This window comes from Dendronalium phyllosphericum CENA369, from assembly GCF_016056275.1.
Lineage (GTDB): Bacteria > Cyanobacteriota > Cyanobacteriia > Cyanobacteriales > Nostocaceae > Dendronalium > Dendronalium phyllosphericum.
This window is the reverse complement of the sequence record NZ_JAECZA010000023.1, coordinates 1-57,671: the sequence shown is the minus strand read 5'-3', so window position 1 is coordinate 57,671 and position 57,671 is coordinate 1. Positions and strand designations below refer to the sequence as shown.

The 57,671-nt window shown below is 40.6% G+C and carries 40 protein-coding genes and 2 pseudogenes (1 of these 42 running past the window's edge); 14 read left to right on the top strand and 28 right to left on the bottom strand.

Annotated features, from left to right (window positions below):
* From I8752_RS08460 to I8752_RS08440, 5 genes are all read left to right on the top strand, one after another.
* On the top strand, window positions 1-222 hold the 3' portion of the coding sequence (locus I8752_RS08460) for a hypothetical protein (RefSeq protein ID WP_214431860.1). Its footprint begins 63 nt before the window's first position; the window shows 222 of its 285 coding nt (coding positions 64-285); the start codon falls outside the window, past its left edge; its stop codon occupies window positions 220-222.
* A 276-nt stretch (window positions 223-498) separates the two neighbouring features.
* Window positions 499-2,064, top strand: a complete 1,566-nt coding sequence (locus tag I8752_RS08455; protein ID WP_214431859.1) for a hypothetical protein — start codon at window positions 499-501, stop codon at window positions 2,062-2,064.
* Between the two features lie 93 nt (window positions 2,065-2,157).
* Window positions 2,158-2,970: a BRO family protein gene (locus I8752_RS08450; protein WP_214431858.1), complete on the top strand. Its 813-nt coding sequence runs from the start codon at window positions 2,158-2,160 to the stop codon at window positions 2,968-2,970.
* Between the two features lie 73 nt (window positions 2,971-3,043).
* The gene (locus tag I8752_RS37230) at window positions 3,044-4,063 is read left to right on the top strand and encodes a hypothetical protein (RefSeq protein ID WP_318780824.1); all 1,020 of its coding nucleotides are present in this window, start codon (window positions 3,044-3,046) and stop codon (window positions 4,061-4,063) included.
* A gap of 347 nt (window positions 4,064-4,410) precedes the next feature.
* Window positions 4,411-7,140, top strand: coding sequence for a CHASE2 domain-containing protein (locus tag I8752_RS08440; RefSeq protein WP_214431857.1), 2,730 nt, complete (start codon window positions 4,411-4,413; stop codon window positions 7,138-7,140).
* A 170-nt stretch (window positions 7,141-7,310) separates the two neighbouring features.
* On the opposite strand, the gene I8752_RS08435 is transcribed toward I8752_RS08440, so the two are convergent.
* Complete coding sequence (locus I8752_RS08435) at window positions 7,311-9,065, bottom strand: GTPase (RefSeq protein ID WP_214431856.1); 1,755 nt, start codon at window positions 9,063-9,065, stop codon at window positions 7,311-7,313.
* A gap of 83 nt (window positions 9,066-9,148) precedes the next feature.
* Window positions 9,149-11,659 carry a GTPase gene (locus tag I8752_RS08430; RefSeq protein WP_214431855.1) on the bottom strand — a complete coding sequence of 837 codons (2,511 nt, stop codon included), beginning with the start codon at window positions 11,657-11,659 and terminating at the stop codon, window positions 9,149-9,151.
* 349 nt (window positions 11,660-12,008) lie between these two features.
* On the opposite strand from I8752_RS08430, the gene I8752_RS08425 reads away from it, so the two are divergent.
* On the top strand, window positions 12,009-12,443 hold the full coding sequence (locus I8752_RS08425) for a hypothetical protein (protein ID WP_214431892.1): 435 nt from the start codon (window positions 12,009-12,011) through the stop codon (window positions 12,441-12,443).
* 185 nt (window positions 12,444-12,628) lie between these two features.
* Here the strand turns inward: I8752_RS08425 and I8752_RS08420 are convergent, their stop codons facing one another.
* From I8752_RS08420 to I8752_RS08390, 8 genes and pseudogenes are all read right to left on the bottom strand, one after another.
* Window positions 12,629-16,177: a TIR domain-containing protein gene (locus I8752_RS08420; RefSeq protein ID WP_214431854.1), complete on the bottom strand. Its 3,549-nt coding sequence runs from the start codon at window positions 16,175-16,177 to the stop codon at window positions 12,629-12,631.
* Window positions 16,178-16,259: 82 nt separating this feature from the next.
* A complete protein-coding gene (locus tag I8752_RS08415; protein ID WP_214431853.1) occupies window positions 16,260-18,308 on the bottom strand; it encodes an NACHT domain-containing protein in 2,049 nt (682 codons plus the stop codon).
* Between the two features lie 3 nt (window positions 18,309-18,311).
* Window positions 18,312-19,571 carry a pentapeptide repeat-containing protein gene (locus I8752_RS08410; RefSeq protein ID WP_214431852.1) on the bottom strand — a complete coding sequence of 420 codons (1,260 nt, stop codon included), beginning with the start codon at window positions 19,569-19,571 and terminating at the stop codon, window positions 18,312-18,314.
* Window positions 19,572-19,607: 36 nt separating this feature from the next.
* Window positions 19,608-21,008 carry a formylglycine-generating enzyme family protein gene (locus I8752_RS37225; protein WP_225895523.1) on the bottom strand — a complete coding sequence of 467 codons (1,401 nt, stop codon included), beginning with the start codon at window positions 21,006-21,008 and terminating at the stop codon, window positions 19,608-19,610.
* A 13-nt stretch (window positions 21,009-21,021) separates the two neighbouring features.
* Window positions 21,022-22,335, bottom strand: a complete 1,314-nt coding sequence (locus I8752_RS08400; protein ID WP_214431887.1) for a glycosyltransferase — start codon at window positions 22,333-22,335, stop codon at window positions 21,022-21,024.
* A 237-nt stretch (window positions 22,336-22,572) separates the two neighbouring features.
* Window positions 22,573-24,102, bottom strand: a pseudogene (locus tag I8752_RS37975) (SAV_2336 N-terminal domain-related protein); the annotation flags it as partial.
* Window positions 24,045-25,184 (bottom strand): AAA family ATPase, encoded by a 1,140-nt coding sequence (locus I8752_RS08395; protein ID WP_214431851.1) that lies wholly within the window; start codon window positions 25,182-25,184, stop codon window positions 24,045-24,047. The pseudogene I8752_RS37975 and the gene I8752_RS08395, both read right to left, overlap by 58 nt.
* A gap of 4 nt (window positions 25,185-25,188) precedes the next feature.
* Window positions 25,189-27,483: a VMAP-C domain-containing protein gene (locus I8752_RS08390; protein WP_225895522.1), complete on the bottom strand. Its 2,295-nt coding sequence runs from the start codon at window positions 27,481-27,483 to the stop codon at window positions 25,189-25,191.
* A 212-nt stretch (window positions 27,484-27,695) separates the two neighbouring features.
* Between I8752_RS08390 and I8752_RS08380 the strand changes: the two genes are divergently transcribed.
* Window positions 27,696-27,881 carry a hypothetical protein gene (locus tag I8752_RS08380; protein WP_214431891.1) on the top strand — a complete coding sequence of 62 codons (186 nt, stop codon included), beginning with the start codon at window positions 27,696-27,698 and terminating at the stop codon, window positions 27,879-27,881.
* 298 nt (window positions 27,882-28,179) lie between these two features.
* On the opposite strand, the gene I8752_RS08375 is transcribed toward I8752_RS08380, so the two are convergent.
* The 6 genes from I8752_RS08375 to I8752_RS08355 all read right to left on the bottom strand — a co-directional run bounded on the left by I8752_RS08375 (window position 28,180) and on the right by I8752_RS08355 (window position 37,730).
* Window positions 28,180-30,813: an AAA-like domain-containing protein gene (locus I8752_RS08375; protein WP_214431850.1), complete on the bottom strand. Its 2,634-nt coding sequence runs from the start codon at window positions 30,811-30,813 to the stop codon at window positions 28,180-28,182.
* A 7-nt stretch (window positions 30,814-30,820) separates the two neighbouring features.
* Complete coding sequence (locus I8752_RS08370) at window positions 30,821-32,242, bottom strand: AAA-like domain-containing protein (protein ID WP_225895521.1); 1,422 nt, start codon at window positions 32,240-32,242, stop codon at window positions 30,821-30,823.
* Window positions 32,243-32,325: 83 nt separating this feature from the next.
* Window positions 32,326-34,239 (bottom strand): NACHT domain-containing protein, encoded by a 1,914-nt coding sequence (locus I8752_RS08365; protein WP_214431849.1) that lies wholly within the window; start codon window positions 34,237-34,239, stop codon window positions 32,326-32,328.
* Window positions 34,240-34,242: 3 nt separating this feature from the next.
* Entirely contained in the window at window positions 34,243-35,598 is a 1,356-nt protein-coding gene (locus tag I8752_RS08360) for a pentapeptide repeat-containing protein (protein WP_214431848.1), read from the bottom strand.
* Between the two features lie 101 nt (window positions 35,599-35,699).
* Window positions 35,700-35,870: a hypothetical protein gene (locus I8752_RS37220; RefSeq protein WP_225895520.1), complete on the bottom strand. Its 171-nt coding sequence runs from the start codon at window positions 35,868-35,870 to the stop codon at window positions 35,700-35,702.
* A gap of 24 nt (window positions 35,871-35,894) precedes the next feature.
* Window positions 35,895-37,730: a pentapeptide repeat-containing protein gene (locus tag I8752_RS08355; RefSeq protein ID WP_225895519.1), complete on the bottom strand. Its 1,836-nt coding sequence runs from the start codon at window positions 37,728-37,730 to the stop codon at window positions 35,895-35,897.
* A gap of 268 nt (window positions 37,731-37,998) precedes the next feature.
* On the opposite strand from I8752_RS08355, the gene I8752_RS08350 reads away from it, so the two are divergent.
* Complete coding sequence (locus I8752_RS08350) at window positions 37,999-38,682, top strand: DUF6748 domain-containing protein (protein WP_225895518.1); 684 nt, start codon at window positions 37,999-38,001, stop codon at window positions 38,680-38,682.
* Between the two features lie 211 nt (window positions 38,683-38,893).
* On the opposite strand, the gene I8752_RS08345 is transcribed toward I8752_RS08350, so the two are convergent.
* Window positions 38,894-39,469, bottom strand: coding sequence for a GNAT family N-acetyltransferase (locus tag I8752_RS08345; RefSeq protein ID WP_214431847.1), 576 nt, complete (start codon window positions 39,467-39,469; stop codon window positions 38,894-38,896).
* Between the two features lie 28 nt (window positions 39,470-39,497).
* Window positions 39,498-40,088, bottom strand: coding sequence for a TetR/AcrR family transcriptional regulator (locus I8752_RS08340; RefSeq protein WP_214431846.1), 591 nt, complete (start codon window positions 40,086-40,088; stop codon window positions 39,498-39,500).
* A gap of 112 nt (window positions 40,089-40,200) precedes the next feature.
* Between I8752_RS08340 and I8752_RS08335 the strand changes: the two genes are divergently transcribed.
* Both I8752_RS08335 and I8752_RS08330 read left to right on the top strand, forming a co-directional pair.
* Complete coding sequence (locus I8752_RS08335; RefSeq protein WP_214431845.1) at window positions 40,201-40,704, top strand: hypothetical protein; 504 nt, start codon at window positions 40,201-40,203, stop codon at window positions 40,702-40,704.
* Between the two features lie 344 nt (window positions 40,705-41,048).
* Entirely contained in the window at window positions 41,049-41,627 is a 579-nt protein-coding gene (locus I8752_RS08330) for a Uma2 family endonuclease (protein WP_214431844.1), read from the top strand.
* Between the two features lie 55 nt (window positions 41,628-41,682).
* Here I8752_RS08330 and I8752_RS08325 read toward each other — a convergent pair whose 3' ends face one another.
* Window positions 41,683-41,973, bottom strand: coding sequence for a hypothetical protein (locus tag I8752_RS08325; protein ID WP_214431843.1), 291 nt, complete (start codon window positions 41,971-41,973; stop codon window positions 41,683-41,685).
* Between the two features lie 102 nt (window positions 41,974-42,075).
* Here I8752_RS08325 and I8752_RS08320 point away from each other — a divergent pair, with 102 nt between their 5' ends.
* Both I8752_RS08320 and I8752_RS08315 read left to right on the top strand, forming a co-directional pair.
* Window positions 42,076-42,471, top strand: coding sequence for a hypothetical protein (locus I8752_RS08320; protein ID WP_214431842.1), 396 nt, complete (start codon window positions 42,076-42,078; stop codon window positions 42,469-42,471).
* Between the two features lie 322 nt (window positions 42,472-42,793).
* Window positions 42,794-43,117: a hypothetical protein gene (locus I8752_RS08315; RefSeq protein ID WP_214431841.1), complete on the top strand. Its 324-nt coding sequence runs from the start codon at window positions 42,794-42,796 to the stop codon at window positions 43,115-43,117.
* A gap of 219 nt (window positions 43,118-43,336) precedes the next feature.
* Here the strand turns inward: I8752_RS08315 and I8752_RS08310 are convergent, their stop codons facing one another.
* The gene (locus I8752_RS08310; protein WP_214431840.1) at window positions 43,337-45,349 is read right to left on the bottom strand and encodes an NACHT domain-containing protein; all 2,013 of its coding nucleotides are present in this window, start codon (window positions 45,347-45,349) and stop codon (window positions 43,337-43,339) included.
* Between the two features lie 82 nt (window positions 45,350-45,431).
* Window positions 45,432-46,394: a CHAT domain-containing protein gene (locus tag I8752_RS08305; protein WP_225895517.1), complete on the bottom strand. Its 963-nt coding sequence runs from the start codon at window positions 46,392-46,394 to the stop codon at window positions 45,432-45,434.
* 433 nt (window positions 46,395-46,827) lie between these two features.
* On the opposite strand from I8752_RS08305, the gene I8752_RS08295 reads away from it, so the two are divergent.
* On the top strand, window positions 46,828-48,318 hold the full coding sequence (locus tag I8752_RS08295; RefSeq protein ID WP_214431839.1) for a glutamine synthetase family protein: 1,491 nt from the start codon (window positions 46,828-46,830) through the stop codon (window positions 48,316-48,318).
* Between the two features lie 227 nt (window positions 48,319-48,545).
* Here the strand turns inward: I8752_RS08295 and I8752_RS08290 are convergent, their stop codons facing one another.
* Window positions 48,546-49,748 (bottom strand): AIPR family protein, encoded by a 1,203-nt coding sequence (locus I8752_RS08290; protein WP_214431838.1) that lies wholly within the window; start codon window positions 49,746-49,748, stop codon window positions 48,546-48,548.
* 178 nt (window positions 49,749-49,926) lie between these two features.
* Window positions 49,927-50,106, bottom strand: a complete 180-nt coding sequence (locus I8752_RS37215; protein ID WP_318780823.1) for a dihydrofolate reductase family protein — start codon at window positions 50,104-50,106, stop codon at window positions 49,927-49,929.
* Between the two features lie 316 nt (window positions 50,107-50,422).
* Here I8752_RS37215 and I8752_RS08280 point away from each other — a divergent pair, with 316 nt between their 5' ends.
* A complete protein-coding gene (locus tag I8752_RS08280; protein ID WP_214431837.1) occupies window positions 50,423-51,676 on the top strand; it encodes a flavin-containing monooxygenase in 1,254 nt (417 codons plus the stop codon).
* Between the two features lie 163 nt (window positions 51,677-51,839).
* On the opposite strand, the gene I8752_RS08275 is transcribed toward I8752_RS08280, so the two are convergent.
* The 5 genes and pseudogenes from I8752_RS08275 to I8752_RS08255 form a co-directional block, all read right to left on the bottom strand.
* Entirely contained in the window at window positions 51,840-52,055 is a 216-nt protein-coding gene (locus tag I8752_RS08275; RefSeq protein ID WP_214431836.1) for a hypothetical protein, read from the bottom strand.
* Window positions 52,056-52,315: 260 nt separating this feature from the next.
* Complete coding sequence (locus I8752_RS08270) at window positions 52,316-52,816, bottom strand: hypothetical protein (protein WP_214431835.1); 501 nt, start codon at window positions 52,814-52,816, stop codon at window positions 52,316-52,318.
* 169 nt (window positions 52,817-52,985) lie between these two features.
* Window positions 52,986-53,183 (bottom strand): annotated as a pseudogene (locus tag I8752_RS08265) (DUF2811 domain-containing protein).
* 447 nt (window positions 53,184-53,630) lie between these two features.
* Window positions 53,631-54,251, bottom strand: a complete 621-nt coding sequence (locus I8752_RS08260; protein ID WP_214431834.1) for a class I SAM-dependent methyltransferase — start codon at window positions 54,249-54,251, stop codon at window positions 53,631-53,633.
* Between the two features lie 213 nt (window positions 54,252-54,464).
* Window positions 54,465-57,671 (bottom strand): strawberry notch family protein (locus I8752_RS08255; RefSeq protein ID WP_214431833.1); only part of this gene is annotated, 3,207 nt, incomplete at its 5' end.

Here is a 57,671-nt window from a genome sequence, read left to right as displayed (position 1 = left end):
GCCGAGTTATACGAGAAGTACAAAACAAAATTGAAGGAAGATGGTGTATCGATTACAGAAGACATCGAAAACCACATGAGAAATTATATTGGCGAGATGATCGTCCAAAGCAATGTAGTGGATATAGTCAAGCTAGTTGAGGATGTAGAAGCTTTGAAGAAAGTCGTGGGGGAGTTACAGCCGGGCTGGCAAGAGAGAATGAGCAACTTAAAAGCCAGTTAAAAGCCATGTCATCTCAAATCGAAAACTTGGTTCAAATAATGAAAACTTCACCCCCTCTTGACAGGGGGTGAAGCGTTTTTAAGGTCTGCTAATATTCTAGATAAATTTCTTGATTTTAGTCTAGCTCGGTGTTAGATTTTAAGTAGCCAGCAAATCTGCGGCTACTTAATTTTTTAGGCAATCGCCCGAATGCGAATAACATTTGCTATCCGCACTTGAAGTGCAAGGTAAACAAGACAAAGACAAGTATTTGCTTGTCTTCATCCCTAAAATGCCATGCTGACACTAGACCGCGAAACAACATCAGCTTCCCGTTATGATGTCGTCAATAGCAGCATCAAAGAAACCTTTACAGCCATTGACCGCTTTGAATGGCAGGCTGTCGATGAGATTTTGCAGATGAGGGAAAAACAGCTTTACCGTGAAGCTGGTTACAAAAAGTTTGAAGACTACTGCCAAGCTGAGTTATCCACCTGGGGTGGCTACCGCAGAATCAATCAACTGTTGGGAGCCAAGAAAGTTATTGATGCAGCTGATGAATTGGGCGAACACATCAAAAACGAGCGTCAAGCCCGTTCACTACTGCGATTAGTCAAGGAACCAGAAAGACTCAAACAAGCTGTAGCGTTCGCACTCTCTGAAAACCCCTGTCCAAGCGAATCAGACTTTGCAGCTGCCGCTAACAAGGTGGTTCCTCGTCTACCACGCAAGAAAGTTCAGGAACCATTGGTTCCCCCTTCCCCCAAAGTCACAGTCACCTCACCAACTCATCACAGGCATGGAGAATCAGGAACCATAGAAGCAGACCCCCCGAACTACTGGCAGCAGATTGTAACTTTCGATGATGGTAGTAAGGAACTTGTCAATAATGCTGATTTAGATGCCCTAAGCGTTCCATTCTCCACCGAGCGAACTTACCCCAAAGAATACACCGAAGCGATCGCACAACTCAAACAACAGCACCAGCAGGAATTAGAACGGCTGGAGCAAGAATTGAGGGTTGGTTTACAGGCGGAGGCATCTGCCAAAGCCGAACAACAGGTACAAGAGCAATTGGAATCCTTACAAAAACTATTTCAACAGCAGAAGGAGCAAAATATTCAGTTGCAGCAACAATTGGACGAGTTGGAAGGGCTAAAGCAGTTGGAGCTTGAAAACCGACGACTCAAACAACGCATTGAGGAGTTAGAAAACGCTGTACAAGAACGTTCTGCCCAACGGTGGGAGAAAACTTTTACCAAGCAAGCAACCAAGGCATTAAACAAAGAGGTTAAGCGATCGCTAGAAAAAACTATTGATCTGCGAGCGCTTGCCCTTGAATCGCCAAAAGAAAATGCTCAGGAGTGCCTACGACTGATGGGCATAGCTTTAAGTAATCTGGCTTCTGCTATGAACAACACTCAAGCACTCCAAGCTGCGGCTCTGATTCTGGGCAGTGAGCCAAACCAAAGCGCGATCGCAAAAAGAGCCGAACAATTGCAACTGCTACCCCAAGCAGTGAGTGATATTCGGGCTGTGTTATCCAAACCTGGGTGTAATTGGCAAGATTACTTGACGGTTGCCCAACAGTACGAGGTAATCAAACAAGACTACTGGGCAGAATTGACCACACAAGAGACAGAATTAATCAAATCTCTAGAAATTGCATCCACTCAGCCTCCCACCATTGGTATTGGGAGCATCGTTGCCCATGCCGATCCTTACCGCACTTTGTATATCGAAAGAGGAGAAGTTGTAGAGGATTTGGGGGATGAGGTGATAGTGGCTTGGGATTGCTGGAAAGAACGCTCAAAAAAGACTGACAGGTACTCAAGAGATGAATTGCGATTTTGGCAAGGTTAACAGCTAAAAGCCTGCCAAGACATTCACAAAGAACTAAATGTGGCATGAGTGCAATGTCGCTCACGTTTTCATGCGTCAAAAATTGGAGCAATTATGAAATTAACCACATCAACCCAAGCTAATACTGATAGTCCGTTTGACCAAATCAAAAAAATTGATGAACAGGGGAACGAGTATTGGTTAGCAACCGAATTGTTAACATTACTGGGCTATCAAACTTGGAAACGAATTAAGGACACCGTTGAAAGAGCGAAAATCAGTGCTAAAAATTCTGGCATAGATCCATTCCACCATCTAGTCGATGTCGTCCAAATGGCGCAAATTGGGAACTCCCAGGCATTTCGAGAAGTGCTGAAAGATTATAAACTATCACGACACGCCTGTTATTTGGTGGCGATGAACGGCGATCCCCGCAAGCCCGAAATAGCCGCTGCACAAAATTACTTCGCACTAAAGACTCGTGAGGCAGAGTTAGCTTCGCAATCTCAAGAGTTATTGTCACAACTGCTGGAGAAGATTGAACAGCACAACAAGGTCATTGAAGAACAAGGTCGAGCGATCGCAGTCCTCCAATCCCAAATTCAAAACCTGTTGCCTCCATCGGCTGATTTTATCCCTCCAGGCTGGGATGCCGAAGTATGGCGAAGTTTACCACCACAAGATAAACGCCACTTCCGGTTTTTGTTCCGTCGCCGCAACTTCAGACCATCTACAAAAAATGAATCACTGGCCTTACCTGCTGTCACCACCGGGCAGATGAAGCAGAAGCAACGCGATGAAGTAGCGCAATTGATAGGTGAAGTGTCGCCCGAAGATAAACAGCAATTTCAGGCAGCAAAACGCCAAAAGCTCAAGGAATTTTGGTCACAAGCCCCAGAAGAAGACCAAGAAAATATGCCGTTTTAGCCAGTCAGTTTTTACAAATTATAGAAGGTGGAATATGAGCAGCATTGCCTCGACTGACAAATTCTCTGTCCTGGTGATATTGCGCCGGGAGTATCTTGATATCACTGGAAACTTCTGTGCAGCCAAGCTGATTGAATACTTCAGGCATTGGACAAAGTGGAAGCTGAAAAATCACCGTACACCTTGGATTTACCAACCCCTTAAAAACATCTACGCTGACTTAATGGGTGAGCATAGTCTTCATGTGATCCGAAGTGCGATCGCACTGCTTGACGAGTTGGGTATTCTCTCAAAGCAGAAGAATCCAGGCAACGGACAAGATAGAACATGGCAGTATAAATTGAACTTCGATGTACTGAATAAGCTGCTTGAACTTGGCAGAGGCAAAACTGAACATCCCAAACTCAGTGCAGAACAATACCACAGATCCCATCCAGAAGCTTCAAAGCCACAACAACACTCTGCTGTTGAGCTTGAAAAAAGTGAGGAAGTAAAAACCGAGATTTTGGAATGCCACCAGGAAGGAGTTTGTCAAACCCTAGAACCAGAGTTACCCGAAATTACTCGCTTCGTTGAAGAGATAGAGCAAGATAACTCGACTAACGAGGCAGATACTCATGAGGATCGTTCTTCCGCCGCCCCTGCCGTGTCAAATTTTTATGATGAAGACTTTGCTGATGATGATTGCGCTTTGGAGCGACAAGAAAAATCAGTGGAACCCAGTAATCAGGAGGTTCAGGAAGTATTGCAACAGTTGAGAGAGATTCCTTGCACTCCGCAGTTTCGGCTCAATGCAGAGATTCAGCGTACAGTTCAGCGGTGTTGGGATAATGTGCCGGGGGCGATTGCTTATTTGAAAGAAGCGATACGGACATGGAAGGGTATCAAGTCGCCGGAAGCTGTGTTTGTCGCGGCTTGTAAGCAAGGGAGAAAACCGGAATCCGCACAGGCTAAGTCGGAGGTGGTTGCTTGGTTCGAGTGGGCGAGGAAAAACAGGATTGTGATTGCGATGTCGGGGGAGGTCGTGTATACGCCGGATGGTGTGGCTGTGCCGTTGGCGGAAATGATGCAGAGGTTTCCGGTAGGCGAGTAAGGGTTCTGCTTCTGCTCAAAATTTTGAAATGGTTGAGTGGTACGATCGCCTTCTTGAAAAAAACGAATTAAAAGATTAGTGTATATAGGACTTATATTTGATTTCTGAAATATACTTAGGGTCGTTATGCCTCTGGCTAACGCACCGTCCGAGACTTAGATTTTTTCATAAATCAAATCGGATTTCTATATCTGCTATAAGTGTTCACTGATAGCGGTTTCAATACTTCTTGGTTAAATATTAAGCAGTATTAAGAATAAAAAAGTCCGTAGTTAAAATGGCAATGATACTATCTGTTAATGTAACTTGTTTTACTAATATCATTGCGACAGCCAAAAAATTCTTCCATGAACGCAGCACCAAGTCCAGCTTACGCATACCAAGTGGGAGGCAGTTTACCTCCTGATTCTCCTACTTATGTGACGCGGCAGGCAGACCAAGACTTGTACGCAGGGTTAAAGGCGGGAGATTTCTGTTATGTGCTGAACTCGCGGCAGATGGGCAAGTCAAGCTTGCGGGTGAGGACTATGCAACGCTTGCAACAAGAGAAAATTGCTTGTGCGTCAATTGATATTACAGCAATAGGAACGTGGGATATTACTCCAGAGCAATGGTATGCCGGAGTAATAGATAATATTGCTAACAGTCTAGATTTGTATGAAAATTTTGATTTAGAGAACTGGTGGCAGTGTCACAATTTACTATCTCCAGTGCAGCGATTGAGCAAGTTTATTGAAAAAGTACTACTAGTTCAAGTTGCTCAACAAATTGTGATTTTTGTCGATGAAATTGATAGCGTTCTCAGCCTGAATTTTGCCATTGATGATTTTTTTGCCCTGATCCGCAACTGCTATAACCAACGTGCTGATAAATCAGAATACAAACGGCTGACTTTTGCACTAATTGGTGTAGCGACACCTTCAGATTTGATTGTCGATAAAAAGCGTACACCTTTTAATATTGGTCAGGCGATTGAATTGGCTGGTTTTCAAATAGATGAAGCCGAACCATTAGCTCAAGGATTAGTTGGAAAAGTTAGCAATCCTCAAGCGGTGTTGCACGAGGTATTAGCTTGGACAAGTGGGCAACCTTTTTTGACACAGAAGCTTTGTAAGCTAATTCCACAGGGTATTGAGGTAGCAGGAGTTGCAGAGTTAGTGCGATCGCACCTCATTGAGAATTGGGAATTTCATGACCAACCCGAACACTTAAAAACAATACGCGATCGCTTGCTAGTTAATCAAAAACGTGCTGGTCGGTTACTGGGTCTGTATCAGCAAATTTTGCAACAGGGAGAAGTAGCAAGCAATGATAGTTCTGAGCAAATGGAACTGCGGTTGTCGGGTTTAGCAGTCAAGCAGCAGGGAAAGCTAAGAGTTTATAACCAAATTTACAAATCTGTATTCGACTATAACTGGGTAGTCAAGGCATTAGTAGATTTACGCCCTTATGGAGAAGTCTTAGAAGCATGGGTTGGCAATAAAGACAAATCTTGGCTGTTGCGCGGACAAGCCTTGCATGATGCCCAAGCATGGGCAATGGATAAAAGCTTAAGCGATCTAGATTATCAGTTTTTAGCTGCTAGCCAGGATTTAGATAAGCGGGAAGTACAAATTGCTTTGGAATCAGAAAGAAAGGCTAGAGAAGTACAAGACCAAGTAGCTCTAATTTTGACTGAAACTAAACAAAAAGCTAAAGAAAACCTATTTAAAAAAAAGATTTGGCAGAGATGGGAGATATTTACTGGTTCCAGTATTGGAATGAGTATATTGCTTATACGCTCTATCGGATTACTCCAACCTTTAGAGTTGACAGTACTAGATCAATTTTTTCGATTACGCCCAACTGAACAGCCAGATAATCGCATTACAATTGTTGCGATTGATGAAGCTTCTTTGCGCCAAATAGGCTCCTGGCCAATTCCAGATAGCCAAATAGCGAAATTATTACGAAAAATAAACGTTCACAAACCTCAAGCTATTGGCTTAGATATCTACCGAGATTTGCTAGTACCCAGTAATGATTTGACAGGATTTAGTCATAAAGAACTGCTTGATACCTATAAATCAACACCGAATTTGATTGGTATTCAATTGTTAGCAAGTCAAAATCAGAAACAGAAAAATTTTGGTGTTTCACCTCCACTAGGGCTAAATCTAGAGCAAGTGGGTTTCAATAATGTGTTATACGATCCTGATGGCAAAGTACGCCGTAGCTTATTGTATTGGCATGCTGGTAAACAGGTACACGAAAGTTTTGCCTTAAAACTGGCTTTATTGTATTTAAAGTCAAAGGGAATTATTCTCCAAAAAGCATCTGACAATCCGGAATATTTGCAGTTGGGTAAAGCAGTATTTACTCGCTTTCAAGCAAATGATGGTGGTTATGTGGGTGCTGATGATAAAGGCTACCAAATTCTCTCCAACTTTCCCAAACTAGGCTGCGAGGGCAGTGGTTCTCAAAAACGCTGTGGTTATCGGCAGGTAACTATGAGCGATGTACTAAATAATAAAGTACCAACAAGCTGGATACGCGATCGCATTGTACTCATTGGTTCCACAGCTCCCAGCCTCCAAGACTTTGTATTTATTCCTCAATCTAGTAGGATTATGGGCACGGCAAAGCCGATTGCTGGTATTGAACTGCAAGCCTATTTTATCAGTGAGTTAATCTCAGCCGTCTTAGAAGAGCGACCTTTATTAAAAGCATGGTCTGAGCAAGTAGAAAGTTTGTGGATTTTAGCCTTTTCTTGGATAGGTATCAGTGTAGTTTTGCTATTGCACTCTCCACTAAAATTTGTTGTGTGTGTTCTATGTCTAGGGGCTAGTTTGATAAGTGTCTCTTACATAGCCTTCTTATATGGTTGGTGGTTACCCATAATTCCATCTCTACTGTCTTTAGTAGGCGCTGCGATTGCTACTCCAATACAAACCAGCTATCAATTAGAAAAACTAGAGAAACGTCAACTTCGCGAAAGTTTGAAATCAATTATTGAGCTTTACCACGACAACCCAGATGCTTGTAATATAGCTATTGAGTATCTTAAACGTTCAGATAGCGATCAAAACAAGCCTTAAGTCTAAATAGATTTTCAAAGCAATATTATCTAAAACTTGCTGAAATTCTCTATCAGTAATTGCGATCGCATCTGATTCGGACTGCTTAAATAGCTTGTATTTAACTGAATTTTATTCCCTAAAAGGGATTATAACTTTCATCTATGCAACTGAAGGGATGTTTTACTGCTTTAAATTTCTGTATTATCTCTCACCTTGCTAATGTAACGAAGAATAGACTCGAAATTGTGACGAATATCAGCAAGTTGTTTTACCCAAGTGTTAGAAGCAGCGATCGCGCTTTCTTCCTGTTGACGTGCCTCTACAATTTGTCTATCAAGTTCACCATACACTTGTAGTTCGACTTCAGCGAGAAATTTTTCTATTTGATTTTCAAGATTTTTTGCAATGACAACAAATTGACTTCTAATATCTTGGCGGGCTTCAGCCATCTTGTCTTGTCTTTCTGTTTCTTGTTGCATGGAATGAGCATCCAAGCCAGCGCCAACTACTGAAAGTACAGGGCCAAGGAACATAGTAAAATTAGCAAGGTCTTTAGCAATACCAACGGCTTGCCAAGGCTTAAAATCTACTCCAACAAATTTTCCTACACCGTAAACTACATGATGGAGGTTACTACCTGCTACATTCGTGGCATTTAAAAAGCCTTGGCTACCGGAAGCTACTCTACCAGCAGTAAATTTATCCCAATGAACCCCTAATATATCACCAATTTTTTGTAAAGCTTCAACTTGACCTTGTAGACGCTCAAAATTTATATTATTATCAATATTTCTTGTAGATACTCTATGAGTATTTTTTAAACAATTAATGAATGTTTGAGTCAGATCGCTTTGCAATACTTTTTTCACTTCTTGACTAATATCTTCAACAGCTTCTTCTACGATTTTCTTTAGCTTTTCTGTAGCGGTATCATAGTATTTTTGCACATTAAATTCTGCCGTTATAATTAGTTGTTCAAACTCCTCTTGAGTCACTGTTCCTACAGAATAAGCTAACTTAATTCCTTCTTTAACAACTCTAGAAGACACTTCTAAAGCTAAAGTATTAAATTTTGTTCGCAAGCGTTCTCTTTCTTTACGTACTATTCGAGATAAACGTGTCAGAAGTTCTAAAAAAGTAGCATCTTGATTGGAATTACGTGTAAAGTTTAATTGGGCCTCATCTACAGATGCTAAAACTATTCGTACTGGTGTATCAAAACGAGCAAGTGCAGCACGGCGTTCGACAAAATTGTTAAGTGAATCAATAAAACTTTGGAAACGACTAATTTCGAGAAGAAAATCGTCGCCTTCATCTACGCCGTCACAATAATCCTTCGCATCGATAAAACAGACTGGAAATTCATCAGTACTATAAGGGTGAAGTGCCTCTGCCAAACTCTTACGATAATTAGTAATTTTTTGTGCTTCCTCTCCTGCTTCATCAGACATTTTGTTAATAAGTAGCATCATTTTCCAGCGATAACCTTTTTCATAAGCTAGCTTTTTGAAGTTTTCTACTGTAATTGAATCAAAAAGCATATAGGTAAGACTAAAAATTAATAAATCAGCTTTATTAATTGCCTCATACGTAATTGCATCATGATCTTTACGATCTGTAAATAGTCCTGGTGTATCTATTAATTTGATACCGTTCCAGTCATATATAGTAGTTAAATCAGTTGCAATATCAGAATCTATTTTAATATCACGTCTTCCTGTTAATGCAGAAATTGTAGTAGATTTACCTGCATTATATTGACCGACAAAAGCAACTGTAATAATTCCACTTTCTCGATATTTTTTTACTTCATTGCGTAATTTACTACGAATAATTGAAAATTCAGGATGATTAGCTTGAGCTAATATCTTATCAAAATCAATACAATTTATTTTAAATTTGTTAGCTACATCTGCTGCATTAAATACTGGTTGCTTATTCATGATTGTTCCATTCCTATTATACTTATATAGTTTGAATTAATTTTTGCTAAAACTTTATAGAAAATATATCTAGAATTGATATTTTATTTGGATGGATCTATCAAACTAATATAAACATTTTCTTGTATTATTTGATTAATTTCTTCTTGTATTTTCGTCTGCTTAAATACAGATTTGACTTGAATTTTTATATTTCGTCCAAAATTACGTTCTACTTTAGAAATAGTTTCAATAATACATTCATCTGTTAATTGCTCGTATTTATCACTACACCAGTCAGTTATTCGTTTTGCGTAAGCACGATTGAGATAATTAGCAGAACTGTCTAATTGATTTTTAGTTTTTGCAAGTTGATTATTTATTTTTTCTATGCCTTGAATTAATTCATTAAAATAACCGTTGATATTAAGTGCAACAGCATCACAATAACAAGAAAATTCTTCTTCTGCTTTTGATAGTGTTTTCTGTTGATACTCTTTTAATTGTTTATTTAGAGATTGACTAATTTTTTCTGCTGCTTCACGTTGTTTCTCTTTCTGAGATTTGAAAAAATTAGTAATTCCACTAATAATAGTACCGATGACCATAATAATTCCAAGTGGAGGCGCAGCAAAAAGCATTGTGATACTTGCGGCAATGCTTATGATAGCAGCCCCAATACGTAGCATATCTTTAAAATTTATGTTAATATTTTTTTTGAAATGAAAATTTCCCTCTACTAACCTAGCCATTAATTGCAATTCAGTCCCAATTTCTTCTAGTAATTCTTCAACTTCATGATTAAACTTTTTTCCACTTTCTTCAAAAGCATTATTCAATCTGTCTTGAAATTTTAATATTTTTAGTTTACCTTCCCATTTTGATTTCATTTGATTTTCATCGTTATCCCAATTTTCTTCTGCAAAGGGTTGAATTGTATCGAATATATCTTTAAAAACTGTATTAATTTTTTCTATTAAGTATTCTTGATTGCTTATAGATGCTTTGGCGATTTCCTCTTGAAATTTATTACGTATACTTTTCAAGTTTTTGGACAAGTTTTGATAAGCTTGTAATTGTTGAGTTACCCATTTGTTAGGAGCTTCAATTGCACCAACTGTAGAACCGAGTAAAGTTTGCGATCGCCTAATTCCTCCATGTTCAACTAAAGATACTCGAATAGCATCCAGGAAATCTTGTATGCGGCTTGCTTTAAATAGTTTGCTTTTATTTTGTTGATGCTCTGACTCTCGTGACATTTGTGCAGCCAGAAGCATTACAGGAATAATATCAAAGTAGTCGTTAGCATAATGCTGTTTGGCATAGCGACGGATGCGTTCAATGTGTCCACCTAAACCACTTGCACTATCCATTACAAACAACTTATTTGAATCTTTTAAGAAATGTTCTAACCTTCGAGTGTCTCTCAAATTATTTTTAACGTTAAGTAATATAATTAAGGGTTTGGCTTTTTCTTTTAAAAGTTGCAAAAATTTAAATTCTGTTTCTTGAATGCTATCATTTGTGACTACATAACAAATAACATCAGATTCATCGATAATACTCTCAGCAATTTCTTCATCACTTTTACCTCCAGGCGCACCAATTCCAGGAGTATCAATGATACGAATATTTTTCCACTCATAAACCCGATTAAAACGAGTAGTACGCTGTTTACCTACACCGATAGCGTCCCAGCCATCACCTGTAATAATTGCGTGGAGAGTGCTTTTGCCTGCTTTAGTTTTACCTATGAAAGCTATGCTAAAATGCTTTAAAGCACGTTGTTTTGCGCGTAGCGATTCATGTACTCCTTCAAGCTCTTTTAGAGCTTCAACTATTAAAGCATTCCTGGTACTTTCAAGCTGTTTTGCTACTTCCTTCGCAGTGTTAGCTTGTCCTTGACTACTTGTTTTTTGCTGTATCTCTTCAGTATATCTTTTAAGATTTTTAGCTAATACTCTAAGAGCAGAATAAGCACTTTTTAGGGAATTTTCCGCAAATTTATAATCTTCAGTTGCTACAACTGTACATTGCTGGATAGCATTTTCATATTCAGGCCCTGCTAATAATATTTCTTTCCGCAATTGGTCAATTTTACGTCCAACATTATCAGGAGCAACTTTTGCTAAATTATCTACTAATGCACGAGATAAAACCGAATCTATCCCCTTTAAAAGACGCGCGCCAACAGATAATTCAGCTTCATCTCTATTGTTACTAATGAGTTTAGCTCTACCAAATTTTTCGGTTTGTTCAAGCAACCTTTCGATTTCTAAATTCGACCAGTTCCAAACTTTTGCAATATGTTCTATCATCTCCCGTTCTAAAGGGGAAAAATAACCATCAATATAGGCAATAGCTAACATCTGTCGCATTGCCTCACTTTGCTCACCTTGTTGAATTTGACGTGCTACATTCTCAACAGATATAAAGTTTTCATCTTGATTCAATATTTTCTCCATTTCTTCAATGGTATGTATTCCCATGTTTGCTTTCTGTGCTAACTCTCGTAGCGTCTTTGCTTCCTCGCTATGAATTTGCTCATCAGCACATACCATATGTGTAAGGAGTAAAAATTGGTAGTTTATTTGCTCAGAAATTAGCCGAGACATTCTTACCCTAAGTGTTAATATAAACTCAGGTTAAGCAATAAATATTGCTATTAGCCTCAGAAATTATACTTAGCTTCTGTTTAAGAATTTAAATAATCTTATCTACGATTTTGGAGAAGCTTACAATCACCCATATTAACTGAATAATGAGTAATTACTACTATCCTTTGGGATCATTTACGTGATGCGATAGAATTCGTTCTCAAGCAAGCAGCGTCCTAATAAAAGTGGCTATAGCTATAGAATATCAATTTTGAATTACAAAATTTAAAAACTTTGGATACCAATATAATTGCAATGTCGTTCACATTGTCATGCAAATTTTTAGGAAAAAATATGTTCGTATTTCTTGAATATTTCGTATTCAACGGAATCTTTTTCCCAAAACCACACAGTTATCACTTCTCCCATGCAGTTATTTTCGCTTTCTTATAGTTTAATAGTAGTAGAAATACCTGCTTGTACCCCACAGTTTCGGTTAAACGCAGAGATTCAACGTACAGTCAGGCAATGTTGGGAGAATGTGTCAGGGGCGATTGCTGATCTTAAAGAAGCGATACGAACCTGGAAAGGAATCAAGTCACCGGAAGCTGTATTTGTCGCAGCTTGTAAGGAAGGGAGGAAGTCGGAGTCAGCACAGGCCAAGTCTGGTGTGAGCGTTTGGTTTGAATGGGCAAGGAAGGAGAGGATTGTAATTGGGATGTCGGGGGAAACAGTGTATACGCCGGATGGTAAGGCGGTGGCGGTAGCGGAGATGATGCGGCGGTATCCGGTGGAGGGGTGAGTACGTTTATATAAAGGATAAAATTGCTTTAGAGATTGTAATTAAGGGGTCGCTGAGGAAGTTTTTGCAATGAGGTTGTATAGTTTTTGATGAGTATCTGATGGAATGGAAAACAAAAATAATATCTTAGCTAAATTTACAAACTAGCCCTAACTATTTATCTAAGTTTGACATTAGTTTTCATTCTAAAAACTTAACTCACTGTGCCATGCCTTAAAAAAATATGGATAGGGTAGGTGATGAGAGATACTCCAAAGAATTTTATGTAAAGCTATCATTGGCTCTTGAACTCCAACAGCAAGATATGTAATTTTTGTATTGTGTTTATCAGGAGAATTATTCAAGCAGTATTTTAGCTGTTTAACCAATTGTAAGCATAAGCTTAAAGGTATAGTTGATAAATAATCATATAGAATAATCTCTAAACACCAAGCAGCCTTTTGGCGGGTATTTTTGTCATTATTATTACACATTATATTAATTAGATTATTAATAGTTTGACCTATGTCTTTACTTAACGTTAAACCTATCTGAGATAGTTTATTGTTTATATCTTCATCAAAAGTTTTTTGAACACCTTCTAATTTATCTGTTTCAAAACCACTTCCAATAATTCCGTGCTTTTTAAAAGATTGAGATATTAAACTACGGATTATATCACTATAATGCTGTTTAGATAAAACTTTTAAAGTTAACTGAGCAGTATTATTAGTGGGATCTAATTTTAGCAAACTGTATGAAGCAAAATAAGCTATATCTTGCTCATCCATAAAAATAAGTTTATTTTGATTAAAAAAATTCAATTTAATCAAATTTTCTAAAGCATCAATTACTTTTATATTACCAATGTTGGCTCCACCTAGACTTTGAATCGCAATTATAGGATATTCTTCTGTATTAAGTACATCAATTAAGCTATCAATAGCGTAGGAATTACTAGAGTCTAGCTTTAATAAACTAGATAAAGTATAACATTTAGTATCTTTAAATTTCGTTGTTTGAGCCAGTCGAGTGAGAGCATCAATTAGTTGCAAATCTCTTATTCTTAATTCACCTGCTAGTTTTGCAGCATCATGTTGAACTATAGTATCCTCTGAACTTATGAGAATAGCTAATTTATTCGATAATACTGATGGGTTCATCTCTTGAAGCGTTTTTCTGGCAGCAGCAGCAAAAGGGTTATTGAATATTTCTATTTCATGAACGCCTTGCCTAAAAACATTTTCAATTACTTCTTTAGTCCGACTAAAGTGATAAAATTCACCAATGCCTACAGCTACTAGCAAATCTGCACGATATCCATACAAATTTATATCGCTACAACCATCTTCAAAATCTGCAAGAGCATTCAGCAATTGTTCTTTTTGTTCATCCAGTTCATTTTGAGGATCTCTTCCTAACCATAGCAGTAAAACCTCTTTCCACTGTGGCTCAAAAACTCTATAATTAGCATCTAAGTGACTCGGATTTTCAGGAATGTGATTGAAAAAATAATGCCAATCATTTATTACTGAGGCTGCAAAATACTCCTGAAAAGTCGGATGGAAAAACGCATACACTGATTTTCTATGATTTTCTGCCTCTACACCCACTTTGTTTAGCCATCCCAACCGTAACGCTATCGCAAATAAGGAATCTATATCATCTGGATCACCCAAATACTCGCATACAAATTCCTGCCGGAAGCGAAACCGCATTGCTTCTTTATCAATAGCATCTCGCGCCAATTCACCTAAAGCCACATTTAAACGCCTGCATTGCTCCCTTGTCTTCGCAGATGGCTTTTTCTCCCACTTATAAAAATCCGCGACAAATTGCTCGTACAACTGTGCTTTAGTCTGAGGTAAATTACCCTCACCTAAATACCAGATGAAACACAATAATGTTAGCCTTAATGGGTTCTTTACTAAATCTCGAATCCTTTCCTTCGCTGGTTCCCTTAACGCCATACACAACTGCTGTCCTGTCTGAATTTCTGCTGGCGATTGGGAGCTAAAAAATTTGCAAATAAACTCCTCTACTTGCTGAGGATAGGAAAAATCCAAGGTTCGGTAGTTATCAAAGGACTCCAGCAGATCGTTAATGCCATTGTCCCAAAGATTTAAGCGACAAGAAAGTACAATCCGCGCCTGTTGTAGCAAGCTCCCTTGGCGAATCTGCCGATTAATATCTTCTAACGGGTTGCCTTGCACTTCATTAACCCCATCCAGTACCAGCCACACTAACCCTCGGTTAAATTGTGCTACAAAATCATCTTTAACCAAAGTAGATGCTTCAGCTTGTCTAGCTTTCCTGGCCACTGCTTGCAACCATACCTCTAATAAATATGATTCCAGGTCATGCGATCGCAGATCAGCCAGAGACACCCAAATCACAACAGACTGCTCTATCTGCTTCGATACCCATTTAGCTACTTGCTGCAATAAGGTTGTTTTTCCTGCTCCTGGTTCTCCGATAATCGCAATGCGTTTTCCCTGGCTTTTGGGGCTTTGTCTGTCTCTTAGTACCTGCTCTAAAAATTGTTGATGCTGAAATGTTTGTGTAATTTCTGTTTCGTGATAAAGTTCTGAACCTTTCTCTGGTGTAACATCCTCTTTTCGCCGAGGTTGCTTTTTACGCTCTACCAGTCCCAATGGTACATACACCTGATCGGTTCGGTAGGTAATCCCCTCGCCAGATGTTAGCGGATTTGTTGTCAGTCGCAGATGCTCATCTAACAGTGAGGAGCTAACTTGATGCCAGTCAATTCCTAAGCTCTCAACTTCTTCTAAAACTTTTTTGGGTGGGATTTCTCCAGGCTTTTGCTCTAACTGTGCGCTACTCTCTGGTCTTTCTCCAGTTATCCCCCACACCAACAAATCTAAAGCAGCCTTGTCTTCAACTCCATTGGTAAAAGCAACCCACCTTAGCTGCTTCAAAAACACTAAATCTTCGGGTAAATTGTTTACTCCAGGTAGCAATATAGGAATTACAGGGATTTTTTTCTCAACGCACTCTGCTATGAATGCCTTTAACTCCCAACTCTGCCAACGCCCTAATCCTTGTGAACCAATGAATATAGCCGCAGACTTAACCAGTGGAATTGCTTGTTGTATCTCATCTTGAAATGAACGCCCTGGTGGAATTTGTTCTTCATCTAGCCAAGGCTTTATATTTCGCTGTTTGAGTGCAAGTGCGATCGCTCTGACTTGAGGTTTGTCTTGGGTATTGTGCGCTAAGAAAACATCAAACTGAGTCGTTGACGCATTCCTTCTTAAAGCTCCAGGCTGCATAATTGCGTTGCTTTTGTCTTCTATTGGCGAAGGTTCAACGTCTATACTTGTATTGGCTTTTGTCTGTTGATTATCAAGTTCTAAAAGCTTTTGTTCAATTGCAAGCAACTTGTCACCAAGTTCTTGTAATGTGCGCTCCTCTGCCTGAAGCTGTTGTTCATACTGAAATTTGCGGGATGGGTCTGTTTCAATTACCCATGCGTTTTGTATCCTTTCAACTTTCTGCCTTTGCAGCGTGTAAGCTTTTTCCAGTGAGTCTCGTTCTTGCTGCGATCGCTCTTTTTGCTGCGGTGATGAGGGTGTATTATTTGGTGCTGCCTGCTGCTGTCCAAGGTGAATATTGTATACGTTACCGCCCATTTGCCCGACATTTACTGTCTCAGCATTAATTAATCCGTCACCAAATTGGGCATTCTGCAAATTATTGTTGGTGACTTTCTCCGGTTCTTCTGAATCTGGCATGGATTTGCTTGGGCAGGCTTAAGCATGGTTACTGTAAATAATATCACCCTTGTTTTTTAGGTCAACAGATGCAAATTCTTTCTTAATCTCGCTTGAACTCCATTTGGGCAAAGTGGTCTTGCAGCAGCTTGTGGATGAAGCGGTAGCGGCCGCCGACACGCTGGAGCAGCATACGCTCGGTGCAGTAGTCGAGAAAACGGGCGTAGTTCCAAGGGATGTAGCCGTTGAAGTGGAGGATGAGGCGCAAGACGAAGTGCTGAAGGCAGGTAAAACCACCACAAAGTAACCAAATAGCCAAACCACTGGAAACAGCAAATTTTAAACCGCTAATAATAGCTACATTTATTAAAGCTTCAGTGGTTCCCATAACATAAACATCAGGTTCATCAATTTTTATCAAATTATTCCCTGGAAAAACTATATATATTAAACTCCATGTTATTCCTAGTATTAATCCACTAAACATACTATATATTATCGCATTCTTAAATGAATTTATAATTCCTTGATTTGGTATAAACTTTATTTCAAATTCTTCCTTTATCAAACTTAAAAATATTCCAAAAATTAATCCACTTGAAACGCTAAAAATAATTGTTAAAAATATAGTCAGTACTGCCCAAAATACCAGAAATGTTAAGATATTAATATTTTTGATTCCATCAATTGCTATTGCTATATATAGGGCAAATAAAAAACTATATAAAAATCCACCAATAGCACCTATAAATGAGCCTAGTTTACAACCAACTATTAACCTGTTAAAGGAAAATTTTATTTTATCAGCCAATTGTATTGTTTCAGATAAATTGATAATTAGGCTAATTACAAAGCCACTAACTAACCCAAAGTTTTTACCAAAAATTAATCCTACAATAAAGCCGCTAAATAACCACAAAGCAATTTTAATAGTGAAATAATATATGCGTTTCTGAGCGATGGTTTGGAAACAGCCAGCTTGTATATCATCAATGGAAAATTCAGTCTTTGAACTACTCTGCAAATACTGTGCTAGAAACGCCAGCCACCGTTGCATCCACTTTGTAACTGAAGCTTCCTGTTTACTGTACATCTGATTTACTAAACTTCGAGACATCATTTGTCGTATATATGCATTTAGTAAATATTCTAAGGGTGATATATTTGACGTTAAATTTATCCACCTTTCTGTTGCCAACTCTTCATAAGAGAGTATTATTATACTCAGCATTAATGGTTTACGTACTAGTTCTAGTAATGTTGTATCAGTTTGTAAAAATTGCCAAAGCTGCGTTCTATTTAAATTAGCCAAGTAACTTTTAATTTGGTGATAGCTAAGTAATCGTAAGCATATTGCACCATTTAGTTGAAGTCTTTCGTGATAGTTAGCATACTCCTCCCAACGGCTACACACCAGTAAATACTTTGGACGGTAATCGCTTTGTAAAAATTCATTAATCTTTCTTACACATGGTTCCTGACGTACTGGCTCCAATTCATCTAAACCATCTAACATGGGTAGTAACTTAGCATTATCCAGCCACTTACTACTAATATCCTTTCGCACCCCATATTTCGATTTTAATTCTGCTACTAACCAATCATGTATCAACTGTCTATCATTCTTCCAATTCGAGAGGTTAAATAGTACCGGAATAGGGTAATCAGCTTTTTTTTCTGCCCGTGTAATCAAGGCTTTTGCTAAATCTAATGTTGTAGTAGTTTTACCAGCACCAGGATTACCTAAAATTAACAACTTACCTGCAATTTCTTCCTGGTCAAAAATTTCTAAAATTGTTGTCGTATCTAGGAGAGGTTCAGCAGGCTTTAAACCAATTTTTATGTCAGCATCCCAAGGTCGCTTTACCTGCTGAGGTTGTGACTCCTTACCCAAATTAATCAGCACGGCATTGTGTAGAGATTGTTTTAACCGTGCAGTCACTTCTTCCTTGACTGCGGCTAATAATAAACGCTCATTCTTTGGTCTAGCTGGATTACCTACTGGTGTTGTCTGCTGCCCGAAGAAAATATTCCAAATGTCCCCGCCGATTCTGCCAGCATTAACATTCTCAGCATTAATAAACCCGCCGCCAAACTGGGCATTGCGTAAGTCATTGTTATTGACTTGCTTCGGATCTTGGGAGTCAGCCATGGGTCAGCTTGAGAAGTCTTCAGTGTCTTTGTTTTGAATGTTACCACCGATTTGCTGTGCGTCAACATTAATCGCATCCACCATACCGCCTGCAAACTTAGAATTTATTATATTGGTGTTAGAAATTTTCCTAGGATTTTCTGTTAGTGCTTTTTGAACTGACCCTTGTTGTTCTACTATGTCAAACAGACGATTAATTTGTGCTTCTTGTCTGACAATTACTGCATCTTTATCTTGAAGTCTTGCTTGGTATTGTGCTTCTAATACTTTAGCTGCAAATTCATATCCCTGCATAAATTCGTTATGGATTTTCGCTTTGTCTGCATCAGGGGTAACAGCTATTTTTACTAAAACAATACCATCACTTATAAGTTCAATAGTTGTAACTATAGGATATGTACTTTGATTTTCAACTTCTACTTTTTTGAATGAATATGCGAAAGCATCCCAATCAATGCCGTTGCGAAAGATTAGGTCTACTGTTTCTAAGGATTTTTGGAACAGTTTAGCAAATTCTCCAGGAGCGAAATTACCACTATTGGGGCGGCGTTCTTGTTGTTTTTGGTCGAGGTAGATGTAGTCGCAAACTATTGCATCAAGATTAGTAAAAGCATTAATTCCCCAGTCTTTTATACAAGATCCAGTTAGACAAGCACCTCTTAAATTTGCATCATATAAGCTTGTTTGTGTTAAATCAGCTTCAAATAAATTAGCTTTTGCAAGATCAGCCTTTCTTAAATTTGAGCGATAAAGGTTTGTTTTACTAAAGTTAGCTTCTCTTAAATCTGCCTCTTCAAAATTTGTACCAGTCAGACTTATGTTGCTAAGATTAGTTCCTTTCAAGTTAGTAAGAGAAAAGTTTGTATCTGAAACGAAAGCTTTTTTAAGGTTAATGTCTATAAGTGTAGCACCATTAAAATTTGTATTAATAAGATATGTTTGTGTTAAGTTTGCTTTAGTAAGATCGGCTGCTACAAGTTTTGCATCATTAAGAGTTGCTTTACTCAAGTCAGTTTCTATCAGTTTTGTGTCTTGATATTTATTTGAGCTAAGTATAGCTTTATGAAGGTAAGCATCATGAAGATTAGCTCCACAAAGTTCTGCTCCACTAAAGTTAGTCTCTTCAAAATTGGCTTTTCTCAAATTAGCATTATTCAGTTTAGCTCCACTCAAATCAGGTCTTACTTTAGGATATTTATTTCTCCACTCATTCCAAACTTCAACTCCCTGCCTCAGTATTGCTAAATGCTCCTCATTCGCCATCTTCAGCTACCCCCTCTGCTCCCTTTAACCAACAAACTATTCGGCTTCCTGCCATTCATCTATTGAAGCCAACAGTATATTCACTAAAGGATGGTCGATTAGATCTTTAAATGCCTCCGTTCCGCCAGCCTTTAACGCACCTATCACCCGTGCTTTTAAAGTTGGGTTACTCTCAATCTCATCAACTGCTCTAGCCACAACACTCATTTTCTCTGAAGTAGTTGCAGTCGGGTATGAATGGCTCAGTTGGTTGAGAAGCTGCTGAATCTCTGCTGCGGCTTGGGCGAGGTTCTGACGCTCCTCAGTGTTGTAGTTGGTGATGTTGCCGCCGATTTGCCCTGCATTTACAGTGTCGGCGTTGACTAGACCGCCTGCGAATTGAGCATTTTGCAGGTTGAAGTTAGAGGTTTTGTTACTCACACGTTGTTGGTTGTTATCACCTTGAACGTTGTTGATATCGCCACCAATACGCTCAGCGTTTACTGTGTCAGCATTAATCAACCCACCACCAAACTGAGAATTGGGTAAGTAGTTGTTAGAGATTTTTTTAGAATCTGTCTCTGATGCTTGCCTGCGAGTATTATCTTGTAAACTGGGATTATGTTGCGGACTAGCAGTGAAAATATCACACACTACTCGAAGACCAATATTAGAAAAGCGGCTGTTAGGTTCACGAGAGTTTCGATGGGCGGAACGGCAGTAAGCTGGAACGTAACGCCAAGAACCACCTCGCAGTAGCCGTAGACTATTATTTTCAGTAGTTAACCATGCACCACCATTTATAGGCGCTCCTTGATAATCTGTTTGCCAATGATCGGCGCACCATTCCCAAACGTTTCCATGCATATCGTAAAGTCCATAAGCATTCGCAACCTTAAAGCTACCTACCTCTGTTGTTTGTGCCCGATAAATTCCTTTTGTCCCTCGACCATAAGAACCTGACCATTTTTCTTTTTCATTATCCATACCTCTATAATTGGCAACATCAGTTGTAATTGTTTCACCAAAATGAAATGGTGTTGTTGTGCCAGCACGACACGCATATTCCCATTCTGCTTCACTGGGTAGACGGTAATTTCTTTTTGTATGGGCAGTCAAGCGATCGCAAAACTCTACTGCATCGTACCAGGACACTCGCTCTACAGGTCGCTTATCCCCTTTAAATTCTGACGGGTCAGGTTTTAGTTGTCTACTGATCTGCGGTAGTGCTGCTACTGCTCTCCACTGCTCTTGAGTGATTGGATACTTGCCTATGCAAAATTGCTGAATGTTTACTGAATGCTGAGGGGTTTCTGAATCATAACGCTCTAGTTCATCTTTTGGGGAACCCATCAAAAAACTACCCCCAGGAATCAGCACCATCTCTAACCCAATATCATTACCCAAGTTTTCTACATAGTATTGTGCTGTTTTTTGTGTTCGGTTTATAACTATCATTGGCATTTATTTATTACTCTAGTAAAGGCGGCTTTTTAACTGTCTGTTCCAATAAATGGGTGTAAAGTTCGCTGAGTTGAGATACTACAACATCCCAGCTAAATCTGGTTTCTACACGCTTTCTGCCAGCTTTACCTAATTCATCTCGCCACTCTGGATTCAACAAAATTCGGTCAATGGCAGATGCAAAAGCAGCTACATCTTGAGGTGGTACTAACAAACCTGTTTCTTCGGGAACTACTGTAAACTTAAGTCCACCGACATCACTAGCTATCACTGGCGTACCACTTGCCATCGCTTCAATTGCCACAAGGCCAAAAGGTTCGTAGTGGCTGGGTACAACGCAAACATCCGCGGCAGCGTAATAAGTTGGTAAAATTTCCTGACTAAGAAGACCAGGAAGGGTGGTAAAGTCACCCATTCCCAATTCGTTGACAATTTGTTCAATGCGAGCGCGCTCAAGTCCGTCGCTATTACCAGGAGTGCTACCACTACCAATGATTAACTTGAGGTTGTTGGACTCCCGTAATTGAGATTCATTGACTGCACGCACTAATGTTTCTATACCTTTGCGTGGATCAAAACGACCGACATACAATACAACTTTGGTTTCTTTGTCGATTCCCATTAACAATCTAGCTACTTCTCGTGTAATCGAGCCAAAGTGCTGAATATCTGTACCGTAGGGAATGATATCAATACTGCCTTTGGTAGAAACTAGCAATCGCATATTTTGTTTTTCCTGCGGACTCGTAGCTACAATTCGTTCTGCGGTTTCCAATATTGCCTTCTCTATAGCTAAACGCTGAGTAGCAATTAAAGGAATATTTTTTATAGTCCTGTACTCAATTGCTCCTAAAGAATGGTATGTGTTAACTTGTTTACTCCCTTGAATTTTCTTCAACTGCATACCTACCCAGCTAGAGTGCCAATAGTTGGTGTGAACTATCTCATAAGTGATGCTGTTTTCTTTTTGGAATTTCAGCAAATTCTCCACAAATTCTGGCAAGTAGCCAAAAAGATTATCTTGCGGTATAAACTCTAGTGGACCTGCTTTGAAACGAATAGTTCGACAATTTGGACTGTGTTGAACGATCGCGTCTTGCTCCGCACTCACTTTACGGGTAAATATATCAACTTGCCATCCCAATTGGGCTAGTGCTTTACCTACGTAATGGACATAAATATCTTGTCCTGCTATCTCTCCTGCCCCAATGTTATCTGATGCCGGATCTCCCTCAATTGATATTAGAGCTATCCTTTGTCTTTGGCTTCTTGGGTTTTTTAGTTGCTGTACTGAAGTAAAGCCTGTATCTTCCTCAATCATGATGGTTGCGACTTCAAATGTAAATTCTTGAAGTTGCAAGATTTTTAGGAGCTGTACTTCTGGTTCAGTTACAGAAATATATTTATCTGCTAATGCAGCATACTTACCTCCCAAACGGCGCATTACGTCTAAGCCCACTCTAGCAAAAGGTAAGACAGCAACCGATTGATCGCTATTTAAGGTATGTATATCACCAAGTAACGCCTCAAAAGTTTTAGAGGGACTGCCCAGTTTTTGACAAATCGATGCTGATAGGACATTCAACACCTCAATTGTCTTTAATATCGATGTATCTCCCAGCAAAATATGACGTACTCGCTCTTCTCCATCAGGCGAGTTATCGCCCCAAAACTCGTAACGGCATACATTCTCTTCTTCTGTATCACAACGCCGCAAGAGACCACTGAGCAGTACTTCTGCTATATGAGATTGTTGTACCTCCTCCTGAAAATCACCACGAAATGCATCCCGTAACAGGTCAATTACGGGCAAAGTTACTGGAGTTGCAGCCATTAAATCCGCTAATTGCTGCGCTGTTTTGGAAGCTGTTGAGCGAAACAGTGCCACTCGCTCCTGGGCAGTCCGTTCTAAGCTTGAGCGTGGTGAGGAGTCTGATTTTCCTTTTTCTGCTTGCCTACGAATAAAAGACAAGTCAAAAGTTCGCCCTGGTGTACGATAATCCCCAAAGCCAGAGGCTACTCTTGCCCAGAGTAACATTGACGCAGCATCAAGAGTAATAATAGAAACAGTAACCAAGTCCTCATGATTACGCTGTTCTAGACGTTGGGGCAAACCTTCGATTACCAACTGATTACTCAATAAGCCCGGAACCAACGCTCCTAACTTGACAATATGCCCATCGCGCAATGCGGTTCTTGACCATAATCTTTCTGGAAACATTTGAAAGATGGCTATCGGCTGTACCTTACTCCAAGCAAGCAGTGTTTCGTAAATCTGGTTTTGCCGCCAAAGTGTTGATGTACAATCTGTTACTAACCAAATCAAGCTTCGCCCTGTGGGGTCAATCAGTTCACCTGGAGTATGAGAACGTTGATTTATTACTGGTTCGGTCTTTGCCACAGAATGAATTGAGGCATCACGCCACCGGGAAAACAACTGTACTTTTCCCGTTTGGGTAGACAATCGCCAAGTCCGAACAGATCGGAACGCTCCTTGATATTCTACTAAATGGTTCAGTTCCATGATTGCCCGTTCCCAGATTACGGTTGTCTTCGATTCTTCGACCACTAAATCTAGTTGTAACCAGCGTTCTGCGACTGGACGTACTACGGGCAACCAAACCTCTGTCTCGGCAATTTGTGCTACTGTGGCATCTTCATCTAATTCAAATCGGTTTCGTGATGGTACTTTTCGCATCAGAGGGCGGAGCGATCGCGCCAAATCAAGTCGGTTTCGCAATGCTGGCGCTGCGGGAACTGAAAACGGAGTGCCGCTTTGTTTCTCAACTTTTTGTTCTAAATTCTGTTCAGTAGCGATGGTTTCTGGCTTCTGCGGAGATGAGGGGTCACTAGGATACAGATTAAGTGTAGGTTTACGGTGGTCAATTTTCGGAGTATGCTTTTGGCTTTGTTTAACCGTTGTTTGCCCTTGGGGATCTTCTGCCTGCAAAGACCTGGCTGGCTCGATAAATTGAGCTAGCCAAAGGATATCAACTAAATCGATAGCATCGAAATCCAGTTTGGCTTCTGCTAACGTTTTCGCAAACTGTTCGACTGTTGATCCTCGCTGCTGCTGAGATGTTTCCATAGGCGATTAATCAAGTCTTCTCGGCTTTTCAAATCTGGGTCGCGCTCACTCATTACCAGATATACTGCATTTAAGAGTTGATCGGTAGCTAAATCGCCGCGACTGCGATCGCTCCGCTTTTTGACGAAATCTTCAATGAGTTTTTGAATATCTGCTGCTGACGGAACGCTTATTTCTTTATCGTCTTTGCTATCTTGCTCCACTTGTTGTTGCAGGTGAGCATTGACAATTTGCTCCAAACGCTTCTCATTTGGTTCTTCCATAGTTAGACGCACACATCGACGCAAGAATGGAGCCGGGAAGTCACGCTCACCATTACTAGTCAAAATCATCAGTGGAAATTCTTCGCAAATTACCTTGCCACCTTCAATTACAGTTTTACCTGCTTCAACCTTATAGTTATCGTTGAATGTAAACTCTTGCTCGTCTTTGTAAGCTGTCCGTACTTCTACTTCGGATTTGATATTTTCAATCCGCACCAGCTCTGGAATTTCAAATGCTCCTTCCTCAAAGACGTAGAGCAAATCGTTTGGCAGATCGATATCGCTTTTATCTATTTCATCAACAATTAAAATGCGCGGTTTTCTAGCAGGAACTAAGGCCGTTCCTAATGGCCCTAGGCGGATATAATTACCAATGTTATCGAAGCGATCGTCGCCTTCTCCTGAGTTCCCATCACGAGGACGCGAACTGTTGGCATCTTGCAGACGAGATATTGCATCATAAAGATACAGTCCATCTCGAAGAGTTGTCCGGGTAGTAATTGGCCAGTAGAGAACTTCACCCATTCCTAGTTCGTGGGCAACAGCATAAGCCAGGGATGTCTTGCCAGTGCCGGGTTTGCCTGTTACTAGCAGAGGCCGTCGCAGATAGAGTGCCGCATTTACCATTTCAATTTCTTCGGGGCGTACCTGAAATGTTTTTCCCCGTTCTTCCTTACGGCGTGTAGCCCGTCGCCAAGTGGGGGCAGGGGGTAGTGGTAGTGGGTCTTCGGGTTTAAATCGCTCTTCTGCGCTCCCTTGGAAAATCGGATTGAATAGTATTTCCGTACTGGCTTGAGCCTGTTGAGTTTCATCGCTCATAGTGTCAACACATCTCCGAATCAAATTGCATATTGGGAGGCACGATTTTTGGATCTTCCCATACTAGGCTAAGATGATGACCCAGCACAGATTTGATTGTAGACTTATGCGCTGTCTTGCGTTCCTGATGAATGCGATCGGGTAAATTTTTCACAATGCAGTCGTCGAGTACTCTAGCCAACTGGTCTTGAAATAGAGGATCGCGCGACCACAGTGCTACTGGTAACGCTGTCTCTTCTGCAATCAAATCAAACCAGCTACCTACAGAATCACAGTTTTTCAGAACCACCGCATCAGTTGTTGCTAGTTCTGGAATCAAATCTTTTTCTGGCAGCGAACAGTCTATGAACTTAGCCACGTCGCAGATATTATTTTCAAAAGCTTCTTCAATCTGTTGCCATTTTTCATGCCAATCGTCGTAATAGTACCATCCAATTGGGTGAATCTTTAAGTTTGTGCGGACAACAAGTGGGTATTCATTACCTAGAACAGCACCAACACGGCTACTTGGTAACATCTCAAAGTTGTCACCAAAAAACATCCGTGGCACAAACAAATGAATAGTTGGAGTAGGCTCTTTCCGAAGCTTGTCCCGAATTTTTTTACGTACAAATGCAGGTAGTTCTTGACGCGAAAGCACTTCTTCCAGGACAAGCGGCATTGGTGGATTGTGCCGTTTATAGGTTTCGCGATTGGGAACAGCCCATAGGGACACACGCAACTGATCCGTTGATGTCTCTACTTGCTCAACGGCCACCATGACGCATTCACATTCATTACTGGGTGAGATTTTCTTCTGTCTCATTTCGTCATCAATGCGAACAAATAAATCAGAATATTTATATTTATGTCCGCTATATTCCCATAGCTCTACCCAAGCTTTGAGTTCTTCTAAGGTGGATGTTGGCGTGTCTTTCATCCAAGCTAACATCATCACAAAGTAGACAAGCTTGCCTTCAGTTTCCCAACCAATGGGAGCAGGATGATTACTCAAATCCTGTAGCTGCTGTTGCCAAGAGCGATCGCTTCCTTGAGGATTACAGCGCCGTAAAGCAGTATTAATCGTGGTTTTGTACAGATGTAGCTCATTATCGTTGCTACATGTATTGAGGCTCTGTGTCAGGATATGTAACAAGTTTCTTTCTTGCTGCAATCGCTCTCTTTGCTCTGGTGATAAGTCAGAGATACTTGTAATAAGCTCTTGTGTCGGAATTCTTGCCGGCCTTTGCTCCTGCTCCAGTTTTTCTCTGTTCTTTGGTTTTTTTTCAGTTATGCCCCATTCCAATAAATCTAAAGCATTCTCGTCATCAATTCCATTAGAGAAAATTACCCAGCTTAACTCTTTCAAAAAAATCAAATCTTCGGGTAAATTATTAACACCTGGAAGCAGTACAGGAATCACAGGAATTTTTTTCTCAACACACTGTGATATGAATGCTTTTAGTTCCCAGTTTTGCCATTTTCCTATTCCTTGAAGACCAATAAATATAGCAGCAGATTTAACAGATGAAATTGCTTTTTGTATCTCTTCTTGAAAGAAACGCCCTGGTGGAATTTGTTCTTCATCTATCCAAGACTTTATATTTCGCTGTTTGAGTGCAAGTGCGATCGCTCTAACTTCAGGTTTATCTTGGGTATTATGCGCTAAGAAAACATCAAACTGAGTCGTTGAGACACCAGACGAAGTGCGTTGAGGTGATTGAGCCTTTGCAGACATTGGCTCAATCTGAGCAGTTTTCAAGAGAGTTGGAATATCTTGTTCTGGTATTCCTGCCATTCTAATTGCATTACAGCCAAGCTTGTAGGCAAATTCATAGGATTTTTTCGCTCCCAACGCATCATAAAACCCTACGGCAAACTCAATCGCTGCCCGATCTCCAATCGCTTTGTTCATCCCAATGACACAAGGAATGTGTTGCGCGATCGCTTCTGCCTGTACCTGGGAATAGCACGCATTAAGCACTACACATTCTACTTGTCCCGAAAACAGTTGGAACAGTCCAGCTAACGCTTGTGCATCAACTAACTTGGCTGCTCCGGTTTCATCCTCAAAAACTAAACCTTCTTCTCCTGCTCCATGTCCTGAAAAATGAATAATCTGCGGTTCGTGTTCTAGTATCGCCCTGCGGATATCTCGATAGCGTACTGCTTGGGCTGTGGCTATAGAATACAGTTCTCGATTCCTTGACCTTTTTAACCCCTCCTCAATTTCTCGCATCTCTTCACCCAGACGGAGATTTTGGCTGCCGATGGGATTGGCAGCTAACAGTAGAATTTTCTGAGTTGCTTGAGTATTCATGAATTGGGGCTGGAGTTGGCCAACAGCACTGTTTTCTATGGAACTTACATCTTGAGTATGTGGTTTTACGCAAAAGAGCGCAATATTTCTGTTGTGAAAGATAAACAAACGGGAGCGATTACGGCTGTGGGGAATTTTTGTTGGGGGCGATCGCTTATCTCAAAGAAGCGATACGGACTTGGAAGGGGATCAAGTCGCCGGAGGCTGTATTTGTGACTGCTTGTAAGGAAGGGAGGAAGCCGGAAGCACAACAGGCTAAGTCTGCTGTGAAAGATTGGTTTGAGTGGGCAAGACGGCAAAGGATTGTGATTGCGATGTCGGGGAACACTGTTTATATGCCGGATGGTGAGGCTGTGGCGATTGCGGAGATGATGCGGCGGTGTCCGGTGGGGGAGTAGGGTTTTGCGTCACTTAAAATCGTAAAATGTTTGAATGAAGTGATCACTGCTCTTTTTCAAGCTAGACTCTAGCACATGGATAAACTTAATACTGCATTACTCAAATTACTTGCCAGAGGATAATCGTCGGCAAAACTTATGTCCTTATGTTTGTTGTGTATGGCTTCTTATTTTAGTTCTCATGCACGATGTAAGGGTAATGTACCATCAGGGCAACTATATTGATTTTGAGAGTTGTCTTATGAAAGTTGAGGTTTGGGTAGCAAGCGCCAAAAAGAAGGTTATCAATTATTTGTAGTCAGCGCACTTGACTTTTATGAATCCAACCACCGTTACAAGCATCAGTATAATACCAATCAGGGTTAAAATCTCTATAAACTAAAATTCTTTCTTGATAATTAATCTTGCATTTTTCTTTTTCAGAAACTTTGCCATTTTCAACTTTTCTAGGTTTGATATGGATGTTAGTAGGTGGAGAAAATACAAGAACATTTATGGCAGAATCTGTTTTAAAAGGACAAGCAGATAAAATATTATTAGGCTTAAATATATTTCGTATCCTCAGACTTAGACTGGGGTATTCTGGAGGCCCTCCTGCAATTGCGGGGGGAACAAATACTGAAAATATATTTCTTTTTTGCAGTGTTTTTGCTTTTGTTTGTCTTCTTATATTTATTACAGTAATAATTTCATTACTACTATACTTTCCTAATTGAAACATTCTAAAGTAATTTTTCTGTGAGGTAAAACTAAACTCTCCTTGTGTATAATTATGCCAAAGGTTATCAATTTTTCTGAATTCTGAACAGTAAAATTGTAATTTATCGATAGGTACTTCATCAACGTTATTTTTATCTAATCCCTCAAGGCGAGCAATATCTGTTGTTATGTCATCTGACTTTGCCCAATTATTAATTTTTAGGTTATTTTCTAGTTCAAGATAATAATATTCTTTTAAAGAAATTTCGACTTTATTTTTGAGGGTTGTATTACCGATTTCTTTTGCTAACGATATAAGTTGTTGATAAAGTGATTCTACAGATTCTTTAAAAAGAATATTTACTTCTTTACTAAAGATTCTTCCTTTTTGTAGCTGAATGACATCATAGGCTTGTTCATAAAACTTGATTTGACTATTTTTGTCTTTGTTTTCATGAGATAATCTTCCTTTAGCCGTTAAATAAAAAACATAAATTTGTATCCTTTCTATGGAATCATATTTTAATTCACTTTGATTAATATATTGATTTACTTTTTGAAGGTAAATATCTGCTTTTTTTAAGTCTTTTTCTCGGATTTTATAAATACTTGCCGCTAAATTCATTAATGCTATTTTTAAATTAAGGTCAGATAGTTTTATACTATTTTTTTTTAAGGAATCTTCATTATTGTTATTATTTTGATTTAATTGATTTTTTTTTAGGAAATTAGCTACTTCCCCAGCAGTTTGTAATAATTCTTGATTCTTATCAATTTTGTTTTTAAAATCAACAGCTAATAAGCCTAAAGACAATGAAATTAAAGAAGTAAAAAATAAAACTATAGTTCCATTACGAATACTTTGCTTGGCTTTCTTGTTTGCTTCAACTAGTAAATAATTTCTAGCTTCTGCTGCTTCTGTATCTTTCCTTGCTCTTTCCAAAGCAGCTTTTTGTTCCTGTGTAGTAATTTTCTCTTGAATTTCTTTCTCTTTACTAGCTGCTAAGTACTGTTTATCCTGATAACTTAAATTCTTGTCTCTAGCCCATTCTTCAGCTTCCTGTAAAGCATTGCCTTGCAGCAATCGCGATTTATCAGTGTAACCAGAAGCTACCCAAAAGCGAAAATTTTCAGAATATGGACGCAGATTATTTAATTGAGTTTCAATCCAATTTGAGTTAAATATTTCCCGATAAATTAGGTTATAAATTCTTAGCTTACCTTCCTGTCTAACAATCAATCCCGAAAGCTGTAACTCACTTTGTTCTAATGTTTCATCTGCTATTACCTGGGATTGCTCCTGGGCTAGTCTGACTTGCTGGTACAGTTCTAGTAAATAACCTGCCCGTTGCTCATCCCGTAAAATCCTAGCTTGAATTGTTCGCAGATGCTCTGGTTCATCTTGTGATTCCCAGTTTTCAATGATGCGTGATCTGACTACTTGCTCTACTGAACGGGGATGTTCTTGCTCTGATTCCTCAACCATAAACTGACACAGCTTTTGAGTCAGAAATGGTTGCCCCCCAGTCCACTGCAAGATTGACTGCATTATCGCCTGGGGATTACTAAATTTACCATGCAAACCCTTTTCTAAAGGTTCAACTTCATGCGGTTGAAAACCTTTGAGGGAGATTGCTTGACCAATGTTAAAGGGGGTGCGCTGTTTATCTGAAATCAAATTACTAGGTGATGCTACACCCAACAAACAGAAAGTGAGGCGATTGTAATCAGGATTATCGACACGCTTGTTATAACAGGCACGAATCAATGCAAAAAAGTCATCTGTAGGAAAATTCAGACTGAGTACGCTATCAATTTCATCAATAAAAATAACAATATTCTCTTTAACCTCAACCAGTAATATCTCTTCCAAAAACTTACGAAATCTGGTTACTAATGTATTCGACTGGTTTTCTGACCACCAATCACCAAAATCTACATCTAACCCAAAAGTATCAATGAGAGTGTCAATTAAATCTGCATACCATTGTTCGGGTGGTACATTCTGAATCCCACCAGCAGAAAGGTCTACGGCGGCACACTGCACACCGTCCTCTCTCAATCTCTGCATGGTTCGCACACGCAAACTGGACTTTCCACTCTGCCTAGAATTCAGTACATAACAAAACTTTCCTGCCTTCAGCCCTTCATACAACTGGGCATCAGCTTCTCTTGTGACGTAGGTACTGGCATTTTCAGGTAGACTTCCAGAAAATATGTACTGGTCAACCATGACTCACCTACCCCAAACGATTTGAGAAGTATTGACGATATAAATCACAACTGGGAACGCAATCATTACTAGAAAGTTTTACTAACCCTAAACTATGTAACTTGAATGCTACTTCAGTGTCTAGCCTGACAGGTATTTCATTCATTACTACTTTTTTATACCCTATCTCAAGCTGAGGATTATGTTGTAAATGCCACAGTTGTTGCCGCAAGTGGTCGCTGAAAATTCCTTGTTCTGTTGGTGCAAGCCTCAAGAGTTCTTCTAAGGTCGTTTGCGGGTTTTTGAGGTAAGCGTTAGCGGAGCTTAACGAAGTTATCGCAGACTGTACCAAGTAAGGATGTCCCCCTACTAACCCCATCAACTCTTTTAAGGCCAGTTCTCCTAGCAGTCCTAACTCGTGCTGTTTGGCGAGGTTTGCTACTTGTTGGGGATTAAATTCGGGCAGGTCAATCGCCAATCCCACATTAAATGGGGAGTGATTAGTGTCTAAGGAAGGGTAAGATTCAGTTGAGTGAACCACCACAAGGCGTAGTTTCTTCCAGATATTACCAATCTTGTCTCCTTGTTTGGCTGCTTCATACCATCCCCGCAGTAACAAGCAGAATTGAGGGAAAATCTCTGGATAATCAAACAGTCGCTCAAAATTGTCTATTGCTAAAACTAGGGGAGAATTAGTTACCGATAATAAATATTTTTGAAAATAGCGAGTACAGTTTTTATTCAGCCCAAACACTTCTTGCCAGTGTTTGTCTAGTTGTGGTTCTAGTTCCAAGCTGTCAGCAACATCAATGCAAAGCCATTGTAAGAATGTTTTTAGGGTAGCCAGAATGTCAGCATCAGCTAGTTTTAAATCTAGCTTTGCTGTTTGATAACCCTGCCCTCTGGCATGGTCTAATGTTTTCTCTAGTAAAAGAGTTTTCCCCATTCTTTGGGGGGCTTTGATGCGGATTAATGCCCCAGGCTGCATAATTGCGTTATGGCATTTGTCCTCAATTGGAGGTCTTTCAATATATATGTCTGCACCTACATCTAGTCTAGAGTTATCATCAGCTTGCAACTGTCGTTCAACTGCATCCAATTTGTCAGTAAGTTCTTTGAGTGTGCGTTCCTCTGCTTGAAGCTGCTGTTCGTATTGAAACTTGCGCGATGGGTCTGTCTCGATTACCCATGCGGTTCTTATGCTTGCTACTTTTTGGCTTTGCAGCGTGTAAGCTTTTTCCAGTGAGCCTCGTTCTTGCTGCGATCGCTGTTGTTGGTTTGGCGATGAGGCTGGGTTACTCGATGCTTCTGCCTGCTGCCCAATGTGAATATTGTAGATATCGCCGCCTATTCGCCCAGCATTTACAGACTCAGCATTAATCAAACCTCCGCCAAACTGGGCATTGCGTAAGTCGTTATTGACTTGCTTTGAGTCTTGTGAATCCGGCATGGGTTAGGCTTGAGCAGGTTTAAGCGACATTGTTGTAAATAATATCACCGTTGCTTTTTAGGTCAACAGATGCAAATTCTTTCTTAATCTCGCCTAAAGTCCATTTGGGCGAAGTGGTCTTGCAGCAGTTTGTGGATGAAGCGGTAGCGGCCGCCGACACGCTGGAGTAGCATACGCTCGGTGCAGTAGTCGAGGAAACGGGCGTAGTTCCAGGGGATGTAGCCGTTGAAGTAGAGGATGAGGCGTAAAATGAAGTGTTGAATGGTGGCATCTCCACCAGCAACTAAACCAAAAATCAATCCAAAAGTTATACCGCTAATTCCCCCTTCTATAGGAATATGAATTATTGCTACAAATAGTCCTATAGGTGTTCCTATAATTAAAGCTGAAAGAAAAGCATTACGTACCGAATGCCAAATATCTTGATTTGGATTTATATTTTTTTCTATGCTTTTATTAGGCTGCCCAAGAAGTAAACCTGTAAGTAGAGGAAACATTATACCTATTATAATTACATAAATTTGCCCTTGATGTCTTTGTAATAATATCCATGATAATGAGCTTGGAAATATTACAACACCTATTCCTACAGCCAAACCTATAAGTAATTTTCTTTTATTCAGCTCTGATAAAGATATTGTTTTTATAATGACTATTTTTTGTGAAGGCAACCAATAAGTGATACCTAAAATAATTCCTACTATTATTCCAATAATACTCCTTTGATACAGCAGTTTAAATATTATTCCTATAGATATACCAATCATCAAGCTTAACAAAACTTTATATAATGTTTTTGAGGCTTGATTTTTTAACCAAGACGGCTGCATTTCTTCAATCAAAAACTCTGTTTTCGATTCTTGCTGCATTTGTTTAGCCAACCAAACAAGCCAAATTCGAGTTTTTCTAGTATTAGGAGCTTTGTTATTTAAATATGCTTTACTATTAATATTTCGTGTCAACATCCGTCCTATATAAGCATCAAGCAAATACTGAATCCGGTCAGATGTAGAATTCAAATGCTGCCACTCTTCACGAGATATTTCTTGAGATACTAGAACAGTAATGTTGAGTAGTAATGGAGTTTCCATTAACTCTAGTAAGTCTAAGTCGCTACTGATGGTTGACCACAGTTCTAGAGAATTTATAGAGGTTAGATAATCACAAATTTGATTGCTGGTTAAAAGCTGCAAGCAGATAGCACCTTTAAGTTGCAATTGAGTAGCGTAGTTATTATATTCCTCAATCCGGCTACACACAACTAAATAAAGCGGTCTAGTTTCGCCTGCTAAAAACTGATTAATTGCATTAACACAGAGTTCTTGATGCTGTGGTTCAAGTTCATCTAAACCATCAAGCAATGGTAGTAATTGCTTATTGTCTACCCAATCTTGACCAAGCTTTTTTGAGACACCATATTTAGATTTAAGTTCTACCACCAACCAATCAGTTATTGATTGTCGGTCATCTTTCCAAGAGGACAAATTGAATAAAATAGGAAGGGGATAATCAGGCTGTTCTTCAGCACGGCTAACCAAAGCTTGAGTTAGTTCTAATTGTGTGGTTGTCTTTCCCGACCCTGGCGCACCTAAGATTAACAGTTTTCCTGCAACTTCTTGGGAATCAAAAACTTCTAAAATTGTTGTGCTGTCTGCAAGAGGTACAGCAGGCTTTAAGCCAATTTTTATTTCTGCATCCCAAGGACGCTTTACCTGCTGGGGTTGTGATTCTTTACCCAAATTAATCAGCACGGCATTATGTAGAGAGTGCCTTAACCGTGCGGTCACTTCTTCTTTAACTGCGGCTAGTAGTATACGTTCGTTCTTTGGTCGAGCCGGATTGCCTACAGGTGTTGTCTGCTGTCCTAAAAATATATTCCAAATATCGCCGCCAATTCTGCCAGCATTAACATTCTCAGCATTTATAAACCCACCACCGAACTGGGCATTGCGTAAGTCGTTGTTATTGACTTGCTTGGGGTCTTGGGAGTCCGGCATTGGTCAGCTTGGGAAGTCTTCAGTGTCGTTGTTTTGAATGCTACCACCAATTTGCAGTGCTTCGACAGTATTGGCATCGACTATGCCACCTGCAAATTGCGAGTTAGGTTGATAGTAAATTGATAGTTTATCACCTGTGTGGGCTAGTAACTTATTTTGCTGGTTAATTGTAGAAAATAACTGGTTGATTACTTTTTCTTTATCTTCCAGTCTTGCTTGGTATTGTGCTTCTAGTGCCTTAGCCGCAAACTCATATCCCTGCATGAACTGATTATGAATTTTGGCTTTGTCTGCATCAGGGGCAACAGCCACTCTGACTAAAATAACGCCATCGCTTTTCTTCTCAATGCTTTGGACATCCAATTGTGCGCCTTCGTTTTCGACTTCTACTTTTTTGAAGGAGTAGGCGAAAGCATCCCAGTCAATACCATTGCGGAAAAACAGATCAACTGTCTCGAACGTTTTTTGAAATACATCATTAAACTCGCTTGTTTTAAAATATCCACTATGAGGTCTTCTTTCTTGATGAGCTAATTCAAGGTAGATGTAATCGCATTGAACATTTTTAAAATTCGTCTCAGGACTAATCCCCCAATTTTTAATACAAGCTCCAGTTAGATTTGCTTCCGCAAAGTCTGTGGCTAATGCTTGTACTTCAGATAAATTAGCATTTTCAAGATGAGCTTTATGTAACAAAGTTCTACTGATATCTGCTCCGCTTAAATTAGCATTACTTAAATCTACACTTACTAAATTAATGTTACTAAGGTTGGTATAACTATAATCATTTCCTTTGCCATTTCGACTAGCGCACAATTCTATAACTTTAGAATCAATAGAAAATTTGGACTCAGATATATTTGCACCTTGCCAATCAATATAAAATAATTGTGCATCTGAAAAATCCGTTTTTTTCAAAACTGCATCAGTAAACTTTGCATTAGTTAAATTTGCTTTATTGAAATAAGTTCCACTTAATGAGCTTCTCAAACTTTTAAAAAACTTTATTGAAACAAAACCAAAAACTACAAACCAAATTACAGAGTTTATAGCTAATGCAAAAACGTTAATTTGAGTATAACTGTTATCAATGATGGCTTTTTGCCACCTCCGTGCAAAATCAGCACTATCAACAATTAAGAATATGAGCAATATCGTATTTTTTATAGTAAAGTCTATAATTTGTTTAGAAGTCTGTCCTCCTATAGCTTTTTCAAAATTAGCTTTTACTAAGGTTGCCGAAGTAAAATCACAACCTCGAATATTACAGCCGCTAAAGTCTGCTCCTGTAAGGTCTTGACCTTTGAAGGAGCGATTTCTTAAATCTTGTTTAGCAAAATTAAGGTTAACCACTTGCATTATTTTTTAGAAAAGGAATCGCCTCTTGCTGTATTTTTAAATAAAAAAATAGTAAACAGTAGAGCACCAGCTAACCCCTCTGCTTACCTGTTGTCAACAAACTACTCCGCCTCCTGCCACCCCTCGATTGATGCCAGCAGTATATTCACTAAAGGATGGTCGATTAGCTCTTTAAATGCTTCGGTTCCCCCAGCCTTCAACGCACCTATCACCCGTGCTTTCAGTGTCGGGTTACTCTCAATCTCATCTACAGCCTTAGCCACAACACTCATTTTCTGTGATGTCGTTGCAGTGGGCTATGACTGACTTAGTTGGTTGAGAAGCTGTTGAATTTCTGCTGCGGCTTGGGCTAAGTTTTGCTTTTGTTCTGGGTTGTAGTTGTTGATGTTGCCGCCGATTTGGTCTGCGTTTACTGTGTCCGCGTTGACTAGACCGCCACCGAATTGAGCGCCTTTTAGGTCAAATTTGGAAACTTTTTTAGGTGTTTCTGCCACTTTTATTAAACCCTGATTAACTGTTTTAAATGCTACTTCTAAACTCTGGATTTGCCCATCTCTCTGGGCTAATAAAAATATTAAATCTTCTTTTGGTAAAGCCTTTAGATTGTTGTAAAGTTCAAAGTACTCTGCACTTAATCGAGACTTATCTGCCGTAGGTACTGTCTTTGCACGTAGTAAAAAATTATTTTCGCTGCGTTTCTCAATTGCTACAATCTCTAGTTCCGCATCTGGGTGATTCTGGGCTAACTGCTTAAAAGATATGGCGATCGCTCTGGGGTCAACGCCTTGGCTGTGGTACAAGTCGAGGGTGTCGAAGATTGGCTTGATGAAATCGCCAAACTCACCATCAGCAAATACTTCCTGGCGATTGTCTGGTTTACGGTGAGGGTCAGGGTTATCTTTGGTAGGCAGGCGCATATAAATGTATTCACAGCGCACATTATCAAATTTTGTATCAGTGGTAATGCCCCAATCTTGAATATATGCTCCAGTGAGAGTAGCACCTGTAAAGTCTGTTGCATCGAGTTGAGTTTGCTTAAGCTTGACTCTTGACAAGTCGGCATTTTGTAAATTGGCTTGGCTTAAATCAGCACCAATAAAGCTGGCATCAGATAAGTTGGCTGCTTGTAGGTTAACACCGCGCAGGTTCTCTGAGTCAAAATTTTTGCCTTGCCCTTGTGCTGTTACTAACAGTTGACGTATATGCTTTTTCTGAAGATAGGTTTTTCCAGCACGAACTGTTTCAAGTTGTTTAGCCTGATACCAATTAGTATAAGTAAGCAGAGCGTTTCTTAAATCTGTACTTTTGACTATGGCTTGAGTGAAATTAGCATTAGTCAAGTTAGCTCTACAAAAGCTTGTACCTCCAATTGCTGCAATATTTATAAAGACGTTACGAATCAAGGAATATTTCTCATTTTCTTTCGTAATTTGCCAGCCAATATAAATACTAAAAAATAAACCTGCTGTAGCTATGACCATCACAAAAGCATTCGCTCCTGCTTTGAGTGCAGCAATTGTAAAAGCTGTAATGAAAGCAATAGTAAACATAAATCTGCCGGCTGATGCTACAGCTACGGCGGCGGTAAATACTCCTGCACCCGCTCCTGCCACAACTCCAGCAACAGATCCAGCAGCGAAGGTATCGCCTGCGAATACAACAATGAATGTAGATGCGGCTACGGCTATAGCAAAGACTGCCAAGCCTGCTCCTACTCCTTGGCGAATTGTTAGATAAAAGAAAATTATTAGTAATAGTGAAGTCACTCCACCTATCAAATAATTTTTCAGCAAAGAGCCTTCAAAAATTAATAATAGTAAATAACCATTGAAATACCAGATAAATCCTGACAAACCTGATAAAAGCCACGAAATCAAAGTTATGAAAACTCTCCAGTGGTCTTCAACTCCAGCTTGAGCGTGATTGAAATTTGCATCTGTTAAATTAGCGCCACTAAAATCTGCTCCCCTAATATCTGCATTACTAAAGTTTGCCCCTGCAAGGTTTTGATTCTTGAACGAACGACCTCTGAGATTCTGATGAGAGAAGTCTTGCGGCATAGCAGGGCTAGTGAAAGCGAAGGTTGATGCTGGATACAGCTTGAGTATGCGCTTAAAAGGAGTGTAGCACAAGCTTTTGTCATGAAGGGTAAACAAACGGGAGCTATTACGGCTGGAGTAAGTTTCTGCGCTTAGGCGATCGCTTAGAACAATAAGTCCTTAAAATCCTTTTAAGGTTTTCCGTGAGGTTTTTTTAACCTATTGCCAGTAGTGTAAAAGTCCTGGCACTTTAACTTACCTTGTTAACTAATATCTGAGAGTATAGGTATTTTGTCAGGTTTGAAGAGAAACTCTACTCTTAACCAAAATATCAAACCCTCAAATTAAATCGAAAGTTACCATGAACAAACAATCATTTAACTATAAATTCTCAATTATTCCTTTATTAGGTGCAATAGTAGTTAGCAACGGATTTTTTGCCAAAGTATCTGCTCAAGACATTTCTGCTCCAGACACTACTGATTCTGTTGCAGTCACCGTCAAAAATCAAGAGTTTCCCCAATGGGGATATTACACGGTGCGGAGAGATTTTCGCAGATGTGCTTCTCCAATATGCGGTGGATATTTCATCAAGCAAGTCAACTTGAAAGCTACTCCTTGCTTAGATGGTGTTTTTCGCTCCGAATGCTATGTGTCTGCGATTGATTGGACTTCCCTAAAAGTATCACCATCAGAACTGGCAAAAATCCAAAATGATGATGGTAGCCGTCTGCTCCTTAGAGGTAACATAGTGCCAGTGACATTTCCCGGATTCGGTGAGTTTGGGAATTTGAGAGTAAAAGAAGCCTTCTATGCCGCTACAGCTGCCCCAGCAAAAGGTACTTTTGTGGGACTAAAAGACAATGGCATTCGCTGTATCACTACTCCTTGTTTCTCCACAAATCAACTGGTTTTGAATAAACCGAGGATTTCTCAAGTCTCGTCAATCGATTTGAGTCAAACGGGCGCAACGCAAAAACAACTTGAGGCAGCAACAAGCGAAATTTTTGGTAAAGGTTTGATTGCTGTAGTACAACGGAGGTAATAGAAAACGTAGATCCAACAAACAGAGGTACTAAGTTTGTGGGTACGCAATTCTATCTGAGAGTGGAACCAAACTAAAGGAATTCTGGTTAGCTTAGATAAATATAATTCCCAAAATATCCAAGCGGTGCTGGGAGCGATCGCAATTTAACAAAGCGCATATTGCAATACTCGTTCCCACTCCCAACGCCACGCAGTATTTACCGCAGATTCTATCTGCTTATGGTGATGTCCTGTTGAAAAAGCCATTCCTCACGTAGCAAGGCATAAATATACTCATTTTGCCACAAGCCTTTTATCAACTGACTTTGTTTGAGATGTCCTTCACGCCGCATACCGAGACGTTCCATCAGCATATATGATGCTGTGTTACGTGTATCACAAATTGAAGTAATTCGGTGTAGATTGCGCTGTGCAAAACCATAATTAAGTAATACTTGTGCCGCTTGTGTGGCGTAACCACGCCCTTGATAGTTTGGGTGAAGTGACCATCCTATCTCACCTTTACTTTGTGCTTTTGGCAAGAGATTAATGCCAACCTCACCAATGATTTTGGCATCAGCTATATGGTGAACGGCAAACACGATATAACCACCTTCATCACCAATCTCCACTACTGCTTGTCGGGCAAGAAAGTCTATTGCTCTTTCCTGAGTCAATGGTTCTACAGGCATATAGCGCAAAACTTCCGGGTGAGTTTGATATGCTAAAAAATCAAGCAAATCTGTCTGTGCCATCCGGCGTATAATCAATTGTTTTGTGACTACAGGCTCTATGCTTGGATTCACTTGATGGGCTGCCGACTATAGTAGCTTCTCAAGCCATCTTATCCTGGAACAGAAAATTTAACATCCGCCGAACATAAGCTTGCCATGACTCGGTAGTGGGTGGAAAAACCGACGCATAAAGCATGAGACTACTGATTGTGTCAAAAAATAAATCAGACTCAGCATTTGTCAAAAGCTCACCTCGCAATTTGGCACGTTCAAGGACAATAGAAAAAGCTTGTCGTCGTGGTTGTAAGTACTTAGCCCAATACATTTGAGCAAATTGAGGATTAGTTAAAGCAGTGCTGACAATCATTGCAACAGTTTGTTGGCCAAAAGGATTAAGTGTAAGTTGTGCGGCACTTTCAATTAAGGAATCGATATCGCCCCAGAAAGACCCTGTGTCAGGAATCACAACTTCTTGCCTGAGACTTTCAATGGCATCGGCGAGCAATTCTTCTTTGGAAGAATATCGTCGATAGATTGTGGTTTTTCCGACTCCGGCACGAGTGGCAATAGCATCAACACTGATATTTGCAACACCGACTTCTATGAGTAAATCAATTGTCGCTTGAAGAATTGCCTGATGAGACTCAATACTACGAGGTCTTCCAGGACGTTTTTTGGTAGGTTCACTCATATAGTCAGAACTTCAGATGCGCTCAAATTACGACAAGCTCAAGAGTTAATTGACATTGAGATGGAATAATATCGATACTATTAGTATCGATATTAAAAGGAAAAATAGACTTATGCCTTTGCGGACTAGACCTCAATATATCAACAAAAATAGCAAACAAACTTTGCGTCAAGGTTTGGAGGAATACTATACGGTGAATTCGGACTTAACCCACCCCAGTACTCAGCCAGAGGATTTCGCCAAAATTTTATTAGCCCATGATGCTAGTCATGTGATTTATGGCTGTGATACGGATATGTATGATGAACTGAAAATTCTTGCTTTGACATTCTGGACAAGTGATTTCAAATTTCGGGATTGGGTACGCGAACGCCAAAATCCCGCTGTAAGTGTTATGTATGCAGATTTGCTCAAACGTCACGGTTGGTTTGGACTATATAGCTCCATAATTTTTGAGTTGCTACGATTAGTTCCAGAGTTAATTTCAATGTGGTTAAAAACTCGAAATCATCAGCGTTTTGTGCCATTTCTGGACTTTGAATTAATACTGGACAGTTCGCTGTTAGAAATTCGTCAAGAGTTTGAATTATTGCCTTTTATTACTAGAAGTTGGTGAATTTACTTTTTTTGGCATTTGACAGCCAAGCTTGCGATTATCAGTTACAAAGTTGTTTAGTAGCTGCTGGTGAAGTGGGATGAGTAAAGTGTGTTATGTCAACTACAAGCTAGACAAGTCAATTTAGATGCGCGGACAGTTTAAGGCTAGAGCAAGCAGAGGATTGTGATTGCGATGTCGGGGGAAGTTGTATATATGCTCCTTGGGTGAGACGGTGGCGGTAGCCCAGATGATGCGGAGGTATCCGGTGGGGGAGTAGGTTGTGCTTTCCTAAAATTTTGAAATAGTCGCATGGTGCGATCGCCTATTATGGAGAAGATCGCCGATGGAGCGAGTTATGCCTTATGTCGCTGACAATCAAAGACTTAGAACAATTACAGTCACAGAATCCCGATTTGCAGATGGAGTTGGTAGAGGGAAACATCATCGTTATGGGGCCATCCGATTACGAGTCAGACGAAATTGGTTCTCGCTTATTAACATTTATTAATATTTGGGTGATGCCTCGCAAACTAGGCAGAGTTACTGGTTCGAGTGCTGGCTTTATATTGCCAAGCATTGAAACTGATGAAAATACGGGCGACCCCGAAAAAAGAAACTTACGCGCTCCAGATGTTTCCTTTGTTCGAGCAGAACTACTCAAGAAAACTCAGCGTGACTTTGTGCAGTTAGTCCCTGACCTCACCGTTGAGGTGAAATCTAAAAGTGATCGCATCAAACCACTGCAAGAAAAAATTAAGCTATTCCTAGAACTTGGTTCTACGGTAGGTATTCTCATTGACCCTGACAAACTTTCGGTTACAGTTTATCGTCCTAATCAAGAACCAGTCATGTTGAAAGATAACGATAAATTGACAATACCAGAGTTACTTCCAGGTTGGGAATTAGAGATCGCAGAACTTTGGCCACCAGAGTTTGAGTAAATCATTGCAATCTGTTTGTAAGGTTGAGCAGATGTTCGGTTTATACCTACCAAGCTTACCCAACCCGGTTTAATTTCCGAATATCGTCATCACAGGTGCAGGCTGGATTCTTCGGTTGCACCCTTGACGTTGCGGCTTGAAAGAGGGGCGGAAGCCAACCAGAATCTGCACAAGCTAAATCGGAGGTGGTTGCTCCCTTTGAGTGGGCAAGGCGGCAACGGATTGTAATTGCAATGTCGGGAGAAGTTGTGTATACGCGCCTTAGGTGAGGCGGTGGCGGTGGCGGAGATGATGCGGCGGTGTTCGATGGGGGAGTGACACTACAAGTAAGGCGCGATCGCAGCACGGTCTAAGGCATTGCTAAAAAACTGATTAATCTTTTGCTCACAAGTTCCTCACATTGTTACTCTATCTTCAAATTAAACTCAGCCCAATTCGCTCTTAAAAGATGGAATATCTTTACTATCTGGAGAATGCCAGCCTGATACTACAGTTGATGGAATACATACATAATAGACCTCAACTTAAAGTTAGTTACGTTACGGTGATTAATACTATTGACGGCTGGGTAATTAGAGTCAGGCTAAGGCATCAACCCTCACCGCAAGAAGATAGTAACTTCAGATCAATCTTAAGTGAATTAGGAAGTTTGTATTCGCCATCAAAGCAATTACAGTTGGCACTGTGGAGTTTGGCAGGCGGAAAGTCACCTGTTGAAGTCATGGGTCGCTATCAGGTTACTGTAATTTCTCATAGTCAGCCAAAAACTGAGGAGATAGAAGTATTGCGGCAACAGTTCATCAAAGGATTAGCTGAGTGTCCACAAACCCTTGCTAGAACTTAGATGATTGCTGGCACTCAACGCTATTGATGGGTTGTGGGCAATGTTGGGTGAGTTAGTGTATATGCGCCTTGGAGGCAAGTACAGGTATTATATAATCCCGCTCATCCTCAGCAGGTAATAGTTGAGGGAGAGATGAGTATTTTTGATAGAGTTAAACAGCCAATAAGATGGGGATTATTTCTGATGTTTGTGGGAATAGGATTTTTTGGGGTGGCTTGGCTAAAAAGCGAATAAATTAACTGAGCAATTGATAAAATTAAGTATACCGATTACCTAAAATTCAACTAAATTTTGCTACTTTAGCTCAATAAAATCACCTTTGATGTTTAACCATATTTCACATGAACAAGAGCCAGACTTTGATTCGTCTATTCAAGAGAGTCTAAAACAGCTTTCCGCTCAATTGGGATCTCCGCTGGATGAAACATCAGTCATGCAAATATACCAGAATACATCCGATCTCCTCAGCCACCTGTCCCCATCACCCCTGACTTTTGCCCGTGTTGCAGGAACATTACTAGTTTACCAAGTTCAAAACACAGAATCCGAAGAAATAAAGTGGTTCAATACTCAAGTCAAACAATGCTTGAACGAAGAAGAAGTTGAGGAGTTGATTGAATCCATATATCGCACTGATGCTTTGTGATTGCTCGGAGTCATTGCAGCGGTTAAACTACAGAAAAACCTGGAAATAGTTCTGCAATCATGGTGATGGTTTTCGGCAAGCTCTTTGGTGCGTTATGCCGGACTGGAGGATGCGAAAGGCTCAACGGGAATTTTAGAAGGGCAGGTGTGAAAGAGATGGAAGCGATCGCTTAAATGGGTAAGGCTAAGTATTCAACTACCGCAGTTATCAATTTTATTTTTAATCTCGCCTAAGCTCCATTTGGGCGAAGTGGTCTTGCAGCAGCTTGTGGATGAAGCGGTAGCGACCGCCAACACGCTGGAGCAGCATACGCTCGGTGCAGTAATCGAGGAAACGGGCGTAGTTCCAGGGGATGTAGCTGCTTTGCCATAAAGTAATACGTAATGCTAAATGTTGAATACAAGCTTTACCACCGCAATTTAGTCCAGCCCGATGTCCCGTATCTAATCCAAAGAACAAACCAGCTATGAGACCATTAACGGGCGCATCTATTAACACGCCAATTAACACACCAATTAACGCACTTATTACTCCATATCTTAACCAGCTAGTTCCGTAATTTATGGCTGATTTCCAAATACCTTGATTTGGAATAACTTTGCTTTCTATCTCCCTTCCATCAAGTGCCTCAATTAACGCCACACTCAAACCCTCTGTCAACCAAACATACAACCATATTCCGACAATTGGCAGTAAAATTAAAAGCAAATTTGGGTTGAATAGCAAAAATGATAATAATAGCAATAAAAAGATTAGAGCAATTTTTGCCACCCTAATTAATTTTTTAATTAACTTTTTCCAAGACCATTGGAGAATTTCTATCGGTTGAATTGTTTCTTCCAGCCCCACAAGCAAGTAAATAAGTATACTAAGAGTTATCCAAAAAATTATGATGACAAGACTCAGCCAAAAGATTGATGAGATATTTAGTATAGTTCTCCAGTATTGGAGAAAGCTGAGACTGGATGTTAGCCACCAATTTAATCCAACAAGCAACCCAGTGAGTAGCCCAGCGATCGGCGCAGCCAGCCGCTTAGATTTAGTTGTCAGTAGCCAAGTAAGTTGTATTTCTTCAATTGCAAATTCTGTTTTTGACTCTTTTGCCAACTGCGATGCTAAAAATGCCAACCAATACTGCGTTTGTCTTTTACTTGGAACGTGGAGTTTGTTGTAAGCTCGACTTTCTAATTGACAATTTAACATTTGCTGTATATAGGCGCTGAGTAAGCTTTGCCATCCTTTTTCTCTAAAGGTTAATCTTTGCTTATCCAACGGTAATTCTTGCTCTGACAGCACTAAAATATTTAACCAAAAAGGTTTTTTACACAAAGAAGATAGTGTTTCATCGTTTTGTAAAACCTCCCATAAATCATCACGATTTATTTGCAATAAGTAATTCTGTACCTGTTTATCATCTAAATCCCACAGACAAATTGCGCCACTTAGTTGCAGCTTTGTCTTGTAGTTACTGTACTCTTGTTGACGACAACATATTACTAAGTACTGCGGACGATACTCGCTGTGCAACAGTTGATTAATCGCTTGTACACAAGTTTCTTGCCACCTACTCTCCAACTCATCCAATCCATCTAACAATGGCAGTAGTTGATAATTTTTTATCCACTCTTTTCCTAAATTCACCCAAACACCGTATTTAGATTTAAGTTCAACTACTAACCACTCACTTATTGATTGCTGTGCGTTCTTCCAAGAAGACAAGTTAAACAATACTGGAATTGGGTAATTGGGGTCATCTTCTGCACGGGCAATTAATGTTTGAGCTAGTTCAAGCATGGTAGTTGTTTTACCAGAACCAGGCGCACCAAGGATCAGTAATTTGCCTGCGATCGCACTATTGTCAAAAACTTCTAAAATGCTGGTGGTTTCTACAAAAGACTCAGGAGGTTTTAAACCAATTTTTATCTCTGCATCCCAAGGACATCTTACCTGTTGTGGTTGTGACTCTTTACCTAAATTAATCAGCACAGCATTGTGTAGGGATTGCCTTAACCGTGCAGTCACTTCTTCCTTGACTGCGGCTAGTAGTATGCGTTCATTCTTTGGTCGAGCCGGGTTGCCTACTGGTGTTGTCTGCTGTCCTAAAAATATATTCCAAATATCGCCACCAATTCTCTGGGCGTTTACATTCTCAGCATTTATAAACCCACCACCAAACTGGGCGTTGCGTAAGTCATTGTTAGTAACTTGCCTTGGGTCTTGGGACTCTGGCATAGGTTAATAATCGATTTGTGGGTGTCTGTATTATAAATATCTCCACCCTGAAGATAGCTTAGAACTATGATTTCTTCATAGACTATTTCTTCTTCAATACAGGAGTCAAATATTCTGGAATTCCTTCTAGCTGGATGACGTTGCACCCAAGTTTATAAGCAAACTCAACTGATTCTCCAGCACCAAGGGCATTATAAAAGCCTGTGGCAAATTTAATTGCAGCTTGATCTCCAATCTCCTTATTCATTCCAATCACATACGGAATGTGAAGCGCGATCGCACCAGCTTGAACTTCGCTATAACAAGCATTGAGGACAACACACTCAATAGAAGGAGCAAACAACTCAAACAGTCCTGCTAGTGCTTGTGTGCTTACTAAACGTACATTTCCAGTCTCATCTTCCAAAACTAAACCGTCATCACCTGCACCATGACCGCTAAAATGAACAAATTGCGGTTTCAAGTCCAGAAAGAATTGGTAAACATCTTGAACACGCACAGCCCAACGTTGCTTTAAATCAAACAATTCTCGCTTTTTAGCTCGTTGCAATCCGCTGTCAATTTCTCGCACTTCTCGATCCAAGTGTAAAGGGGAAGTTGTTGCTGGATTGGATGCCAGGATCAAAATTTTTTTGACGGCACTGTTATCTGGTTCTGTTTGGTGCGAGTCTTGGGCTGTATAGTTGGTGATGTTACCACCGATTTGTTGGGCGGTTACAGTGTCGGCATTTACTAGACCGCCGCCGAATTGTGCGCCCTGTAAGTTGAAGTTAGATTCTCTTTTAGATCCTTCGGACATTATGGTATCTCCTTGGTTTTGGTAAGTTTGGGCATAAAAGCTAGGACGCTGTAATGCTGTGACTACCATATTTTGTAAATCAGCAATTCTGCTATCTTTTTCAGCAATAAGTGCTTTAACTTTTTGTTCTGCCAGAGTTTTTAGCTGATTATATGTGGCGAAATACTCTGCACTCAGTTGCGATTTATCAGCAGCGATCGCAGTTTTGGCACGCAGCAGAAACTTGTCCTGACCCCGTTTCTCCATTGCGACTATCTCAAGTTCAGCATCGGGGTGATTTTCAGCTAACTGCTTAAAGGAAATTGCGATCGCTCTGGGGTCAACGCCTTGGTTATGGTACAGGTCGAGCGTGTCGAAGATTGGCTTGATAAAATCCCCAAACTCAGCGTCTGCAAATACTTCCTGCCTGTTGTCTGGTTTATCGCTTCACTTGCTAAGAGTCGTTGTTGATTAGCGGTATATTATTAGTGCGATCAGCCTATGGCTTCGCTTACTGCCAACAGCAGAATGTACGGCACTACACATGAGTTTACGCCCAAAAACAGTAGTTCAGATATTACCAGTAAAACTGTCCCAAGAGAAACAAACTAGGGGAATTTGCTCTAAAGATAGGTCATTTGCAATCAAGACTGATTTCAAACTAACTACATCAGCATTTGAACAGGATTAGGCAACCCCAATGAAAAGACCTGGATTTATTGAGCGTCATCACCTATGGACAGAAAGCCAAAAACAAGCATCCGAAAAGATTAAGACTGTGGTTAAACAACAGGATCTGTTGTTGATTCGTACAGCTTGGTCTGACCAGCATGGCATTGTTCGCAGTAAATCGCTCTTACCCCAAGCGTTTTTAAGCGCCCTGGTCAACGGTATGCAAATCAGCACAGGTACATTCCTGTTTGATACTGGCGGTGCAATAGTATTTAACCCATTCGTGAAGGGCGGTAGCTTAGACATGCCTCTGATGACAGGCGCGCCAAATCTTGTGGCTGTTCCTGACCCTCATACCTTCAAAATTTTGCCTTGGGCAAAACGTACTGGCTTTATTCTTTGTGACGAGTACTTTCAAAATGGTCAGCCAATGCCCTTGTCCAGTCGCGGTATTTTGCGTCAATCATTGGTAGAGTTACATCAAAGAGGATTGAAACATCTTGTCGGCTTAGAAGTTGAGTGGTATCTGGCAAAGCTGGAAGATCCGATGTTAGCGTTGGCTAATGTTGGTAGTTCTGGAAAACCTGGTGAACCTGCTTTAGTTAGTGCTGTAGAACATAGCTTCCAATACCTTTTAGAATCCCATAATCCAGAAATTCATGATTTGCTGCGCCTTTTGGCAGAAAACTTTGTGGAAATGGAATTGCCTTTAAGGAGTGTAGAAAACGAAGGGGGTATCGGTCAATTTGAATTTACTTTTGACCCGATTGGTGCTTTGCAAGCTGCGGATACAATGATGATATTGAGAATGGCAACCAAGCAAATCTGTCGTCAACAAGGTTACATTGCATCATTTATGTGTCGCCCAGGGCTGCAAGGAGGTTCTTCCAATGGCTGGCATTTGCACCAATCCCTTGTAGATTTAACCACAGGTGAGAACGCTTTCATATCTGCAAACTCTCAAACCCTCATCTCAGATTTATGTAACCATTTCATTGGCGGTCTTCTCAAACACGCCAATGCTGCTTGCGTATTCACAAATCCAACAATTAACAGTTACAAAAGATTTAGACCTAATTCTCTAGCCCCTGACCGTGCAGGGTGGGGATTGGAAAACCGAGGAGCAATGATTAGATTACAAGGCGGTTTTGATGACCCCACTACCCACATCGAAAACCGAGTTGGAGAACCAGCCGCTAATCCCTATCTCCATATCGCATCGCAATTGATTTCTGGATTAGATGGGGTAGATCGTCAACTAGATCCTGGCTCCCCGACAGAAGAACCTTATACTACAGAAAGTCCGGCATTACCCAAAAGTTTGCCAGAGGCGATTTCATATTTGAGCCAAAGCGAACTTTTTTCTCAAAAAATGGGGCAGCAGTTCATCAGCTTCATCATTAAGATGAAACAGAGTGAAATTAATCGCTTTTTGGAGTCCGTCGCCGAACGACCACCAGAAGTCTATTTAAAGCAGGTTACTAGCTGGGAGCAAAGAGAATATTTTGAATTATTTTGAGGTCGTCCCCTCAAAATTTGTACCAGCCCACTCAATGATTTGTTTGAATCGGCTTTTGTAACTTTAAGCAATGCCTCGCGGTAACCCTTTGGTGGGAACGCAAAGTATAAAGTGTTTTAGGTAAAGGGTTAAGTAAATAGCGTATGCGATCGCAACTGAGAACTGACACTTGCTTATTGATGCGTTGTAGGCAGAACATCATAATCCACCACCTGAGTTTTGTTGCGTTAATTCACCAGCTTCAATTCTTCACGTTTGGTATTTGAACCAACCATTTTAAGCAACTGCTGATTTAGGAAACTCTGAGCACAAACATAAAGGTTATCCCAAATCACGGGATTGCGGCAGATTTTACTCCCAACTGTATTACCAGCCAGCTTCTCCGACACCAAGTATTTCTTGTAATAATTAGTCCACAAATGCTGTAGAAAATCTTCTGCAAATTCATCAAAAGAAATTATCCAGTTGTACTGTTCGTCCAAAAACACCCTATAGGCAGCGACAATGGGCATGGCAATATCAGCAGGTGCAGCAAAGCCAAACGAGTATCGGCTGTCGGGCAGCAGCGTATTTTTGCGTGAGTCGATTGAGGCGAGGTCAACTACTCCTTTTCTTTTAGGCTTGGTAATATGCTCCTCGATTATCTGAAACAGTCGTTGCTCAATCCATAACCCCTTTGGCAGTAACGGTAACAATTTTGACAGCCTTTCTCTTTCAGTCTCACTCAAGCTTGGTGTATTGCTAACAGGTGGATGTTTGGTTCTGCTTTTAGAGTCTGGGTTATATTTGTTTCTATCCAGGCAGTTCATCAACTTTATCAAATGGTTGACATTGCACTGGGGACTTTTGGGCGCACCGCTTTGGTTTTGGTAATAGGCGATGCGGAACTTGGTTTCTTGTTCGCGTTCCTGTTGGGCTAAAAACTGTTTGATGAATTTGTAGTCACCCCTGGCGTTAACTTTGGAGCGCGCATCCACTGGGGCAGATGTGTTTGATGCTAAGGCAATGTCTTTGGCATCTTCTTCATTTAGTCCGATGTGAATGGTAACTTTGACTCTGGCTTGGGTGAGGTCGTACTTATATTCTTTGGCCTGCTGGAAAGCTAAAACCGTATGCCCCCCGTTAATGATGCCATCGCTACCGCCCTCTTGTGCCTCAAGTATTTCTAGTTCTAGCTGTGTCTTTTTACTATTAGGCTTTACCTTATTAGCACACAATACGATTCCACTATGCCTTGAGAAGAATTTTTCCGGTTCGGTTGTCAATGAGTCGAAGATTTGTCTGTAGGTTGAGCTTTTACGGTTAGGCTCCCGAATATTCGGCTCTAGGGGCAGGTCGGTAGGGAAGTTGTCAACGTGAACGGTAGCGATAATGCAGTGGGGGTTTGCATTGAAAAACTGGTCTACTTTCAAAGCCCAATTTTTTGGCATAGTCTTTTTAGCCCAGGAGTGCAGCTGATATTAAAAAAGGATACGCGCATTCAGCATCAAATCGCACTAAAAAATTTTAAAACATTTTGGTATAAATTAACTTGAAATAGATTTTTGCGTTTATTGAAGTTTGATATATACCTCACTAAATGCCTATTATTTGCCTAGAGCGCGGTAATTATTCGCGCTCTGGTTCAAAGACGAGTGCCGCAACACTTGAACTGAACGACTGTGATTCCAAAAGCTTCAATGTCACAGTAGTACCCTCTTGAAACAGGTGCTTGCCTTTGCCCACAACTACCGGGTAAACAAGCAGCCGATAGAGAACCACAAAATCGTGCCGAATGAGAGTTTGCACAAGCGCTGTATAGTTAGTTGTTTGATTGCCGTCATCAAAGTAAATTATTGTTCTTTTTTTGTGAAAGCTTACCTGAACTTTGTATGCTCCACCAGTTGCATATAAGCTTTAGCAGGCAGCTTTTGACCATCAATATTGTGCTCTTTGAACTCAACTGCTATAGCAGGCGTGCCTAGTAGCAACAGGACTGGCAGGATTTATGAATCTCACATTGTAAAGCTCCGGAATGGAGATAGTGACACAGGAAAATAGTTTTAACTGCTCTACCTCGCTCTACTATTTCCCGCAAATCTAAATCGACTAAGATGAGGTAAGTTTGACAAATCAATTAGACACAAGACATCGCACAGCACCAAGAATTGCCATTATTGGTGCAGGTGTGTCAGGACTTTGTATGTCCATTCAACTGAAAAAAGCGGGTATTTTCTCCTTCACCATTTACGAGAAGTCAAATGGAATTGGGGGAACATGGCGTGATAACACTTATCCTGGCGCAGGTTGTGATGTCCCTTCACACCTTTATTCCTTCTCTTTTGAACCCAAGACAGACTGGAGTCAAAAATATGCACAGCAACCCGAAATATTACAATACCTAGAGCAATGCGCCCGGAAGTACGGGATAGTAAACCACATCCACTTCAACACTCAAATTATAGAAGCATATTTCGATGAAGTCGAAGGAGTATGGCGGCTTTGCACATGTGCAGGAGAGATAATTGTAGCTGATATACTCATTAGCGGGTGCGGTCAGTTGAATCGACCACGTTATCCCAATATTACCGGTCTAGATACTTTTGAAGGTACGAAATTCCATTCTGCGCGTTGGAACCATCAGCACGATCTAGCAGGTAAAAGCGTTGCTGTGATTGGTAACGGTGCTAGCGCCATCCAATTTATCCCGCGAATCGCGCTCAAAACACAAAAGCTTTACCTGTTTCAACGGAGTGCTAATTGGCTCATACCAAAAGCGGATCGCAAATATACTCATTTTGAACAGTGGGTCTTTCACCAATTTCCAGTAATAGCCAAGTTGTACCGTTTTTTCCTGTATTTGCAAATGGAAAAAAATTTTGGGGGATTTTTCAAGGGTAGCTGGCTTAACAAGCAAATCGAGAAGATTGCCACTAAACAACTGTTTCGCCAGGTTAACGATCGACGTTTACAAGAAGTTTTGTATCCCAACTATCCTATTGGTTGTAAAAGAATACTTATATCCAACGATTATTACACATCGCTCCAGAGTTCAAATGTGGAGGTGGTAACAGCTCCTATTGAACAAGTAACCTCCGACTGCATCATAACTACTGATGGCCAATCACACCCAGTTGACACAATTATATTTGCTACAGGATTTGAAGCAACAAGTTTCCTTGCGCCAATGAGAGTTGAAGGACTTTTAAACATGACGCTTGAAACCGTATGGAAAGAGGGTGCTCAGGCCTATCTCGGCGTTACCGTCTCTGGTTTTCCCAACTTCTTTATGCTGTTCGGGCCAAATACCAGCTTGGGACACAATTCCATCATCTTCATGATTGAATGCCAAGTTAGCTACATCGTAAAATGTATTTAAGAAATCAGCCGCCACAACCTCTTGTACCTCAATATCAAAAGTGAAGCGATGGGTCTGTACAATCAAGAGCTTGAAGAAAGCTTTAGAAACTCAGTATGGCAAGCTGGTTGCAGGAGTTGGTACAAATTAGAAACAGGTAAGATCACAAATAACTGGCCTAGATTCACTTTTGAGTACTGGTTGCGAACCTGGCGATTTGATCTGAGCAAATATCATCAGCACAGGCGGACTTAGTTTGACTGTGCTGTGGGGGAGGATAGCCCCTTGCCTCTAAGAATAATCCCAACATAGCGGTGAGATTAGAGCGTTGGTAGACAGAAGGCATGGGTGATTTTAAAGTGTAAATTAGCTGTTGCATCTGGGCAAGAATATTAGACATTGTTCTTGCTGAGAAAACTAGTTAGGGTTTGCTGACACCAGAGGCAAACTAAACGGTTTGGAATCATTTACCGCCCAAAACCATCGGGGCGACTATCGATAAATTCTTGTAATTCTGCGTTAGCGAAGCTCGCTGAAGGCATCGCCATTTCTAGATACTGGTTTATCATTGTTTGTTATTAGACAGATATCTCTGACCGTATTATCTCGCAATTTTTTCAGAAATCAAATATGACTCCTATACTGAGGAGCTTGTTTTTCTTAAAGTTGTGTATCTAATAAAGTTGATGCGACAGAAAGATGAAAGCTTTTACCTGCTTTTTTGAGGCTGAAATCTGCTATGAAACGTTTAATTTTCGGAAAATATTTCTGCCTTCTTTCAATCATTTCATAGACTAATTTTTTGATTTCTTGTTGCATCTCAATATCACCTTCAAACATCTCTAAATTAAAGAGTTTCTCAACTGTTTCTCGTTGTTGCAAACGTGGTAATAATGAGGTATTCCAAGCAGTAACAGCTAATTCTAATAACCGTCTATGGGCTCCTAGGTTATTGACCTCATTTATATAAGGTTCAATGAAATCTTCCAAAACCTCAGACATCTTTTCGGCTCCTGGAGGTTCGATAACTACCTGAGATATTGATTCTCCAAATTCTCCTTGTTTAACCTTCTGCGCCAACTGTCTTAAATTTGTCTGATTTTCTTTGTCTTGTTGCTTCTGTCTGAGCAATTGCTGAAATTCTTTAGATTGTCTAGGCATATTCGATAGTCTTTTTGAAAAAGTAATACTTTAATATTCAGATTACTAGATTGCTAGAACTAAGAACAAAAGTAATCCTAGAGTGGGCTACGGAAGCTGTTAGCCTACATTACAACTTGCTAGAAACAATATTTTGTGCATATTCTTGTTGATGATCAAGTATTTTAATTTAATGATAACGGAATAGAGTCTCCAAATAAACTTGTGCCACTCGGCGGTCGCCATCAGCATTCTGTAGTAGAAACAGAGATACTGCCGCCGTCAATACCCGGTTCTCATCCCAATCAGGATGCTATTGTAAGTAGTCTTTAAGACACTCATGCAGGGTTTCGGGAATTTCGGTGAAGATGCTAACGGTTGCGTTCATACGTGAGGACTTCTTGCAAGCGAATCGAGCAGGATAACTAGCTTTGAGTTAAGCAGCTAATGCCTAGTTCAAACTGTTTTTCAACTACTGAACCAAGTTTATACAATTGGTTCTGGCAGCTTACAGAACTATAGAAGCTAGTCGAATTATTGTGCGGCCAGAAGGGGTGGTTTTGTCAATGCTACGAAATGTTAACAATCAGTACAGAAAGAATCAAGATTTACGGTAGCATAAGGGTTTAGAAGAAATTTTTGTTACTCTACTTAATTAGAACTCAGTATTTAAGCTTTTCCAAAGCCGTGAAATAAAATCCTCAGTAATACAACCAAAGCCGCGTCTGTCGAGTCTTTGTGGAAAACACTCTGATTGCCTGTGGAAAAGCTGTGGAATGAGTGCGGAAAAGTTTGGCTAATGATAAGAATTGCAAAAAGCCTAACTGCCAAAAAATTAAGTAGCTTTTTTAGTTGCAACACCTTGGTACAGATGAGCGACCAAATCTGGAAAATTTTCAGGTGTGAACTGCTTGAGTTCTAGACAATCAAAATGCTGTTCTACCAATTTTTGAATATCTCGATTCAGGTGACATCCATCGGCTATGACTTTCTGAATTGGTGTTAGGCGATGTTGCCATACTTGTACATTAGGCTTATCGCTCAACCCATGTTCCACGAAAAAGAACCTACCACCCGGTTTTAGTACCCGATAAATTTCTTTAAGTGCTTGTTGTACATTTGCAATACTGCACAAAGTCCAAGTACTGACCACGCTATCAAATGTATTGTCTGCCATCGGTAAATTTTCACTCTCTAGCAGGAGTTGCTCAACTGTAATCCCAGAGTCACTGATACGCTTGTTTGCCAAAGCATTCATTCCAGGATTCACATCCACTGTAGTAATTTTGTGAATTTCACAAGGATAGTAAGGCAAATTTAATCCAGTTCCAAACCCAATTTCCAGAACTTCTCCCGTTACATTAGCTAATAATTCTTGACGATATTTAGCTAAGTTTGGAGCTGATAAACTCCAGTCCAGAAGATGTGGGAAAATAACTTGCGAATAAAACCCCATAATTCTCAAACCTCCATAATTTAATTTTATGTTGAGCAGGAGTGTTGAGCGTTCCTATTCCCAACATCACGTTGTCTCTACTGTTGTTTCTTTGCTGTTGGTGAAGCCCAATTTTTAGGCATAGTCTTTTTAGCCCAGGAGTGAATGGCACGCTCGTTACCAGAATTTGAGAAAAACAAAGCGACAGGTAAACACCGCATCGCTTTGCTTTAATCACCCAAGAATCACAATCACTGCCGCCAGAACAGCAGCAGCGCGATCGCCAGTTGGCACAAACACCCGCTTACGCCAATCGATAATCTCGGTAAAGCAACCCACAGCCATCAGTCGCTCAACTAAGGACAAAGCATTGACTAACTCTAAGCGAGGTTCACCAGCAACTCTAGATCGCCGCAATGTGATACCACCCGGCAATTGCTGAGAGTAACCTTCGTTCAACACCAGTGATACCAATTCGGCTGGACTTAACAACTTGTTTTTCATGCCTAACTGTTCTGCCACAGTTTGAATATCTTGAGCATTCACCACCCGACCAAGCACTTTCGCACCGTCGCTGGTTTGTAACCGAAAGACTCGGCTACAATTGTTAGGCAGAATTTTCCAGATGGGCAGCAATATCCCAGTCACAAGGTGAATATAATCATTAGTGAATCTGGGGAGTTGCTCTACCTCCTTTGACCACGCTGCAACAAACGTATCAGCCGAAACCTGCCGCCACGTAGACGAATTCAATTGTTCGACCGTCACGCGAGTTTCTTTTTGCGGTCGAATCAGCAGAACTCTTGCTATAACACCACCTTCACCGTCGAATATGCTATGCGTTGGAATTGACACAGCTGCATTCTGTGACTTTGTATTTACCATCAGTCTCCCCTGGTGCATATTGGAAAACTCCAACATCTCATCAGCCGTTCTGATGTTGTTCTTATGAAGTCTTTCAATCTTCAGATAGTTTGTGACGCTACCAGTAGCAGGATGAGTGTACACGGTTTGCTGGCTTTCGACAGTGAATCGTTCAGCCCGAAGTGTCTCTACACCCATCTCATAAATTCCCGCCGCGATCGCTGCTTCGATTTGTTGACTTAGCAACAACTCAAAACGCTCGAAAATCAAGTTTTGCATATCAATGCGTAGAGCCAGCAGCCGATTGAGGAATTGCCGCAGAGGTGGGAGGTCGATTTTCATGCCGCCTTCTTTGGAAGTCAGCGATAAACCAGTCATTTGCTCAAAAGTGCCGAGTGGAACTTCAGAAAACCGACCTTGGAAGATTTGCTTGAATAACTCATATAAAGCGTGTTCAGCATACTGAGATTCAAGGTTATCCTTAGTATCGAATATGCCATTACCACCAGTTTGGCGTTGCCCTCTGGTGAGTGCGCCGAGACTGTCCAGCCGTCGAGCAATAGTGCTTATGAATCGGCGTTCACCGCGCACATTTGTAGTGACTGGTCGGAAGATTGGTGCTGATGCTTGGTTAGTACGATGCGATCGCCCAAGTCCTTGAATGGCATTGTCGGCTTTCCAACCAGCTTCTAGAAGGTAATGCGATCGCCTACGACGATTCACAGCGTTCAAGTCGGCATGGTAACTTCTGCCAGTACCACCAGCATCACTGAAGATGAGGATCTGCTTATCCCCCTGCATAAATGCAGCAGTTTCGGCAATATTAGCGCCGGAACCCCGTGAATCAACAAATAAGCGTCCTGAATCATCTTTGAGAACGCGCTTGCTACGACCAGTCACTTCAGCAACTTGCTTATGTCCGAAGTGCCATAGTAGTTGTTCCAAAGCACCGGGAATTGGATCGAGGCTGGCGAGTCGGTTAACCAAGGCATCTCTTAAGGCTACAGCTTTAGCCGAAACAATGGGAGAACCATCAGCATCAAACAGAGGCTCGGAACGTTCTTCGCCATCTTCGCCGGATTGGATGGAATGAAGATGAATCAGAAAGGCACTCATAAGATAATCCATGACATATTCCTTCGGAGTTAGATCCAGATTCAGATCCTTCCATTCCTCGGATGGAACCTCATCAAGTCGCCGCTTCAACAACTCTTCATTAGTTGAAACGATTTGAATGACAACTCCAAGACCTTGGGCTAGATCGTTCTCAATGGCTTTGATCAGCATGGGACACTTCATGCCAGTCAACAAATGATTGAAGAACCTCTGCTTGTGGCTCTCAAACTGTGACTTGGCTGACATCTTAGCAGTGCGATTGTACGTTTTTGCACCGGAAATATTGCAAGCTTCTAACGCCTTCTCTAAATTATTATGAATAACACCGAAAGCTTCAGAATAGCTGTTATAGATTCGTTCTTGCGTCGGCGTTAACTTGATTTCGAGAGTCTGATACTCAACTCCCTCGAATGAAAGCGATCGCGCCAAATACAAACCGAGTGCCTTCAAATCTCTAGCCACCACCTCCATTGCAGCAATCCCACCAACAGAGATAGATTCAACAAAATCCTCACGGTTTGTGAATGGGAAATCCCCTGTTTGCCACAATCCTAATCTGTTCGCATAAGATAGGTTTGAAACTTTCGTCGCTCCGGTGGCTGACACGTAAACAACCCTGGCTTTGGCAAGTGCATTTTGTAGCCTCAGTCCGACAATACCCTGCATTGAAGCTGCCACTAAACCGAGCGTTCCCTCTTGCGCCATCGCATTTCCCATTGAATGGCACTCGTCAAATGAAATTACTCCCTCAAAGTCTTTAAGAGCCCACTCAACGATTTGTTTAAGTCGGCTTTTGCCATTCTTTTGCGATCGCAGGGTTGAGTATGTGCAGAATAATATGCCTTGAGTGAATCCGATTGGATCGCCCAGCTTGATGTTCGAGAGGTCGATGATGTCTTTGTCAGCACCACCTAGCGCACACCAGTCTCTACGTGCGTCTTCAATTAATGCGGCACTTTTTGATACCCAAATAGCTTTTCGTCTGCCCTGACACCAATTATCTAAAACGATTCCCGCAATTTGTCTACCCTTTCCGCAACCCGTCCCATCGCCTAAGAACCAGCCACGGCGGAACCTGACGGCATTTTCTTCGCCCTGAGCTGCCACAGTTACATTATCCCATGAATCATCCACAGTATAAGACCCAGACAGAAAATCTGAGTGTGCTTGACCTGCGTAAATTACGCTTTCAAGTTGTGCTGCTGACAACAAGCCTTGTGAAACAATATTGCTAGGTAAATGAGGTTTATATGTAGGAACCGGGGGTGAGACAAGTGCTAGTGCTGCACTCTCGCAAAGTAGCGAGGGATGGGGTAGGGCATCCTTAATTAAAAGGCGTTGTGGGCGATAGGTTTCATAAAGGCTATCTTTCAATCCATCGGTGACAGACCACTCGACTACCTCATATTCCAGAACAACCACATCTGGAATTTCTGCGGATGGTTCTGGTTGTGTCACTGT

Excerpts from the sequence above, each read along its gene's own strand:
- I8752_RS08295 (WP_214431839.1), top strand. The coding sequence starts at position 46,828 with ATGAAAAGACCTGGATTTATTGAGCGTCATCACCTATGGACAGAAAGC.
- I8752_RS08310 (WP_214431840.1), bottom strand. The coding sequence starts at position 45,349 with ATGCCAGAGTCCCAAGACCCAAGGCAAGTTACTAACAATGACTTACGC.
- I8752_RS08455 (WP_214431859.1), top strand. The coding sequence starts at position 499 with ATGCTGACACTAGACCGCGAAACAACATCAGCTTCCCGTTATGATGTC.
- I8752_RS08400 (WP_214431887.1), bottom strand. The coding sequence starts at position 22,335 with ATGATTGAGGAAGATACAGGCTTTACTTCAGTACAGCAACTAAAAAAC.
- I8752_RS08430 (WP_214431855.1), bottom strand. The coding sequence starts at position 11,659 with ATGTCTCGGCTAATTTCTGAGCAAATAAACTACCAATTTTTACTCCTT.
- I8752_RS08375 (WP_214431850.1), bottom strand. The coding sequence starts at position 30,813 with ATGGTTGACCAGTACATATTTTCTGGAAGTCTACCTGAAAATGCCAGT.
- I8752_RS08420 (WP_214431854.1), bottom strand. The coding sequence starts at position 16,177 with ATGCCAGATTCAGAAGAACCGGAGAAAGTCACCAACAATAATTTGCAG.
- I8752_RS08340 (WP_214431846.1), bottom strand. The coding sequence starts at position 40,088 with ATGAGTGAACCTACCAAAAAACGTCCTGGAAGACCTCGTAGTATTGAG.
- I8752_RS08370 (WP_225895521.1), bottom strand. The coding sequence starts at position 32,242 with ATGCCGGATTCACAAGACTCAAAGCAAGTCAATAACGACTTACGCAAT.
- I8752_RS37225 (WP_225895523.1), bottom strand. The coding sequence starts at position 21,008 with ATGATAGTTATAAACCGAACACAAAAAACAGCACAATACTATGTAGAA.
- I8752_RS08290 (WP_214431838.1), bottom strand. The coding sequence starts at position 49,748 with ATGCCAAAAAATTGGGCTTTGAAAGTAGACCAGTTTTTCAATGCAAAC.
- I8752_RS08365 (WP_214431849.1), bottom strand. The coding sequence starts at position 34,239 with ATGCCGGACTCCCAAGACCCCAAGCAAGTCAATAACAACGACTTACGC.
- I8752_RS08415 (WP_214431853.1), bottom strand. The coding sequence starts at position 18,308 with ATGGCTGACTCCCAAGATCCGAAGCAAGTCAATAACAATGACTTACGC.
- I8752_RS37220 (WP_225895520.1), bottom strand. The coding sequence starts at position 35,870 with ATGAGTGTTGTGGCTAAGGCTGTAGATGAGATTGAGAGTAACCCGACA.
- I8752_RS08395 (WP_214431851.1), bottom strand. The coding sequence starts at position 25,184 with ATGAGCGATGAAACTCAACAGGCTCAAGCCAGTACGGAAATACTATTC.
- I8752_RS08270 (WP_214431835.1), bottom strand. The coding sequence starts at position 52,816 with ATGCCTAGACAATCTAAAGAATTTCAGCAATTGCTCAGACAGAAGCAA.
- I8752_RS08440 (WP_214431857.1), top strand. The coding sequence starts at position 4,411 with ATGAACGCAGCACCAAGTCCAGCTTACGCATACCAAGTGGGAGGCAGT.
- I8752_RS08275 (WP_214431836.1), bottom strand. The coding sequence starts at position 52,055 with ATGTCTAATATTCTTGCCCAGATGCAACAGCTAATTTACACTTTAAAA.
- I8752_RS08305 (WP_225895517.1), bottom strand. The coding sequence starts at position 46,394 with ATGGAGAAACGGGGTCAGGACAAGTTTCTGCTGCGTGCCAAAACTGCG.
- I8752_RS08350 (WP_225895518.1), top strand. The coding sequence starts at position 37,999 with ATGAACAAACAATCATTTAACTATAAATTCTCAATTATTCCTTTATTA.
- I8752_RS08315 (WP_214431841.1), top strand. The coding sequence starts at position 42,794 with ATGTTTAACCATATTTCACATGAACAAGAGCCAGACTTTGATTCGTCT.
- I8752_RS08335 (WP_214431845.1), top strand. The coding sequence starts at position 40,201 with ATGCCTTTGCGGACTAGACCTCAATATATCAACAAAAATAGCAAACAA.
- I8752_RS08330 (WP_214431844.1), top strand. The coding sequence starts at position 41,049 with ATGTCGCTGACAATCAAAGACTTAGAACAATTACAGTCACAGAATCCC.
- I8752_RS08360 (WP_214431848.1), bottom strand. The coding sequence starts at position 35,598 with ATGCAAGTGGTTAACCTTAATTTTGCTAAACAAGATTTAAGAAATCGC.
- I8752_RS08260 (WP_214431834.1), bottom strand. The coding sequence starts at position 54,251 with ATGGGGTTTTATTCGCAAGTTATTTTCCCACATCTTCTGGACTGGAGT.
- I8752_RS08450 (WP_214431858.1), top strand. The coding sequence starts at position 2,158 with ATGAAATTAACCACATCAACCCAAGCTAATACTGATAGTCCGTTTGAC.
- I8752_RS08390 (WP_225895522.1), bottom strand. The coding sequence starts at position 27,483 with ATGAATACTCAAGCAACTCAGAAAATTCTACTGTTAGCTGCCAATCCC.
- I8752_RS08410 (WP_214431852.1), bottom strand. The coding sequence starts at position 19,571 with ATGGCGAATGAGGAGCATTTAGCAATACTGAGGCAGGGAGTTGAAGTT.
- I8752_RS08435 (WP_214431856.1), bottom strand. The coding sequence starts at position 9,065 with ATGAATAAGCAACCAGTATTTAATGCAGCAGATGTAGCTAACAAATTT.
- I8752_RS08320 (WP_214431842.1), top strand. The coding sequence starts at position 42,076 with ATGGAATATCTTTACTATCTGGAGAATGCCAGCCTGATACTACAGTTG.